This window comes from Novosphingobium sp. SG751A (assembly GCF_013149295.1).
Classification (GTDB): Bacteria; Pseudomonadota; Alphaproteobacteria; order Sphingomonadales; family Sphingomonadaceae; genus Novosphingobium.
The window spans coordinates 58,631-114,955 of record NZ_JABGCB010000003.1; the positions used below are offsets into that span (position 1 = coordinate 58,631).

General features: G+C 64.2%; 54 protein-coding genes, 1 tRNA gene and 1 pseudogene (2 of these 56 only partly in view). 30 read left to right on the plus strand and 26 right to left on the minus strand.

The window, feature by feature from the left end:
• A protein-coding gene (adh, locus tag FHW96_RS04685) for an aldehyde dehydrogenase (protein ID WP_172339394.1) crosses the window boundary here: on the plus strand, positions 1-179 show its end. It extends 1,342 nt beyond the left edge of the window; the window shows 179 of its 1,521 coding nt (coding positions 1,343-1,521); its start codon lies off the left edge, out of view; its stop codon occupies positions 177-179.
• Positions 180-262: 83 nt separating this feature from the next.
• Here adh and FHW96_RS04690 read toward each other — a convergent pair whose 3' ends face one another.
• The 11 genes from FHW96_RS04690 to FHW96_RS04740 all read right to left on the minus strand — a co-directional run bounded on the left by FHW96_RS04690 (position 263) and on the right by FHW96_RS04740 (position 10,142).
• Positions 263-604 (minus strand): hypothetical protein, encoded by a 342-nt coding sequence (locus FHW96_RS04690; protein WP_172339395.1) that lies wholly within the window; start codon positions 602-604, stop codon positions 263-265.
• Between the two features lie 94 nt (positions 605-698).
• Complete coding sequence (locus tag FHW96_RS04695; RefSeq protein WP_172339396.1) at positions 699-1,322, minus strand: hypothetical protein; 624 nt, start codon at positions 1,320-1,322, stop codon at positions 699-701.
• Positions 1,319-2,443 (minus strand): flavodoxin-dependent (E)-4-hydroxy-3-methylbut-2-enyl-diphosphate synthase, encoded by a 1,125-nt coding sequence (gene ispG, locus FHW96_RS04700; RefSeq protein WP_172339397.1) that lies wholly within the window; start codon positions 2,441-2,443, stop codon positions 1,319-1,321. The genes FHW96_RS04695 and ispG overlap by 4 nt, the downstream gene beginning before the upstream one ends.
• Positions 2,444-2,610: 167 nt before the next feature.
• Entirely contained in the window at positions 2,611-3,066 is a 456-nt protein-coding gene (locus FHW96_RS04705; protein ID WP_172339398.1) for a GNAT family N-acetyltransferase, read from the minus strand.
• Positions 3,063-3,980, minus strand: a complete 918-nt coding sequence (locus FHW96_RS04710; RefSeq protein ID WP_172339399.1) for an RDD family protein — start codon at positions 3,978-3,980, stop codon at positions 3,063-3,065. The genes FHW96_RS04705 and FHW96_RS04710 overlap by 4 nt, the downstream gene beginning before the upstream one ends.
• Complete coding sequence (locus tag FHW96_RS04715; RefSeq protein WP_172339400.1) at positions 3,977-5,023, minus strand: stage II sporulation protein M; 1,047 nt, start codon at positions 5,021-5,023, stop codon at positions 3,977-3,979. Before FHW96_RS04715 ends, FHW96_RS04710 begins: the two co-directional genes overlap by 4 nt.
• Positions 5,020-6,366 (minus strand): DUF58 domain-containing protein, encoded by a 1,347-nt coding sequence (locus tag FHW96_RS04720; RefSeq protein WP_371815630.1) that lies wholly within the window; start codon positions 6,364-6,366, stop codon positions 5,020-5,022. The genes FHW96_RS04715 and FHW96_RS04720 overlap by 4 nt, the downstream gene beginning before the upstream one ends.
• Before the next feature lies 1 nt (position 6,367).
• The gene (locus tag FHW96_RS04725) at positions 6,368-7,321 is read right to left on the minus strand and encodes a MoxR family ATPase (protein ID WP_172339401.1); all 954 of its coding nucleotides are present in this window, start codon (positions 7,319-7,321) and stop codon (positions 6,368-6,370) included.
• A complete protein-coding gene (locus tag FHW96_RS04730; RefSeq protein WP_172339402.1) occupies positions 7,318-8,529 on the minus strand; it encodes a DUF4350 domain-containing protein in 1,212 nt (403 codons plus the stop codon). The genes FHW96_RS04725 and FHW96_RS04730 overlap by 4 nt, the downstream gene beginning before the upstream one ends.
• Positions 8,526-9,149, minus strand: coding sequence for a DUF4129 domain-containing protein (locus FHW96_RS04735; protein ID WP_172339403.1), 624 nt, complete (start codon positions 9,147-9,149; stop codon positions 8,526-8,528). Before FHW96_RS04735 ends, FHW96_RS04730 begins: the two co-directional genes overlap by 4 nt.
• A 96-nt stretch (positions 9,150-9,245) precedes the next feature.
• Positions 9,246-10,142 (minus strand): prephenate dehydratase, encoded by an 897-nt coding sequence (locus tag FHW96_RS04740; RefSeq protein WP_172339404.1) that lies wholly within the window; start codon positions 10,140-10,142, stop codon positions 9,246-9,248.
• Between the two features lie 217 nt (positions 10,143-10,359).
• On the opposite strand from FHW96_RS04740, the gene FHW96_RS04745 reads away from it, so the two are divergent.
• From FHW96_RS04745 to FHW96_RS04755, 3 genes are all read left to right on the plus strand, one after another.
• A complete protein-coding gene (locus FHW96_RS04745; protein ID WP_172339405.1) occupies positions 10,360-10,965 on the plus strand; it encodes a cytochrome c family protein in 606 nt (201 codons plus the stop codon).
• 545 nt (positions 10,966-11,510) lie between these two features.
• Positions 11,511-11,672, plus strand: coding sequence for a hypothetical protein (locus tag FHW96_RS04750; RefSeq protein WP_172339406.1), 162 nt, complete (start codon positions 11,511-11,513; stop codon positions 11,670-11,672).
• 302 nt (positions 11,673-11,974) lie between these two features.
• Complete coding sequence (locus tag FHW96_RS04755) at positions 11,975-12,409, plus strand: DUF4826 family protein (protein ID WP_172339407.1); 435 nt, start codon at positions 11,975-11,977, stop codon at positions 12,407-12,409.
• A gap of 184 nt (positions 12,410-12,593) precedes the next feature.
• On the opposite strand, the gene FHW96_RS04760 is transcribed toward FHW96_RS04755, so the two are convergent.
• Positions 12,594-13,592 carry a GDP-mannose 4,6-dehydratase gene (locus tag FHW96_RS04760; RefSeq protein WP_172339408.1) on the minus strand — a complete coding sequence of 333 codons (999 nt, stop codon included), beginning with the start codon at positions 13,590-13,592 and terminating at the stop codon, positions 12,594-12,596.
• Positions 13,593-13,710: 118 nt separating this feature from the next.
• Here FHW96_RS04760 and FHW96_RS04765 point away from each other — a divergent pair, with 118 nt between their 5' ends.
• Positions 13,711-14,712, plus strand: a complete 1,002-nt coding sequence (locus FHW96_RS04765; protein WP_172339409.1) for a low specificity L-threonine aldolase — start codon at positions 13,711-13,713, stop codon at positions 14,710-14,712.
• A 259-nt stretch (positions 14,713-14,971) separates the two neighbouring features.
• On the opposite strand, the gene FHW96_RS04770 is transcribed toward FHW96_RS04765, so the two are convergent.
• Complete coding sequence (locus tag FHW96_RS04770) at positions 14,972-15,760, minus strand: SDR family NAD(P)-dependent oxidoreductase (protein WP_172339410.1); 789 nt, start codon at positions 15,758-15,760, stop codon at positions 14,972-14,974.
• A 94-nt stretch (positions 15,761-15,854) separates the two neighbouring features.
• On the opposite strand from FHW96_RS04770, the gene pepN reads away from it, so the two are divergent.
• The 8 genes from pepN (at position 15,855) to FHW96_RS04810 (ending at position 22,997) form a co-directional block, all read left to right on the plus strand.
• Positions 15,855-18,473, plus strand: coding sequence for an aminopeptidase N (pepN, locus tag FHW96_RS04775; RefSeq protein WP_172339642.1), 2,619 nt, complete (start codon positions 15,855-15,857; stop codon positions 18,471-18,473).
• The gene (gene pgeF / locus FHW96_RS04780) at positions 18,466-19,221 is read left to right on the plus strand and encodes a peptidoglycan editing factor PgeF (RefSeq protein WP_172339411.1); all 756 of its coding nucleotides are present in this window, start codon (positions 18,466-18,468) and stop codon (positions 19,219-19,221) included. The genes pepN and pgeF overlap by 8 nt, the downstream gene beginning before the upstream one ends.
• Before the next feature lie 25 nt (positions 19,222-19,246).
• Positions 19,247-19,462 carry a hypothetical protein gene (locus tag FHW96_RS04785; RefSeq protein WP_172339412.1) on the plus strand — a complete coding sequence of 72 codons (216 nt, stop codon included), beginning with the start codon at positions 19,247-19,249 and terminating at the stop codon, positions 19,460-19,462.
• Positions 19,440-20,003: a ubiquinol-cytochrome c reductase iron-sulfur subunit gene (petA, locus tag FHW96_RS04790; RefSeq protein ID WP_168603044.1), complete on the plus strand. Its 564-nt coding sequence runs from the start codon at positions 19,440-19,442 to the stop codon at positions 20,001-20,003. The genes FHW96_RS04785 and petA overlap by 23 nt, the downstream gene beginning before the upstream one ends.
• A gap of 10 nt (positions 20,004-20,013) precedes the next feature.
• Positions 20,014-21,306: a cytochrome b/b6 gene (locus FHW96_RS04795; RefSeq protein ID WP_172339413.1), complete on the plus strand. Its 1,293-nt coding sequence runs from the start codon at positions 20,014-20,016 to the stop codon at positions 21,304-21,306.
• Positions 21,307-21,329: 23 nt separating this feature from the next.
• Positions 21,330-22,166, plus strand: a complete 837-nt coding sequence (locus tag FHW96_RS04800) for a cytochrome c1 (protein WP_172339414.1) — start codon at positions 21,330-21,332, stop codon at positions 22,164-22,166.
• Positions 22,167-22,291: 125 nt separating this feature from the next.
• Positions 22,292-22,828: an adenine phosphoribosyltransferase gene (locus FHW96_RS04805; protein WP_172339643.1), complete on the plus strand. Its 537-nt coding sequence runs from the start codon at positions 22,292-22,294 to the stop codon at positions 22,826-22,828.
• A gap of 95 nt (positions 22,829-22,923) precedes the next feature.
• Positions 22,924-22,997, plus strand: a tRNA-Gly gene (locus FHW96_RS04810).
• A gap of 3 nt (positions 22,998-23,000) precedes the next feature.
• Here FHW96_RS04810 and FHW96_RS04815 read toward each other — a convergent pair.
• Positions 23,001-23,930: an AEC family transporter gene (locus FHW96_RS04815; protein ID WP_172339415.1), complete on the minus strand. Its 930-nt coding sequence runs from the start codon at positions 23,928-23,930 to the stop codon at positions 23,001-23,003.
• A 215-nt stretch (positions 23,931-24,145) separates the two neighbouring features.
• On the opposite strand from FHW96_RS04815, the pseudogene FHW96_RS26650 reads away from it, so the two are divergent.
• The 3 genes and pseudogenes from FHW96_RS26650 to FHW96_RS04825 all read left to right on the plus strand — a co-directional run.
• Positions 24,146-24,553 (plus strand): annotated as a pseudogene (locus FHW96_RS26650) (GAF domain-containing protein); the annotation flags it as partial.
• A 57-nt stretch (positions 24,554-24,610) separates the two neighbouring features.
• Complete coding sequence (locus FHW96_RS04820) at positions 24,611-25,573, plus strand: diguanylate cyclase domain-containing protein (RefSeq protein WP_371815644.1); 963 nt, start codon at positions 24,611-24,613, stop codon at positions 25,571-25,573.
• Between the two features lie 53 nt (positions 25,574-25,626).
• Positions 25,627-26,169 carry a GNAT family N-acetyltransferase gene (locus FHW96_RS04825; RefSeq protein WP_253950760.1) on the plus strand — a complete coding sequence of 181 codons (543 nt, stop codon included), beginning with the start codon at positions 25,627-25,629 and terminating at the stop codon, positions 26,167-26,169.
• A gap of 9 nt (positions 26,170-26,178) precedes the next feature.
• On the opposite strand, the gene FHW96_RS04830 is transcribed toward FHW96_RS04825, so the two are convergent.
• From FHW96_RS04830 to FHW96_RS04840, 3 genes are all read right to left on the minus strand, one after another.
• Complete coding sequence (locus tag FHW96_RS04830) at positions 26,179-27,948, minus strand: bifunctional diguanylate cyclase/phosphodiesterase (RefSeq protein ID WP_172339417.1); 1,770 nt, start codon at positions 27,946-27,948, stop codon at positions 26,179-26,181.
• A gap of 145 nt (positions 27,949-28,093) precedes the next feature.
• Entirely contained in the window at positions 28,094-29,587 is a 1,494-nt protein-coding gene (locus tag FHW96_RS04835) for an aldehyde dehydrogenase (NADP(+)) (protein ID WP_172339418.1), read from the minus strand.
• 89 nt (positions 29,588-29,676) lie between these two features.
• Positions 29,677-32,445, minus strand: coding sequence for a TonB-dependent receptor (locus FHW96_RS04840; protein ID WP_172339419.1), 2,769 nt, complete (start codon positions 32,443-32,445; stop codon positions 29,677-29,679).
• A 248-nt stretch (positions 32,446-32,693) separates the two neighbouring features.
• Here FHW96_RS04840 and FHW96_RS04845 point away from each other — a divergent pair, with 248 nt between their 5' ends.
• The gene (locus FHW96_RS04845) at positions 32,694-34,013 is read left to right on the plus strand and encodes an MFS transporter (RefSeq protein ID WP_172339420.1); all 1,320 of its coding nucleotides are present in this window, start codon (positions 32,694-32,696) and stop codon (positions 34,011-34,013) included.
• Complete coding sequence (locus FHW96_RS04850; RefSeq protein ID WP_172339421.1) at positions 34,010-35,830, plus strand: hypothetical protein; 1,821 nt, start codon at positions 34,010-34,012, stop codon at positions 35,828-35,830. The genes FHW96_RS04845 and FHW96_RS04850 overlap by 4 nt, the downstream gene beginning before the upstream one ends.
• Here FHW96_RS04850 and FHW96_RS04855 read toward each other — a convergent pair.
• Both FHW96_RS04855 and kdgD read right to left on the minus strand, forming a co-directional pair.
• Positions 35,827-36,714 carry a LysR family transcriptional regulator gene (locus tag FHW96_RS04855; protein WP_168603028.1) on the minus strand — a complete coding sequence of 296 codons (888 nt, stop codon included), beginning with the start codon at positions 36,712-36,714 and terminating at the stop codon, positions 35,827-35,829. The genes FHW96_RS04850 and FHW96_RS04855 overlap by 4 nt on opposite strands.
• A 19-nt stretch (positions 36,715-36,733) precedes the next feature.
• The gene (gene kdgD, locus FHW96_RS04860; RefSeq protein WP_172339422.1) at positions 36,734-37,666 is read right to left on the minus strand and encodes a 5-dehydro-4-deoxyglucarate dehydratase; all 933 of its coding nucleotides are present in this window, start codon (positions 37,664-37,666) and stop codon (positions 36,734-36,736) included.
• Between the two features lie 241 nt (positions 37,667-37,907).
• On the opposite strand from kdgD, the gene FHW96_RS04865 reads away from it, so the two are divergent.
• The 4 genes from FHW96_RS04865 to FHW96_RS04880 all read left to right on the plus strand — a co-directional run bounded on the left by FHW96_RS04865 (position 37,908) and on the right by FHW96_RS04880 (position 41,669).
• On the plus strand, positions 37,908-38,900 hold the full coding sequence (locus FHW96_RS04865; protein ID WP_172339423.1) for a cyanophycinase: 993 nt from the start codon (positions 37,908-37,910) through the stop codon (positions 38,898-38,900).
• A gap of 46 nt (positions 38,901-38,946) precedes the next feature.
• On the plus strand, positions 38,947-39,405 hold the full coding sequence (locus FHW96_RS04870) for a GreA/GreB family elongation factor (RefSeq protein WP_172339424.1): 459 nt from the start codon (positions 38,947-38,949) through the stop codon (positions 39,403-39,405).
• An 81-nt stretch (positions 39,406-39,486) separates the two neighbouring features.
• Positions 39,487-41,496: a carbon starvation CstA family protein gene (locus FHW96_RS04875; RefSeq protein ID WP_371815645.1), complete on the plus strand. Its 2,010-nt coding sequence runs from the start codon at positions 39,487-39,489 to the stop codon at positions 41,494-41,496.
• Positions 41,493-41,669 (plus strand): YbdD/YjiX family protein, encoded by a 177-nt coding sequence (locus FHW96_RS04880; protein ID WP_371815631.1) that lies wholly within the window; start codon positions 41,493-41,495, stop codon positions 41,667-41,669. The genes FHW96_RS04875 and FHW96_RS04880 overlap by 4 nt, the downstream gene beginning before the upstream one ends.
• Before the next feature lies 1 nt (position 41,670).
• Here FHW96_RS04880 and FHW96_RS04885 read toward each other — a convergent pair whose 3' ends face one another.
• From FHW96_RS04885 to panC, 3 genes are all read right to left on the minus strand, one after another.
• Positions 41,671-41,997, minus strand: coding sequence for a helix-turn-helix transcriptional regulator (locus FHW96_RS04885; protein ID WP_172339425.1), 327 nt, complete (start codon positions 41,995-41,997; stop codon positions 41,671-41,673).
• Between the two features lie 41 nt (positions 41,998-42,038).
• Positions 42,039-42,401 carry a helix-turn-helix transcriptional regulator gene (locus FHW96_RS04890; protein ID WP_253950762.1) on the minus strand — a complete coding sequence of 121 codons (363 nt, stop codon included), beginning with the start codon at positions 42,399-42,401 and terminating at the stop codon, positions 42,039-42,041.
• Positions 42,402-42,798: 397 nt separating this feature from the next.
• Complete coding sequence (gene panC, locus FHW96_RS04895; protein ID WP_172339427.1) at positions 42,799-43,656, minus strand: pantoate--beta-alanine ligase; 858 nt, start codon at positions 43,654-43,656, stop codon at positions 42,799-42,801.
• Between the two features lie 113 nt (positions 43,657-43,769).
• Between panC and FHW96_RS04900 the strand changes: the two genes are divergently transcribed.
• Genes FHW96_RS04900 through FHW96_RS04915 form a run of 4 tightly spaced genes read left to right on the plus strand, consistent with a single transcriptional unit; the run spans position 43,770 to position 48,712 of the window.
• Positions 43,770-44,582, plus strand: coding sequence for a division plane positioning ATPase MipZ (locus FHW96_RS04900; protein ID WP_172339428.1), 813 nt, complete (start codon positions 43,770-43,772; stop codon positions 44,580-44,582).
• Position 44,583: 1 nt separating this feature from the next.
• Complete coding sequence (locus FHW96_RS04905; protein ID WP_172339429.1) at positions 44,584-44,886, plus strand: molecular chaperone DnaJ; 303 nt, start codon at positions 44,584-44,586, stop codon at positions 44,884-44,886.
• Positions 44,883-46,310 (plus strand): phosphoglucomutase/phosphomannomutase PgmG, encoded by a 1,428-nt coding sequence (pgmG, locus tag FHW96_RS04910; RefSeq protein WP_172339430.1) that lies wholly within the window; start codon positions 44,883-44,885, stop codon positions 46,308-46,310. The genes FHW96_RS04905 and pgmG overlap by 4 nt, the downstream gene beginning before the upstream one ends.
• A complete protein-coding gene (locus FHW96_RS04915) occupies positions 46,307-48,712 on the plus strand; it encodes a ligase-associated DNA damage response DEXH box helicase (RefSeq protein WP_172339431.1) in 2,406 nt (801 codons plus the stop codon). Before pgmG ends, FHW96_RS04915 begins: the two co-directional genes overlap by 4 nt.
• Before the next feature lie 79 nt (positions 48,713-48,791).
• Here FHW96_RS04915 and FHW96_RS04920 read toward each other — a convergent pair whose 3' ends face one another.
• The 4 genes from FHW96_RS04920 to FHW96_RS04935 all read right to left on the minus strand — a co-directional run bounded on the left by FHW96_RS04920 (position 48,792) and on the right by FHW96_RS04935 (position 51,447).
• Positions 48,792-49,241, minus strand: coding sequence for a biopolymer transporter ExbD (locus tag FHW96_RS04920; protein WP_172339432.1), 450 nt, complete (start codon positions 49,239-49,241; stop codon positions 48,792-48,794).
• A gap of 29 nt (positions 49,242-49,270) precedes the next feature.
• On the minus strand, positions 49,271-49,807 hold the full coding sequence (locus tag FHW96_RS04925; protein WP_172339433.1) for a biopolymer transporter ExbD: 537 nt from the start codon (positions 49,805-49,807) through the stop codon (positions 49,271-49,273).
• A 139-nt stretch (positions 49,808-49,946) separates the two neighbouring features.
• Positions 49,947-50,696: a MotA/TolQ/ExbB proton channel family protein gene (locus FHW96_RS04930; protein ID WP_172339434.1), complete on the minus strand. Its 750-nt coding sequence runs from the start codon at positions 50,694-50,696 to the stop codon at positions 49,947-49,949.
• Between the two features lie 94 nt (positions 50,697-50,790).
• Positions 50,791-51,447: an energy transducer TonB gene (locus FHW96_RS04935; protein WP_172339435.1), complete on the minus strand. Its 657-nt coding sequence runs from the start codon at positions 51,445-51,447 to the stop codon at positions 50,791-50,793.
• Positions 51,448-51,978: 531 nt separating this feature from the next.
• On the opposite strand from FHW96_RS04935, the gene FHW96_RS04940 reads away from it, so the two are divergent.
• The 4 genes from FHW96_RS04940 to FHW96_RS04955 all read left to right on the plus strand — a co-directional run.
• Complete coding sequence (locus FHW96_RS04940; RefSeq protein ID WP_172339436.1) at positions 51,979-52,671, plus strand: hypothetical protein; 693 nt, start codon at positions 51,979-51,981, stop codon at positions 52,669-52,671.
• A gap of 89 nt (positions 52,672-52,760) precedes the next feature.
• Positions 52,761-54,131 carry a homoserine dehydrogenase gene (locus FHW96_RS04945; RefSeq protein WP_371815632.1) on the plus strand — a complete coding sequence of 457 codons (1,371 nt, stop codon included), beginning with the start codon at positions 52,761-52,763 and terminating at the stop codon, positions 54,129-54,131.
• A 289-nt stretch (positions 54,132-54,420) separates the two neighbouring features.
• Positions 54,421-55,398, plus strand: a complete 978-nt coding sequence (gene glpX / locus FHW96_RS04950) for a class II fructose-bisphosphatase (protein ID WP_172339437.1) — start codon at positions 54,421-54,423, stop codon at positions 55,396-55,398.
• Between the two features lie 162 nt (positions 55,399-55,560).
• A protein-coding gene (locus FHW96_RS04955) for a ribose-phosphate pyrophosphokinase (RefSeq protein ID WP_172339438.1) crosses the window boundary here: on the plus strand, positions 55,561-56,325 show its 5' portion. The gene runs 171 nt beyond the window's last position; the window shows 765 of its 936 coding nt (coding positions 1-765); it begins with the start codon at positions 55,561-55,563; the stop codon falls past the right edge of the window.

The window sequence follows — 56,325 nt, forward strand, 5'->3', positions numbered from 1 at the left end:
CCATTCAGGCTGGCCGCGTGTGGACCAACTGCTACCACGCCTATCCTGCCCACGCCGCTTTCGGTGGCTACAAGCAGTCGGGCATCGGCCGCGAAACCCACCGCATGATGCTGGACCACTATCAGCAGACCAAGAACCTGCTGGTCAGCTACAGCCCGAAGAAGCTCGGCTTCTTCTGATCGCTGGAATAACAAAAAAGAAGGGCGGTGCCGGTTGGCGCCGCCCTTTCTTTATGCCCATCCGAGCCGATGCCCGTTTTCGGTCATCTTAAAGATGCTCTAAAGCGGCCGATCAGGCCAGTGAGGGCGAGCATGGCCGATGTTGCCGCCATATCGGCCACCCAATCGCGCCAGTCGCAATCACGGTGCAGTTCCGGGATGGCCTGAAACACCTCGATCAGCGCTCCAAACAGCGCCATGCGTTCCAGCAGGCGCATGGCGGGCATGGCCGGATAGGCCATCCGCGCCACCAGTGTCAGCACAGCAAAGGCGGTCATATGGGTGAATTTGTCGCCCATACGGTCAATCGGCATCTGCGGCGGATTGGGCGAAAGCGCCATGAAGACCGTAAAGGCCAGCAGCGGCCAGAGTGCCCAACGTGCCATATATCCAAGCTTCATACGACCCTCACTGCGCCCACGACCTCACTCTGTCCCTTTGCCGATCACGGGCCAAGGCACCAATCGCGGCCAGGTTGATTTAGAATTGCTTCCCAAAGAACGCGTCGATGTTGAACCACACTTCGCGCGCCGGTTTACCCTCGCGGGCGTTGATCGTGAATACGTCGAAATTGTGCCCGTCCTTGGGCACCAGCGCCTGCCGCTCCGGTATCAGCCCCATGGTCATCAGGATGCGATATTCCTCGGGCACATTCACGGCGTTGAACGCATCCTCGGCTGAGGTTCCCTTATGCCCTCCGGCGATGGAGCGCAGCAGGCCCATGGCGATCCGGTTTTGCCGCTCCGCCTCGGCGGGCTGTTCAAGCGTGCGATGGATGTGGGCGGCCATCATATGCGGCAGAAAATCGGTCCAGTCCTGCACTATTCGGGCCTTGGCAAGCGCCAGTGCCTTGTCCGGTTCCTGCTGATAGAGTTCCTCGGCCTTTTGCCGCGTTTCCCAATTGCTGCCGAAAAATCCCGAAGCCACGGTCGCCTGTTTGCGGAGCCAGCCATAATCGACGTCCGCATCCCCGTTCTCGGCCTTGGCAATCGCGGCTTTATACCCTGCTTCGTCAAACTTTTCTTTGGCAAAGACTGGGTTGGCGGCCAGAGCGGCCGCCGCCATGATGGCCGTTGCAACGCGAACGGGGAAACGAATGTTCATTCCGCCGCTTCGGTTTCCACAGTCGCCGCCTCGATCTCGGCCGCTTTGGCCTCGACCAGCTTGACGATATGTTCGAGCATATCCTCGCTCTGCACCGTGTGGTCGGTCACGCCCGAGAGATAGACCATATGCTTGCCATTGCCGCCGCCCGTCAGGCCAATGTCGGTTTCGCGCGCCTCGCCCGGACCATTGACGACGCAGCCCAGCACCGAGAGCGAGAGCGGGGTCTTGATGTGGCTGAGGCGGGTTTCCAGCGCCTCGACGGTCTTGATGACGTCAAAGCCCTGACGCGCGCAGGAGGGGCACGAAACCACCCGCACGCCGCGCGTGCGCAGGCCCAGAGACTTGAGGATCTCAAAACCGACGCGCACTTCTTCCTCCGGCGGGGCCGAGAGCGAAACGCGGATCGTGTCGCCGATCCCGGCCCACAGCAGATTGCCCATGCCGATGGCGCTTTTCACGGTGCCGCCGATCAGGCCGCCCGCCTCGGTGATGCCCAGATGCAGCGGGCAATCGACCGCATCGGCCAGCCCCATATAGGCAGAGACGGCCAGGAACACGTCCGAAGCCTTCACCGCCACCTTATATTCGTGGAAGTCGTGGTCCTGAAGCAGCTTGATATGATCGAGCGCGGATTCGATCAGCGCCTCGGGGCAGGGCTCGCCATATTTTTCCAGCAGGTCCTTTTCCAAAGACCCTGCGTTCACGCCGATGCGGATCGAGCAGCCATTGGCCTTGGCCGCGCGCACCACTTCGGCCACGCGGTCAGACCCGCCGATATTGCCGGGGTTGATGCGCAGACAGGCCGCGCCCGCATCGGCCGCTTCCAGAGCGCGCTTATAATGGAAATGGATGTCGGCCACCAAAGGCACCCGCGAGGCGCGCGCGATCTGCTTGAAGGCCGCCGTCGATTCGACATCGGGGCAGGACACGCGCACAATATCGGCGCCCGCTTCTTCGCAGCGGCGGATCTGGTCGATCGTGGCCACCGCATCGCTGGTCAGCGTGTTGGTCATGGTCTGGACCGCGATAGGCGCATCGCCGCCGATGGGAACCTTGCCGACCATGATCTGACGGCTTTGACGGCGGGCGATATCACGCCAGGGACGGACTGAGGACATGGGGGCAACTCCTTTGTTCTGGCCCTATAGCGCATTGGCCCTGCGTCGCAAATGTAGAGTCTGTTGAGGAAATCGCCTCCGCGATTTCCTTTCGGCATCGGCCGTCTCCCCCCGCCCTGCCGCCCAATAGCCTACTCTGAAAGGGTGGCAGGGCAGGGGGAGAGGTTTTACAGATTCCGGCTCATGCACAGGCTGTAGTCATCGGTGGTGTAATCGGCAAAGGCGGGGCATTCGCTAAAGCCCTCGCTCTCATACAATCGCCGCGCCGGGATAAAGGCTTCGGGCTTGCCGGTTTCCAGCAAGACCTGCCGGTATCCGCGACCGCGCGCCACCGCGATCAGGTGATGCAGGATGGCCCGCCCGATGCCGCGCCCCAGATAGTCGGGCGCCACGCGCATGGATTTCAATTCGCCGCGCGCCGCATCAAGATGCCGGATCGCCCCGCATCCGGCCAGTTCACCATCAACCCATGCCGAATAGAAAGTGACATCGCTCGCGCGCAGCCGCTCGATGGGCATCGCATGCACCTTGTCGGCGGGCGACCAGCGGTGCATCTGATCGAGATGCCAGGTCAGCAATCGGGCGATTTCCGGCCCGCTCAGGTCATCTTCGCGGATGTTCATCGTCCTGCTCCGTCAAATTTGTCCATCTTGCGTCGGCCAAAGCGCAGGCCCTGTTCGAGCCGCGCCCGCAGCGCGGTGTAATAGGCGTCGAGGAAGCGGCGGACCTCATCGCCCTGCGGCGCGTTCCATCCGATTTTGGCGCAGATCGCATGGGCCACCGCCTCCATCGCATCATGGTGCCCCTCGCGCAAAACCCGTTCCAGCGTCTGCAATTCATACTCGCCATAGACCGCCAGTTCGGCGGGGCCAAAGGCATAGTCGGGCGGGGCCTCATGCGCGCCCGGTTTTGCGCTCAGGGCCTGTTCCAGCCGGGCGCGGGGGGCCTCGACCACCCACGTCCCCGCGATCATGTCGCCCGCGCGCAATCGGTCGCGGTTGAACAGGGGAAACAGCGCAAAGAGCAGGAACCACCCCGCCGCCGCCCAATTGACCATGCCCGCCGATGGACCGCCCGCCATTGAACTGCCCAGAGCGGAAAACACCGCGACCATCGGCAGAAAGATCTCGATATCGCGCAGCAGATTGCGCGCAAGCACCATTTCGGTCGTCAGTCGCGCCCCATCGCGCGCGGCAATCCGCAGGCCCAGCATCCTCTTGCCCGGTGTCGCGCCGCGCGGCCCCAGTTCAAAGATCAGAAACCAGCCATTGCGCAGCAGAAACATCAGCGCGGTCCACAGGATGAAGAGGAATTGCGCGGCATGGCGGGCATCGGGTCGCTTCGTCCACTGGCCCAGCCCCGATTGCGTATAGACCAGCGCCAATATCGCCCCCAGCAGGATCGCGCCGATACAGGCCAGATCCACCGCCAGCGCCCCCAGCCGCGCCGAGCGCCCCGCCAGCGTAAAGCGCAGGGTCAGCCCCTCGGGCGTGACAATCTCGCGCTGATCGGGCCGCAAGTGGCTCTCGGGGCTCATTTGCGCGCACCAAACACAAAGAAATAGACCAGCCAGAAGGTCAGCATAAAGCCCCCGACGAGGAGCCTTTGCGGCGTCGAATCGATCAATTGCCGTGCAAACCCTTCGAGCATCCCGGCCACCAGCAGCATCAGCACCACGCCCAGCATCACCGGCGCGGTCCGTCGCCCTGCCGCCGCCGTGCTGGCCATCACCGAGAACTCGCCCGGAAAGGCGATGGCGCGCCCGATATGGATGCCGCTGGCCCCGGCCAGCAGGATGGCGAACAATTCGGTTGTGCCATGGATCGCGATCCATGCCGAGAAATCGAACAGCAGTCCCTTGCCGTGAAACAGCCAGAGCATCGCGCCCAGCATCCCGCTGTTTTGCAGCAGCAGCAGCACGCTGGGCAGGCCGATGGCAAAGCCCAGCGCGAAACACAGGATGGCGATCTGGGCATTATGGCCGAACAGATAGGCGGCAAAGGCGGCCAGCGCGTCCTGATCCTGTCCGCCAAACAGGGTTTCGCGCAATTGTTTGGCCGATGCGCCGGGGTTGCGCTCGGGGTCTTGCCCGGCCAGCATCCCATAGAGCGAGGGATCATGGGCCACCATCATCCACCCCGCCGCCACGCCTGCCACCATCAGCGCCAGCGCGATCAGGATGTCAAAGCGGATCGCGCGCACCGCCCGGCTCCACCCGCCAAGGATGAAGCCCATGAACCAGCCCCGGAAATTCTCGCGCGGGCCATAGGTGATGAACCATGCCCTTTGCGCCAGCGCTTCCAGATAGGCGAGGGCTGCGGCATCAAGGCTGGTTTCGCGGGCCACCGCAAGGCTGGAGGCCAATTGACGATAAAGCACCGGCAGATCGAGCAGATCGGCATCCGACAGGCGCCGCAGCCGTCCTTGCTCCACCGCCGTGACGATGGCCTCCAGCCGCCGCCAGTCGCCCTCGCGGGCCTGACGAAAGCGGTCGGAGCGCAGGGTGGCGGGCGGGGCGGGTTGGGCCTGCGCGGGCCCTGCGCGAAAACGGGCGCGGATAAGCTCTGGCCAGTTCCTCATCCGATCCCTCCCCGGCTGCGGATGGCCATATAGGCGTCGAGCAGGCGTGCGCCCACCGCGTCATGCGCGGCCTCGACCACATCGACCCCCATCGCGCGCAGCCGCATCAGCACCCATTCGCGCTGGCGCAGCAAGGCGCTTGCCGCCACCGATCCGCCCAGCGCCTCCATATCGACCACCTCGCCGCCCGCCAGCGTTTCGAGTTCCTCGTCGCGCAGGCAGACGAACAGCACCCGATGGCGCGCGATCAGCCGCCCGATCGATTCGATCATCAGCTCGGCGCTGGTGGGATCGGCAAATTCGGAGAAGACCACGATGAGCGAGCGCCGCGCCAGTTGCTGGGCCAATGTGGACAGGGCCAGCGTGAAATTGGCCTCGCGCGCGGTGTAATCCAGATCGGCCGCCGCGCTGCGAAGGCGGTGAAAATCGCGCGTGTCGGCCACAAAGGGCGTGGAGACGATCACCCGCGCGGCAAAGCCGAAAAGCGAGACCCGGTCGCCCCCTTTGAGCGCGACCCACGCCATTTGCAGCGCCGCGCTGACCGCCCGATCCAGCCTTGGCAGGCCCGCCACCGGCTCGCACATGGCCGCCCCGCAATCCATCGCCAGCACGATGGGGTTGTTGCGCTCGACCTCATATTCCTTGGCATAGAGATGGGCGTGGCGGGCCGAGACTTTCCAGTCGATGCGGCGACGGTCCATGCCGGGCTGATATTCGGTCAGCGTCTCGAACATCTGCCCTTCGCCGCGCAGCCGCCGCGCGATCAGGCCCAGCGAGGCGTCGCGCAGATAGGTCTGCATCGTGGGGCCGCGCAGGGCTGCCACCGAGGGCAGTACGCGCACCGAGGCATCCACCTCGCGCCGCTCAATCCGCATGGCAAGGCCCAGCGGCCCGCGCCAGCGCAGCCAGAGCGTGTCGATAGCGCCATGGCAACGGCGGCTGGGGGTGAAAGGGGCCCGCGCTTCCTCGCCGGTCAGGGTGGCGCTCAGCTTACCCCCCGGCGCAAGGCGCGGGTCGAGGGCGAGGGCGGCCTCCATTTGGGCGGGCCGCGACAGGCGGGCGCGGATGGTGATCGCCGCGCTCTGGCCGATTTCGGCCTCGGCGGGGGCGGAGATATGGGCCTCCTCCAGCCGTCCGGCCAGCGCCCCATCGACCAGCACCAGCCCCAGCAGCAACAGGCCCAGCAAGGGTGCGGCAATCCACAGCGCCGGAACAAACCCGGCCAGCACCACCGCCACCGGCCCCAGCGCGACCAGCGCCAGCACGCAGCGCGGCGCGGGCGCCACGCCGGGGCGCATCAGAGCGGCGGCAAGGCGCAGTCCGGGGGCGATCCGGCCTATCACTTCAGCGCGGCGCCTCGGTCCGGGCAATGATCTCGGCCACCAGCCCTTCGGCCTGCCGCCCCTCAATCTCGGCGGCGGGGGAAAGCAACAGGCGATGGCGCAGCACGGCGGGGGCCAGCGCTTTTACATCATCGGGCAGCACATAATCGCGGCCCCCCAACGCCGCCCGCGCCCGCGCCGCATGGGCCAGCAGCACGCCGGCACGCGGGGATGCGCCGCAGGACAGGTCGGCGCTTTCGCGCGTGGCGCGGATCAGGCGTACGATATAATCGACCAAAGGCTGGGCCAGCGTGATGCCAGCCACGGTCGCATTGGCGGCGGCCAATTGTTCGGGTGAAAGCACGGGGGCAATATCGGCCACCGACGCTTGCGCGCCATAGCGGGCGATGATCCGCGCCTCCTCCTGCGCATCGGGATAGGGGATGGTGAGCTTGAACAGGAAGCGGTCGAGCTGCGCCTCGGGCAGGGGATAGACGCCTTGGGATTCGATGGGGTTTTGCGTGGCCACCACCATGAAATGATCGGGCAGGCGGTGCGCCGTCCCGTCCAGCGTCACCCGCCGCTCCTGCATGGCTTCGAGCAGGGCGGCCTGCGTCTTGGGCGGGGTGCGGTTGATTTCATCGGCCAGCAGCAGGTCGCAAAAGATCGGCCCGCGCGTCAGGGTGAACTGGCTGGTCTGGAAATTGAACAGGTTGGAGCCGAGAATATCGCCCGGCATCAGATCGGGGGTGAATTGAATCCGCCCGAATTGCAGGCCAAGCGTGGCGGCAAATGTCTGGGCCAACAGCGTCTTGGCGGTGCCGGGCGGGCCTTCGAGCAGGACATGGCCCCGCGCAAACAGCGCCACCAGCAGATGATCGACCGCATCGACCTGTCCGACCACCGCTTGCGCGATCCGGTCGCGGATGGCCCCGGCCAGATCCGAGAGGGCGGAAAGGGAGAGTGCTTCACTCATCGGGTCAATAACCTTTCGACATCATGCAACTGGCGCGCGGCGCGCAGGATTTCGGATGGGCGCCGCGCGGCGCGCAGGGCGGCGCTGGCGGCGGTATAGCTCAATTCTGGCGCGCGAGCAGACAGGGTGCGCTCGATGGCGGCGTCGATCATGGCCGGATCGCCATGGGGGGCAAGGCCCAGCGCCGCCGCGATCCGCCCCCGCGCCGCATCGGCATAGGGCGCGGGCAGCAGATGAAACCGCCGCGCCCGCGCGATCAGCCCGGCCGAATTCTCTGCCAGCGCCCGCTTGCCAAAGGCGATGTCGCGCGCCGGGGACAAGGGCGGACCAAAGCGCGCATAGGCCCGCCACAAGACCGCCACCCCGGCCAGAATCAGCGCCAGCGTGGCGGCCAGATAGGGCGGGGTAAAGGCCAGCGTGAGCAGATTGGGGGTCCGCCCATGGCCGTTGAGCGTGAGGTCGAAACGCACTTGCCTTTGGCCCGGCGGCAACAGGTCGTCGATCAGGCGCAGGGTGATGGCGGCGTTTTCCTCGCGCGCAAACCCGGCATTGTTGGCCAGATCGGGCTCAAAGATCAGCGCCAGCGGCGCGCCGTCCTGTTGGCGATAGGTGGCGGCCAGAATGCGGCCCCCGGCATCGACCACGCGGGGGGCCAGATTTTGGCCCGTCCCGCTCATCACGTGGGCCGGAGCGAGCAGGGCGGCATGCGCGCCGCGCAGGTCGGCCGCGGGCGCGGCGGCGGGGCCAATGGTCACCCCCACATCGTCAAGGAAGCCTTCCCATTCGGGCGTGCGCGCCTTGCCCAGCCGGACCCAGCCGTCCTGCACGCCGGGCTGCCTTGTGTCGGCGCCGGTGGCCATCCATTTGGGGGTGATGACCAATACCGGCCCATAGCGGCGGTGAAGCGTGACGATGCGGTTGATGTCGGCCCCCTGCGCCTCGTGCGGCGGGGTCAGGATCAGCAGGCCGGGTTGGCGCAGGCCATTGTCGTCGCGGGCATAGTCGGTGTCATGGCCGGTCTGTTCGAGCAGGCGATAGAGGGCACCATAGCCGTTGAGCCCCCGCCCGCCGCCATGCGCGCCGCCATCATTGATATCGCCCGCCGCCACGCCCGCGCCGATCATCCACAGCATCGCCACCAGCAAGGCGCCGCCCGCCAGCACCAGCGCAAGGGCCGACAGGGGCGAAAAGGGGCTGCGGGCGTTCATGCCAGAGGGCGGGCCGCAAAATCGGCATAAGCAGCGCGGGCTGTCGCCCAGTCCTGTGCGCCAAGGGGGTGGAGCGCATAGCGCCCCTGTTCGACCAGCGCGGCGATCCGGCCAAAGGTGGCGCGTGCCGGGGCCGACAGAAAAGCCAGCGCGGCGATTTCGCGCGCGGTGCTGGCGGGCGTCAGGGCGCTGGGGCGGGCCGCGGCAATATGTTCGAGGCTGCGCAGCAGGAGCAGGTGGGTCGCCTCGTCAAAGCGGCCCTGCGCGGCCAGCGCATCGGCCTCGTCCAGCAGGGCGCGGGCGGCGGCGGCGTCGAGATGAAATTCCGGGGCGGGGGGGGCGGGGCGGCGCATGGCCCAAAGCCCGGCCCCGATCCGCCAGAGCAGCAGCGCCACGCCCAGCGCCAGCAGGCCGATCAGGATCTTTTCCATCACCGGCCATGACAGGCCCAGCGCCCGGCCCACCGGCTCGAACAGATCGCGCAGGAAACGGGCCAGCGCCTTGACCCAATCGGGCGTGGGCGCTGGGGTCCAGTTGGGCAGGGGGGTGAATTGCAGGTCGCGCGCATCGCGGATCGCGCGCCATGCTTGATGGGGTGTTTGGGACGCTGCTGCGCTCACCTGACGTCTCTGTCCCGAATTGCCATCGCGGACAGGTTCTTACACGTCGTCAGGCCCAGCGCAAGCGATCACCCTTATGCGCGCAAGCGTGCAGCGTTACCCGCGCGGGCGGCTTTGGGCATAGCTGCCCAGCAGGCGCAGGTCCTTGCAATGGAAGGCGACTTCTTCGAGCGCGCGGTCCACCGGTTCCTCGCCCGGCTTGCCCACGATATCGACAAAGAACATCGTGGCCGAGAAGGTGGCGCCCTTCTGATAGGATTCCAGCTTGGTCATGTTGACCCCGTTGGTGGCAAAGCCGCCCATCGCCTTGTAGAGCGCGGCGGGCACGTTGCGGACCTCGAAGATCATCGTGGTCATCGCGGTGCCCTCGATGGTCGCGGGATCGAGCGGGGCGCGGGCCAGCACGACAAAGCGCGTGGTGTTGTCGGCGGCGTCCTCGACATTATACTCGACAATATCGAGACCATAGAGCGAGGCCGCCAGCGCAGGCGCAATCGCGGCGGCGGCCAGATCGCTCTGTTCCTTGACAAAGGCGGCGGCCCCGGCGGTGTCGGCATAGGCCATGGGCACGATGCCGCGCGCGCGCAGATAATGGCGCGACTGGCCCAGCGCCTGAGGATGGGAATAGGCGGCGGCGAACGGGCCCTTCGCGCCCGGCAGCGCCATCAGCGCATGTTCGATCGAGAGAAAATGTTCGCCCACGATCGACAGTCCGCTTTCGGGCAGCAGGAAATGGATGTCGGCCACGCGGCCATGCTGGCTGTTTTCGATGGGGATGATCGCCCGATCAGCGCGGCCTTCTTTGACCGCATCCAGCGCGTCTTCAAAGCTGAAACAGGGCAAAGGCGCGCATTGCGGCGCATATTCCAGCGCCGCGCGGTGCGAGTTGCACCCCGGCGCACCCTGAAACGCAATCGCGCGTGCAGGATTTTCAGCGGCTTGGGCGGTCAGTTCTTTGACCTGGATCAGAGCGGGCGTAGGATAGCTGTGCATAGCGGTCTGGCGCTTAGGCTGATTTTACGCCTCGCGCCAGTAGGCTTTGCCGATAGTCTGTTCGATGCGAATTGTATCGGGCATTGTGTCGGGTGTGGGCGGATTACTGGCGCGCGGATGAAATCCGCCTTGCGCTTGGGTTTCACGCTCTCTACACCAGAGGGCAAAACGGGTTTCGACACTCTGTCGCAACCCATAATGGGACGGGGCATTGTTGATGAGCGGTCGTTTCAATACCATTGCCGGTTGGGTTTTGGGTTCTGCTGTGGTTGCGCTGGGACTATCCAGCCTGTCGGGCCACTATTTCCGCGCCGACAAGGAAAACCGCCCCGAAAACATGGGCTTTCCTATTGAAGGCGTGTCGGGGGCCAAATCCGGCCCGGCCGAGGCGCCGATCGAGGAACTGTTGGCCAAGGCGGACCCCGCCAAGGGCGCGCAGGTTTTCGCCAAATGCGCATCGTGCCATACGATCACGGCGGGCGGTCCCAATGGGATCGGTCCGAATATTCATGGCATCCTTGGCGATGAAATCGGGCATGGGCGCGGGGGCTTTGCCTTCTCGGCAGGCCTGTCGGCCAAGGGGGGCAAGTGGGACTTTGCCCAGATGAACGAGTGGCTGAAGAATCCGCGCGCCTTTGCCGATGGCACCAAGATGACCTTTGCAGGCTTGGAATCGGCTGAGGATCGCGCGGCGGTCATGGTCTATCTGAACCAGCAAGGTTCGAACCTGCCCCTGCCTGCGGCTCCTGCTGCGGCGGCGCCTGCAGGCGATGCGGCGGCGGCTCCGGCCGATGCGGCCTCGGCGGCCGAAAGCGCGAAGTAGCATCCGGGCATTTCCAGCGGGCATTTCCAGCGGGCATGGCAAATGCCCGCTGGCCACAAGACCGGCGGTTGGCTTGAGAGATCAGGCCGACACCGTGGGCGCCCTTGAACACCGGGCGCGAAAGGGCCGCGTGCGCGTGCGAATGATCGGGTAGCCGCCTTGCTTCACAGCCCGATTCGGCCCCATCGGCGGATCGGGCGGTCATGACAGGTGGGCTCGCAAGGCCTGCCATGACGGTGCTTGGCCCGTCCCTCCGGTTGGCGCTTTGCGGCGTGGTCCACGGCTTGATTAACCCTTTCGCCATGATCCCGGCCCAACGGCGCCGGCCTGAATTACCGCATCGGTCCTTATGCATCAGGGCGGTTGCGGATGGCAGGGTAAATAACCCATATGGTTTCGTGTAGGACAGATTTTTCTTATTGCGAATTGGTTCAGGTCAACGCAAGCTACCCTCGATCCGGCGCATGGGGGTTGAAACAGGGCGCCGATTCGCGGCAAACTATGTCTATTCCATCAGTAGAGATATAAGCACAGGAGATGGTCCAATGGCACAAGCATGGAGCGCCGATTTTCTGATCCGCCGTATCGATCGCTGCTATCTGCTGGCCGCCTGCGCCCGGCACCCGGAAAAGCGCGACCGCCATCTGAAGCGCGCCCGCCACTATCGCAGCGTGCTGGCCGATACGCAGGAACTGGCTCTGGCCTGATTTACCGCAGGCGTTTTCCCATCAAGGGCCGCGTGGGGCATGACGCCTTGCGCGGCCTTTTTGGTGTTTGATGGGTTTGGGGGTTTTGAGATTTAAGATGCCTCCGGCGGGCAAAGGGCGGGGGCCCTTTGCAATCCCGTTACTGTATGCGTTGCGGCGGGATTGCCGCGTTGTGTTTTGAGGCGATGTCGGGAAGGGCAGATAAGCCGCTTCGCGGGAAGAAAAGAGATGTTCCGGACATGGTGCCAAAGGCGGCATTAAAATGACTTGACCTGTGGCCATGGCTACCACCTAAATTGGCCATGACCGACGACATGTCCGATGAAGATGAAGAACGCTGGTGCGCGGAGCAACGAGCCAACGTTATGGCTTATCTTGCTGACGAGAAATGCGCCTCGACAGGTGTTGGCGAATGGCCTGCTTGGCATATGGCGCCAATCCTGTCGGTGTGGGCTGTTGAAAGCGCAGAACACCCCGGTTCCGTCGGATGGTGGGCAGTATCCGGTGATTTTCCAATGGACTACACTGAATGTCGTGGCGAGCGTCACCCGCGACAAGGCCTGCGTGACATCGGGCGGCGTTGGCAGATTGCTGCGGAAAAGTGGCTGAAGGAGGAGACTTTCGACAGCTGGCAATTGGGCGGCGGCAAGCGCCATGCAGAGTTAGCCCCTCTTCTTGCCGCGCGTGCGAAAATGTTTCTGGAGTTCGCCGGGGATGATGAGAACTGGGACGAGTAAATAGCGTCAGCTCCCCCTAACGTTCCGTACATTTTCCGGCCGCACAGCGGCTTTCAAAACCCGCCACATTGCGGCCCAGCGCCGCGCCGAATCCCTGGCACGACAAAGACAGCAACGGGATTGCAAAGGGCCGAGGCCCTTTGCCCGCCGGAGGCATCATCGCGCAGCGATCAACGCCCCCAAATCAAACCCCATGATATTCCTTATACCACTCGATAAACTTGGGCACGCCAACGTCGATGCTGGTTGTCGGCGCGTATCCGTGGTCGCGGGCGATGGCGTCGATGTCGGCGAAGGACTGGCGCACGTCGCCCGGCTGCATGGGCTGGAAGTCGATGATGGCTTTTTTGCCGATCTGTTCTTCGAGGATTTCGACCACGCGCATCAGGTGTTCGCTGGAATGGTTGCCGATGTTGTAGAGGCGGTGGGGTTTGGTCGATCCGCCGGCCTTTTCAAGCCCATCGTCGGGGGCGGGGTTGTCTAGGGAGGCCATGACGCCGGCGATGATGTCGTCGATATAGGTGAAGTCGCGGTACATGTCGCCGTTGTTGAAAACGGGGATGGGCTGGCCCGCCGCAATGTTCTTGGCAAAGATCCACATCATCATGTCGGGGCGGCCCCACGGACCATAGACAGTGAAGAAGCGCAGGCCCGTCAGCGGCAGGCGATAGAGATGGGCGTAGGTTTCGCTCATCAGCTCGTCGGCCTTTTTGGTGGCGGCATAGAGGCTGATGGGCTGGTCGACGCGGTCTTCGACGGCGAAGGGCAGCTTGGTGTTGCCGCCATAGACCGAGGAGGAGGAGGCATAGACCATGTTTTCCACGCCCCGGTGCCGCCCGATTTCGAGCATGTTGAGGTGCCCGGCAAGGTTGGAGTGCAGATAGGCGTGGGGGTTGGTGATCGAATAGCGCACGCCCGCCTGCGCGCCCAGATGGACGATGCGGTCGAATTCGAGGCCCGCAAGCGATTCGACCAGCGGTTCGTATTGCGAGAAATCCTGTCGCACGAAGGTGAAGCGATTGCCGCCCAACTCACGCAGGCGGGCGAGGCGAGCTTCCTTGAGCGTCACGTCATAATAATCGTTGACCATGTCGAGGCCGATCACGCTGTCGCCGCGCGCCAACAGTTTGACCGCAAGGCTGTAGCCGATGAAACCCGCCGCGCCCGTAACCAGAACCTTCATTGCCCAGAACCCTTTGTTAGCTTTGCCGCTCTCATATCGGGGCAAAGCTAACAAAGGGTTGGAGTCTGGTCCATCCGGCGTATTGACGCGCCCCGGCGGCGTCCGCACAAACGCCCCCATGCCATTCATGTCCGACAATGCCGCCCCCGTTCACCCCGCCGTATGGTCCGCGATGAAGGCCGCCGACGGGCCACAGCCTCCCTATGACGGCGACAATCTGAGCGCCGCGCTTGATGACGCCTTTTCCGCGCTGTTCGCCCGGCCATGCAGCGCGATCTGGGTGGCCAGCGGGACGGCTGCCAATTGCCTCGCGCTGGCCGCGATGGCGCCGCCCTATGGCGCGGTGCTGTGCCACGAACTGGCCCATATCGAGCGGGACGAATGCGGGGCGCCCGGGTTCTTTACGCATGGGGCGAAACTGATTCTGGCGGGCGGGGATCATGCGAAAATGACGCCCGAGAGTGCCGGTGCGCGGCTGGCCAGGGTGGGCATGGGGGTGGAGCACACGCCCGTCACCGCGCTGTCCATTACCCAGGCCAGCGAAGCGGGATGCGTCTATACGCCCGGCGAGGTGGCGGCGATGGGTGCGCTGGCGCGGGAAAAGGGGCTGCGTTTCCATATGGATGGCGCGCGCTTTGCCAATGCGGTGGCATATCTGGAATGCTCGCCCGCGGCGGCCAGTTGCGAGGGCGGGGTCGAGGCGCTCTCCTTCGGCTTTGTCAAAAACGGCGGGATGGGGGCCGAGGCGCTGGTCTTCTTCGCCCCCGACATGATCGAGGCTACCCGCTATAACCGCAAGCGCGCCGGGCATCTGCAATCCAAGGGCCGCTATCTGGCGGCGCAGATCCTCGCCATGCTGAAGGGCGACCTGTGGCTGGACAATGCCCGCCGCGCCAATGCGGCGGCGGCTGAAATCGCGGCGGCGGCGGGCGAAAGGCTGGTCCATCCGGTGGAGGCGAATGAGGTGTTTGTGCGCCTGAATGCGGCGGAAAGGGCGGCTGTGCGGGGGGCGGGCTTTGCCTTTTATGACTGGGACGAGGCGACCGCGCGTTTCGTTACCGCGTGGAACAGTGAGGATGAGGAAGTGATGGCTTTGGCGAAGGCGTTGCGGGGGGTGTGAAGAAGGAAAGGATGATGCGAGGGACTCGTCCCTCGCGCTCCCGTTACTGTATGCGTGGCGCATAGGGCTTAGCGTTGTGTGTCGGACGCGCCCAAGGAATATAGAGCCTGCGGCGCCTCAGGCAGGAGTTCGCCGCGCCGCAGGCTTTCAAACCCCAACATTACGTCCGACACACAACGCCGAACCCGTGGCACACCCTATACAGTAACGGGATTGCAAAGGGCCCCCGCCCTTTGCCCGCCGGAGGCAATAAAAACGCCTATATAACCCCGCCTTCCTCTTCCCAAATCGCCCGCAACCCCGCGCGATAATCGGCAAACACCGGCCGCCATCCCATCACCCGCCGGGCCTTGCCGTTGGCCACGCGGCGGTTCTCGGCATAGAAGGCGCGCGAGGCGGGGGGCACATCCTGCGCGGCCAGCAGGGGGGGCAGGGGGAGGCCGGAGATCCGGCAGGCTTCCTCGATCACGGCGTTTTGCGGGGCGGGCATGTCGTCGGCGATGTTATAGGCGCCGGGCGGGGCGGACAGGGCGGCATGAGCGGCCCCGGCGATATCCTCCACATGGATGCGGCTGAAGATCTGGCCGGGCAGATCGACGCGGTGGGCGCGGCCTTGCGCCACGCGGTCGAAGGCGGATCGTTTCGGCCCATAGATCCCCGGCAGGCGCAGCACCCGCGCCCCGCGATCCAGCCATGCCGCATCGGCCCGCGCCCGCGCGCTGCGCCGCCCGAGGCCCACGGGGGCGCTTTCATCCACCCATGCCCCGCCGCAATCGCCATAGACCCCGGTGGAGGACAAATATCCCAGCCAGCCCACCCCGCCCAGATCCGCGCCATAGCGCGCCAGCACCGGGTCAACCTCTTCGGCCGGCGGCACGCTGGACAAAACCGCGTCGGCGCGCTCCAGCGCGGCGCGCACCGCGTCTTCATCGGCGAAATCCATCGTGCCCGCGCTGCCTGTGGCCTCGATATGCCAGCCGTCAGCGGCCAGGCGGCGGGCGATTGCGCGGGCGCTATAGCCCAGACCAAAGATCAGCATGGTTTTCATAGGGGCAATCATAATCGGAAATGCGGTTAATCGGAAATGCGGTTAATCGGAAATACTGGCATTCGGAAAGGCTTGGCCACATAAGGAAGGCATGATGGATGCCATGAACGCCCCTGCCGCCCCTGTTGCCGCCCCCGCCGTGATCCGCCGCGAGGATTATCTGCCGCCTGCATGGCTGGTGCCGCAGGTCGATTTGGAATTTCGCCTCGGGCTTGAGGAAACGCGGGTGCGCGCGCAATTATCCGTGCGCCGCAATCCTGATGCGCGGGGCGATCAGACGATCCGCCTGAAGGGCGACGGCTTGACCGCGCTGTTGGTCGAGGTGGACGAGGTGGTGCGCAATGACTGGCGGATGGAGGGGGACGATCTGCTGATTGACCTGGCCGACGACAATCATGAGATCGTGGTGGAAACCGCGATTCATCCCGCTGCCAACAGCCAGCTTATGGGCCTTTACGCCTCGGGCGGGATGCTTTGCACCCAATGCGAGGCCGAGGGCTTTCGCCGCATCGCGTTTCACCCCGACCGCCCCGATGTGCTGAGCATCTATCGCGTGCGGATGGAGGGCAGCCGCGAGGCTTTCCCGGTGCTGCTGTGCAACGGCAATCCGGTGGCGCAGGGCGACAATGGCGACGGCACGCATTGGGCCGAATGGCACGATCCATGGCCCAAGCCGTCCTATCTGTTTGCCTTGGTGGCGGGCGATCTGGTGGCCACGACCGACCATTTCACCACGATGGAGGGGCGGCAGGTCACCCTAAACATCTATACGCGCAGCGGCGACGAGGGGCGCACGACCCACGCGATGCGCAGCCTCATCAATTCGATGAAATGGGACGAGGAGGTCTTTGGCCGTGCCTATGACCTTGATCTGTTCAACATCGTGGCCGTGTCGGATTTCAACATGGGGGCGATGGAGAACAAGGGGCTGAATGTCTTTAACACGCGCTATGTGCTGGCCGACCCGGAAACGGCGACCGATGGCGATTATGATGCGGTGGAAGGCGTGATCGGCCATGAATATTTCCACAACTGGTCGGGCAACCGCATCACCTGCCGCGACTGGTTTCAATTGAGCCTGAAGGAAGGCTTTACCGTCCTGCGCGATCAGATGTTCAGCGCGGATATGGGGTCCGAGCCGGTCAAGCGCATCGAGGATGTGCGGATTTTGCGCAGCGCCCAGTTCCCCGAGGACAGCGGGCCGCTGGCCCATCCGATCCGGCCCGATTCCTATCAGGAAATCAGCAATTTCTACACCGCCACCGTCTATAATAAGGGCGCCGAGGTGATCCGCATGATGCGGGTGATGGCCGGACCCGAACGTTTCCGCGCGGGCACTGACCTCTATTTCGCCCGCCACGATGGCGAGGCGGCGACGTGTGAGGATTTCATCCGCGCCATCGAGGAAGGGGCGGGGCTGGACCTGACGCAATTCCGCCTGTGGTATGCGCAGGCCGGCACGCCGCGCGTGAAGGTAAGCTTTGCCCATGAGGGCGAGGAGGCGGTGCTGATGCTGACGCAGCAGGTGCCGCCCACGCCGGGGCAGCCGGACAAGTTGCCGGTGCCGATCCCGCTGCGTCTGGCGCTGTTTGACCCGGCCACGGGCGCGCATCGCGGCGAGGAGTTGGTTGTGATGACCGCCGCGCAGGAGGAGCACCGCTTTTCCGGCTGGCCGACGCGCCCGGTGCTCTCGATCAACCGGGGTTTTTCGGCGCCTGTGACCATTGAGGCCGATACCAGTCTGGATGATCTGGTGTTTCTGGCCGCGCATGATGATGACCCCTTTGCCCGCTATGAGGCGATGCAGAGCCTGATGGTGCGCCATTTGGTGGCCGCCGCTTTGGGGGCGATGAATGACGCCCGCCGCGCCGCCGAGCGCGCGGCGATTGGCGAGGCGATGCTGGCGATCCTGAACGATCCCGCCATCGACGATCTGATGCGCGGCGAATTGCTGATCCTGCCGCCCTATGCCTATCTGGCGGAACAATTGCCGGTGGTCGATCCGGGCCTGCTGCATGGCGAGCGCGAGGGGTTGAAGGCATGGCTGGGCACGGAATTGGACGATGCCTTTGCCGCGCTGCATGACCGGGCGAGCGCGGTGCCTTTTGGCCTCGACGCGGCGGCCAAGGGCGCGCGCAAGGTGAAAACGCAGGCGCTGGTCTATCTGGCCGCCGCGCAGGGCGCCGAGGCCGCCCCGCGTGCCGCCGCGCAATATGATGCCGCCACCAATATGACCGACAGGCAGGGCGCGCTGATGGTGCTGTGCGGATTGGACAGCCCGCTGCGCGAGGAAAAGCTGGAGGATTTCCACAAGCGGCACGAGGGCAATGCGCTGGTGATCGACAAGTGGTTTTCGCTTCAGGCAGGTTCCCTGCACCGCGATGTGCTGGCCCATGTGAAGGCGCTGGCCGGGCATCCTGATTTTACCATTCACAATCCCAACCGGGCGCGGGCGCTGTATATGGCGCTGGCGGTCAATCCGGCGGGCTTCCATGATGCGGGGGGCGAGGGCTATCGTCTGATCGGCGACCTGATCCTCGCGCTCGACCCGATCAATGCCCAGACGGCGGCGCGTTTCGTGCCCTCGCTGGGCCGCTGGCGGCGGGTGGAGGCGGGGCGCAGCGCCTTGATGAAGGCGCAGCTTGACCGGATACTGGCCACGCCCGGCCTGTCGAAGGACGTGTTTGAACAGGTGAGCAAGAGCCTTGGTTGAGGTTATCAGATCCGAGGCTCTGGGCGCGGTGCCGCACGGGTTTCTCGGGCGGCGCGGGGGCGTGTCGGTGGGCGCGGTGGCGGGGCTGAATGTCGGCCTTGGCAGCGCGGATGATCCGGCGGCGGTGGCGCAAAACCGGCGGCTGGCGGCCGAAAGCGTGCTGCCCGGCGCGTTTCTGGCAACCTGCTATCAGGTGCATTCGGCGGTCTGTGTGGTGGCCGATGCATGGCCGGATGCGGATCGTCCCCATGCCGATGCGCTGGTGACCGATCGGGCGGGAATCGTGCTGGGCGTGCTGACCGCCGATTGCGCGCCGGTGCTGTTTGCCGATGTGCAGGCGGGCGTGGTGGGCGCGGCCCATGCCGGGTGGAAGGGCGCCTTTACGGGTGTTTGCGAGGCCACGGTCGATGCGATGGAGGCCTTGGGCGCGCGGCGCGAAAGAATTGGGGCGGCCATCGGGCCGTGCATCGCACAAAAATCCTATGAAGTGGACGAGGCTTTTCGTGCGCGCTTCCTTGCGCAGGCCGCGCGCCACGAGCGTTTCTTTATGGCCGGGCGCGAGGGGCATTATCACTTCGCGCTCGAAGCCTATGTCGCTGATCGGCTGGCGGAATATGGCGTTGGCGTGGTTGAGGGGCTGGGGCTGGACACCTATGCCGATTCCGACAGATTCTATTCCTTTCGCCGCGCCACCCATGCGGGCGAGGCCGATTACGGCCGCCAGATCGCGCTGATCGGGCGGGGTTGAGACAAAAGGGCAAAGAAAAAGGCCATTGGCAGCACTGGTTTTGATGTTTATCAAAACCAAAAAAGCCGGTGACCGTATGGGACAAACCACACGGATCGCGGGGGAGAAGATTCCTGACGATACCGTATTGCAGCTTTATGCTGTGATCGCGATGATGTTCATTCGTTTTTTCGGTCCTGCGGCCCGCATGGACCATTGGTGCAAGGCAAGGGTCAAACATGACAGAAACTGCTGTTGCTGAAAGTCCCAACGATACGGCGCAGGGGGTGCGTCGGCGGGACTTCATCTATGTGGCTGCCACGGGTGCGGCAGGCGTTGGCGCGGCCAGCGTTCTGGTGCCCCTGATCAGCCAGATGGCCCCCTCGGCTGACGTGCTGGCCGAAAGCTCGACCGAGATCGACATCGGCTCGATCCAGCCCGGACAGGCGATCAAGGCGGTGTTTCACAAGCAGCCGGTGTTTGTGCGCCGGTTGACGCCGGTTGAAATCGCCGAAGCGAAGAAGGTGGACGTGGCAAGTTTGCGCGATCCGCAGAGCCTTGAGGACCGCACCAAGAAGGGCAAGGAAGAGTGGCTCATCACCATGGGCGTCTGCACCCATCTGGGCTGCGTGCCGCTGGGCGCGGGCGAGGGCGAGGTGAAGGGCGAGTTCGGGGGCTATTTCTGCCCCTGCCATGGCTCGACCTATGACACTGCCGCGCGCATCCGCAAGGGTCCGGCCCCGAAGAATCTCGAGGTGCCGCCTTATGAGTTTACCAGCGACACTGTCGTGAAGATCGGGTGAGGAAGACGCGATGAGCTTTCCATGGGCGAATGAATACAAGCCGAGCCACCCGGCGATGGTGTGGCTGGACGAAAAGCTGCCTTTGCCGCGCTTTGTCTATAATGCGATCGGGGCCGGCTATCCGGTGCCGCGCAACCTGAACTACATGTATAATTTCGGCGTTCTGGCCGGTTTCTGTCTGGTGATCCAGATCGTGACAGGCGTCGTGCTGGCGATGCATTATGCCGCCAACACGGGCGTGGCCTTCAATTCGACCGAACATATCATGCGCGATGTCAACTGGGGCTGGATGCTGCGCTATGGCCATGCCAATGGCGCCTCGGCCTTCTTTGTCGTCGTCTATTTCCATATTTTCCGCGGCTTCTTCTATGGGTCATACAAGGCCCCGCGCGAGATGATCTGGCTGCTTGGCGTGGCCATCTTCCTGTTGATGATGGCCACGGCCTTCATGGGCTATGTGCTGCCCTGGGGTCAGATGTCCTATTGGGGCGCCAAGGTCATCACCGGTCTGTTCGGCGCGATCCCACTTGTGGGCGAGCCGATCCAGACATGGCTGCTGGGCGGGTTTGCGCCCGATCAGGCCGCGCTCAACCGCTTCTTCTCGCTGCACTTCCTGCTGCCGTTCGTCATTCTGGGCGTGGTGATCCTGCATATCTGGGCGCTGCACATTCCCGGCTCGACCAACCCGACCGGCGTTGAGGTGAAGCAGGAATCGGACACCGTGCCGTTCCACCCCTATTACACCGCCAAGGACGGGTTCGGCCTCGGCGTGTTCCTGATCTTCTATTGCGCGCTGCTGTTCTTTGCGCCGAATGCGCTGGGCCACCCGGACAATTACATTCCGGCCAACCCGATGCAGACGCCCGCGCATATCGTGCCCGAATGGTATTTCTGGCCCTTCTATGCGATCCTGCGCGCCTTTACCCAGAACTTCCTGTTCTTCCCGGCCAAGCTGATGGGCGTGCTGGCGATGTTCAGCTCGATTCTGGTGTGGTTCCTGCTGCCCTGGCTGGACAAGTCGCCGGTGCGTTCGGGCCATTTCCGCCCGACCTTCCGCAAGTTCTTCTGGCTGCTGGTGATCGACGTGGCGGTGCTGGGCTATTGCGGCGGTTCGCCGGCCGAAGAGCCCTATGTGATCATCAGCCAGATCGCGGCCTTCTATTACTTCGCCCACTTCTTCATCATCCTGCCGCTCGTCTCGATGACGGAAAAGCCGCTGCCGCTGCCTTTCTCGATCACCGAAGCCGTGCTGGGGGCCGATGAAGCCGCCACCTTGGCAGCCCCTGTGGCCCCGGCCGAATAAGAGAGCGAGGATAGAGACACATCATGATCCGTATCTTTTCCATGCTCGTGGGCGCCTTCTTCTCGCTGGCCCTGTTGTGGTCGGCGGGCAAGGGCACCGTGGCCTATATTTCCGAACCGCCCGCCAAGACCGTCGAGTCCGAATTTCATCAGCACCCCAAGGCGCTGAGCCTGTCTTCGGACGGGGCCTTCGGCAAATTCGATCGTCAGCAGCTTCAGCGCGGCTTTCAGGTCTATTCCGAGGTCTGCGCGACCTGCCACGCGATCAAGCAGGTGTCCTATGGCGACCTGCGCGAGCTGGGCTATAACGAAGCCGAAGTGAAGGCGATTGCCGCCAAGGCGCAGGTGCCCGAATATAACCCCGCCACCGGCGAGGTGAAGCAGCATCCGGGCGCGCTTAAGGACCACTTCCCGCCGGTCGTCTATGGCGGCGCGGGCAGCCCGCCCGACCTCTCGCTGATCGCCAAGGCGCGTCATGGCGGGGCGGCCTATATCTACTCGCTGCTGACCGGCTATGCCGATCAGGCGGGCTATAAGAACGAAAAGGGCGAGGAACTGCTCAAGAAGTTCCCTGACGCCAAGACGCCTGACGGCTTGTTCTTCAACCCGTACTTTGCCAACCTGAACATCGCCATGCCCCAGCCGCTCGTCTCGGATGGTCAGGTGAGCTATAAGGACGGCACCAAGGCGAGCGTCGATCAGATGGCGCAGGACGTCTCGGCTTTCCTCGTCTGGACCGCCGAACCCAAGCTGGAAAAGCGTCACCAGACCGGCTGGCCGGTGATCGGCTTCCTGATCTTCGCCACGGTGCTGGCCTATATGGCCTATCGCACCGTCTGGGCGGAGAAGAAGGGCCACTAAGCCTTTCCTGATGAAAATGAAGGCGCCCCCTGCATCACGCGATGCGGGGGGCGCTTTCGTTTTGGAGGCAAATGACTTTTTCATGTCGCCAAATCGGTCTATAGGGCCGGGTCATGACACCCCCCATGACACCTGACGACATGAAATCGCTCGTCCGCTCGATCCCCGATTTTCCCAAGCCGGGCATCCTGTTCCGCGACATCACCACCCTGATCGGCCATGGCGAGGGCTTTGCCGCCAGCGTCGCCTTGCTGTCCGACCGCGCGGCAGAGGCGGGTGCGCAGGCGATCGCGGGCCTTGAGGCGCGCGGCTTCATTTTCGGCGCGGCGGTGGCGGCTCGGCTTGGCCTGCCCTTCATCCCCGTGCGCAAGCCGGGCAAGCTGCCCGTGCCGGTGCTGGCCATCGATTATGCGCTGGAATATGGCACAGACACGCTCGAGGTCGATCCGGGCGCGGTGGCGCAGGGGCAGAAGGTTGTCATCGTCGATGATCTGATCGCCACGGGCGGCACGGCCTGTGCCGCGCTCACCCTGCTGCGCCGCGCGGGTGCGGCGGTGGACGAGGCGCTTTTCGTCATCGACCTGCCCGACCTTGGCGGGGCGCAGCGCCTGCGCGCGGCGGGCGTAACGGTGCGCCCGATCATGGATTTCCCCGGCCATTGATGTTTTGCGTGGGCGCAGGCGCTTGACGGCGCCGCGCCCGCATGGCAAGCGCTTCGCCACGACAGCGCCGGTCCACAGCACCAGCGCAACCCTGAGCGGGTATAGCATAGTGGTAATGTCCTAGCCTTCCAAGCTAGTCAGGCGGGTTCGATTCCCGCTACCCGCTCCAATCTTACATCGCCGCCATCCACCCCATCAGCGAGCCGAGCGAGGCGATGGTGGTGATCAGGATCGTGGCTGAGGTCAGGGCGGCTTCGCGGCGGTAATATTCGGCCACCATGAAGGGGCCGGTGCCGGTGGGCAGAGCGGCCAGCAGGACGGCGGCATGGGTCAGGCCGGGGGTAAGGTGGAAGATCTCGACCGCCAGAAACCAGGTCAGCGCCGGGTGCAGGATCAGCTTTGCCAGGCTGAGCGCGGCGATGGCCGTCCAATGGACCGAGGCTTCGCGTTTTTCGGCCAGAAACAGGCCCAGCCCGACCAGCGCGCAGGGCGAGGCCGAGCCGCCCAGCAGTTTGAGGAAAGCATTGACCGGCGCAGGCACGCCAAGACCCGTGAGCAGAAAGGCCGCCCCCAGCGCGGGCGCCACCAGCAAGGGGTTGCGCGCCAGCGAAAGCGCGACCTTGCGGGCCATATGGATCGGATGGGCCTCGGCTTGCAGGCCGATTTCGAGCAGCACCAGCGCCAAGGCAAACAGCACGCAGACCGTCAGGATCGAGGCGATCAGCGTGGGGGCCAGCGAGGCCGGACCCAGCACCGCCAGCAGCAGCGGAAAGCCGATGAAGCCGGTATTGGCATAGCCCGCGTTCAGCCCGTCGATGGCCGCATCGGCCAAGGGGCGCCCCCGGCTCATGCCCACTCCCAGCGCGAGGGCAAAGACCGCAGCCCCGCCCAGCGCAAAGACCGCCATGAAGCCCGGCTGCCAGATCGTGGCGATTTTGGCATTGGCGACAATGTCAAACAGCAGCGCGGGCAGCGCGAGGTTGACGACATAGCGGTTGATCTCGCCGCTGGCCATCGGGCCCATCACGCCGATGCGCCGCGCGCCCCATCCGGCCAGAATGAGCGCAAAGATCGGCAGGGTGATGCCAAGAATTGAGAGCATGAGTTTATCCGGTTGATGCCCGGCCAGAGGGCACAGGGGCGCGGTCTGGCTGGCGCGGCGGCGCGGCAAAATCAACCCCGCCGCGCCCGCCGATGCCGGGCGCAGACGTTTTCTTTGTCGCAAAGGGGAAACTGATAAGGGTTGTGCAACGGATTGTTTACGCCATGATGGGCAAAATAGACAATCCTTGGTCCTGCCCTTGAAAGGGGGCCAATATGCCGTTTCTTCGTCAATTGATCGAATCGCGCAATGGCGCCCTGTCGCAACTGGCCGCGATTGCCGCCGATATGTTTGACGTGCCCATCGCGCTGGTCAGCATTCTGGATGGCGACCGGCAGGTGTTTGTCGGCCGCCACGGGCTGGATGTCGAAGGCACGCCCATCGAACAATCCTTTTGCCGCCATGCCGTTGCGCAGGATGCCCCGCTGGTGGTGGCCGATGCGGAGCTGGACCCGCGTTTCTGCGCCAATGGGTTGGTGTGCGGGGCGCCGGGCATTCGTTTCTATGCGGGCGTCCCGCTGCGCGTGCGGATGCGCACGGGCCATAACGCGGTCGGCATCGGCGCCTTTTGCCTGATCGATACCGCCCCGCGCGAATTTTCGTCCGCCGATCTGGCGCGCCTGTCCAGCCTTGCCTGCGGGGTCGAGGCGATCCTGCAATCCATGGTGTCGAGCATGGCGATGGCGCTGGATGCCGGACGCATCACCCGGCTCTATGCCGACCAGCAGCGCCTGCAGCGCCAGTTCCGCCAGGCCGAGCAGATGGCGGCGATGGGGTCGTGGCGGCTGGATGCCGCGCGGCAGACGGTGACATGGTCCGAAGGCGTCTATGACATCCACGACCTGCCCCCCGGCGACGGCATGCCGGTGGCCGATGCCATGTCGTTTTATCCGCCCGCCGACCGTGAAAAAATCACCGCACTGGTCGAGCAGGCGATCAAAACCGGGGCGGCCTATGATGTGGAACTGGATTTCATTTCCGCGCGCGGCGTTTGCAAAAGGGTGCGCGCGATCGGCGAGCCGGAGCTGGAAAACGGCCGGGTGATCGGGCTGATCGGCGTGTTTCACGATGTCACCGAGCGGCACGAACTGTTCGTCGAGCTGGACCGCCGCGCCAACACCGACGAGGTGACCCATGTGGCCAGCCGCCATGCCTTTGTCACCCATGTCGACGAATGCGTGGAGCGCGCCCAGCAACGCGGCGAGCGCATGGCGCTGATGCTGATCGATCTGGACCATTTCAAGCAGGTGAATGACACATTCGGGCATGGCGCGGGCGATGATATCCTGCGTAAGGTGGCGCAGGAATTGCGCTCGCCATGGCTGGGGGACAGTCTGGCGGCGCGGCTGGGGGGTGATGAATTCGCGCTGGTCATCACCGATCAGGCGATGATCGCGCAATTGCCCCGTGTGGCGGAAAATCTGCTGCGCGTGCTGCGTTTTCCGATGGGGCGCGGGGCGGATCCGCTGGTGGTTTCGGCCACGATCGGCGTGGTGGAACTGCGCGGGGCCGATGATTGCCGCCACGACCTGTTGCAACGCGCCGACCGCGCGCTCTACAGTGCCAAGCACAAGGAGCGCGGCACATGCGAGATGGAATGGTCGGACGGGGCGGAGCGGCAGGTGCTGAAAGCGGCAGGCTGACAGGCGACGCGCTGGAGATCCGCCCGCTGACCGGGGATGAGATCGGCGCGGCCATGGGCGATCTGGCCGCTTTGCGCATCGCGGTCTTTGCCGCATGGCCTTATCTGTATGATGGCGACGCGGATTATGAGGCCGACTATCTGCGCGAATTTCTGAGCGCGCGCGATGCGGTGCTGGTGGCCGCGATAGATGACGGCCGGATCGTGGGCGCGGCCACGGCCAGCCCGATGGCCGAGCAGAAGCCTGAATTTCGCGCGCCCTTTGAGGCGCGGGGCATCGACACATCGCATCTGTTCTATTTTGGTGAAAGCGTGCTCTTGCCGCACTATCGCGGGCGCGGCGCGGGCCATGCCTTTTTCGATCACCGCGAGGCGCAGGCCCGACGATGCGGGGCCGATGCGGCCTGTTTTGCCGCCGTGATCCGCCCCCCGGATCATCCGGCGCGGCCCGGCGATTACCGGCCACTCGATGGTTTCTGGCGGGCGCGATCCTATGCGCCGATCCCCGATTTTATCACCCATCTGGCGTGGAAAGAGCATGGCGAGGCGCAGGAAAGCCTCAAGCCCCTTCAATATTGGCACAAGGTTCTCGATTAGGCGCGCCCGTTAAGCTCTGAGCCGTTCAAACGCCTGTTCGCGGATGGCGTGGAGCGTGCTTTGCCCGCGCTGGTTCAGCCAGATGGCCAGATCGCCCGCAGGCATCGGGCGGGCCAGATGGAAGCCCTGAAACTCGCGGCAGCCGCGTGCCTTGAGATAGGCCATCTGCTCTGCGCTCTCGATCCCTTCGGCGATGACCTTGTGGCCCAGCACCTTGGACACGGTGATGATCGCGGCCAGCATGGATTCGGTCTTGCCGTGCTCGCCGATGCTGCCCACCAGCGAGCGGTCGATCTTGAGCGCGTCATAGTCCAGCCGCGCCAGTTGCGAGAGATTGGAATAGCCGATCCCGAAATCATCGATCGAGATCGAGATCCCCGCCTTGCGCAGCGTATCGACCCTTTCGCGCGTGCGGGCGAAATCGGCCATGGCGATGCTCTCGGTGATTTCCAGTTCGAGCCATTGCGGCGGCAGGCCGAAATGGTCGAGCATGGCCAGCACGGATTCGACAAAGCCGGGCCGTTCGAATTGCACCGGCGAGACATTGACCGCAATCGGCAGCGGCCGCCCCGCGTCCAGCCATTGCCGGGCCTGACGCATGGCGCTGCGCAGGATCGAATGGCCCAGCGGCACCATCAGTCCGCATTGTTCAGCAATATTGACGAAAATTTCGGGCGAAACCGGGCCAAGGCCGGGACAGGTCCAGCGCGCCAGCGCCTCGACCCCGGTGACGTTCAGCGTGTCGGCGTCGAATTTGGGCTGATAATGTAATTCCAGCGCGTCATGCTCGATGGCATGATGCAATTCGCGCTCGATCAGCGCGCGTTCCTCGACCTTGCCTTTCAGCGAGGAGTCGAAGAAAACATGGGTATTTTTGCCGCCCTCTTTGGCCCGGTACATGGCGATATCGGCATAGGCCAGCAATTGTTCGGGCGTATCGGCATCCTGCGGCATGCGCGCAATGCCCATGCTGGCGCCGATATGGACTTCATTGTTGAACACGGTAAAGCAATCGGCCAGCGCCTTGTGGATGCTGCGCGCCACGGCATCGAGCACTTTATTGTCATGATGGCCGGGCAGCAGCAGCACGAATTCATCCCCGGCAAAGCGGGCAAAGACCGGGCGCGTGGGGCAGGTTTCGCATAATTCGCCAAAGGAATTGGTGCAGGTTTCCAGTTCTTCGAGCGCCAGCCCCATGCCGCGCACGATGATCCGCGCGGCCACCTGACGCAGCAATTCGTCGCCAGCATCATGGCCCAGCGTGTCATTGACCCGTTTGAACCCGTCCAAATCGATGAACAGCATTGCCCCGGCGCAGGGCTTGTCGCTGTCGCGCTGGCCCAGCGAGAGGATATGCGTAATGACCGAGCGGTTGGGCAGGCCGGTGATCGGATCGGTATAGGCCAGCACATTCATGCGCAGCATATTGTTGTTGAGCCGGGCCACCATCGCGCGGAAACTGTCGGCCAGCCCGCCCACCTCGCAGGGGCAGTCAATGTCGATGGTGCGCGAGAAATCGCCTTCGACAATCGCCTGCGTGCTGTCGCGCAGGGTGCGGATCATACCCGACAATTTGCGTGCGGCCAGATAGGTGACCGTTGCGGGCAGCATCAGCAAAGCGGCCAGCGCCGACACCATGCCCGCACTCCACGGGCCAGCCAGCCACACGCGGGCCACCAGCGCCACCACCGCCGAGGTGACAAGCGCCATCAACGCGAAACGCCAGGGAATGCTGTTGAGCCCACGCTCGCGTCCGAGCAGGGGGTTGCTCCATGCCATCGATTGCGCTTCCTTCCTCGCTCCGATTATACGGCGCCGAAGGTTTCCTCTTGGCCAAAGGGTGGCTGGTGGAATCTACGCAGGAAGATGGCGATAAGTCATTGAAAGATGGCCCGTGCATCAGGGGCGCGGGCCATGAGGGATCTCAGTCAATGGCAAAGGGCATATTCTGGAAACAGACCGGGCGCAGAAAGCGCGCCATGGCCAGCGTGCCGACCGAGGTGGTGCGCGTGTCGGACGTGGCGGGGAAGGGGCCGCCATGGACCATCGCGCGCGAGACTTCGACGCCGGTGGGCCATTCATTGGCGATCACGCGCCCGGCCTTGTCGGCCATGATCGGCAAGAGCGCCTGCGCCAGCGGCCAGTCGGCTTCGTCGCCGTGGAAACTGGCGGTCAATTGCCCCTCGAGCGAGGCGAGGACGGCGGCGAAATCATCGGGCGAGGCGCAGCGCACCACCAAGCCCGAAACGCCGAACACTTCCTCACGCAGGGCCGGATCGGCGATGAAGCGGGCGGCATCGACGGCAAAGATTGCCGCGCCGCAGCGGTCCTCGGGCGCGTTCTGGCGCAGGATGGTGGTCACGCCTGCGTGTCCGTCCAGCGCGGCCACGCCATGATGATAGGCGCGGCAGATGCCGGGCGAGAGCATGACCTGCGGCGCGGCGGCATCGAGCGCGGCGGCTGCCGCGCTCAGAAACGCATCAAGCTCGGGCCCTTCGACCGCCAGCAGCAGGCCGGGATTGGTGCAGAACTGGCCCGCGCCCATCGACAGTGAGGCGGCATAGGCCCGCGCCAGCGCCCCCCCGCGCGCCGCCATTGCGGCGGGCAGCAGCAGGACCGGGTTGATGCTGCTCATTTCGGCATAGACCGGGATCGGCTCGGGCCGGGCCTGCGCCTGTGCGATCAGAGCAAGACCACCCGCGCGGCTGCCGGTAAATCCCACCGCCTTGATGGCCGGATGGCCGACCAGCGCGGCGCCCAGCGCGCGATTGTTACCCGGAAGGAAGGAAAATACGCCTGCTGGAAAGCCGCTCTCGGCCACGGCCCGCGTCACGGCGCGCGCGACATATTCGCCGGTGCCCGGATGCGCCGAGTGGCCCTTGACCACCACCGGGCAGCCCGCCGCCAGCGCCGAAGCGGTGTCGCCCCCGGCCACAGAAAAGGCGAGCGGGAAATTGGAGGCGCCAAACACCGCCACCGGCCCCACCGCCCGGTTGATCCGCCGCAACGAGGGGCGGGGCGGCACGCGGGCAAGGTCGGCCGGTTCGAACACTTCATCCTGCCAGTCAAAGCCGCGCAATTCGGCGGCGAACAGGCGCAACTGGTTGACGGTGCGCATCCGCTCGCCCTCCAGCCGGGCGCGGGGCAGGCCGGTTTCGCGCATGGCCGTTTCGATCAGCCCGTCGCCAAGGGAGAGAATTTGCGCCCCGATGGCTTCGAGCAGATCGGCGCGGGCCGCCGCATCGCGGGCAAAGGCGGGGGCGGCCTCTTGCGCGGCGGCGCAGGCGGCATCGACATGCTCGGGCGTGGCCACGCTGAAATCAGGGCCGAAAGCCTTGCCGCTGGCCGCGTCGATGGCGGAAAATCGGGTTTCGGTCTGAAGCGGCTTTCCTGCGATCAGAAGGCTTCCGTCAATCATCTGTGTATTCCTGTCCCATGAAAATCCCCGCGTCCGGCGGGAGTGTTGGGAGTGCCGGACGCGGGGATGGGGTGGGGTCGGCCTTCGGTTTAGAAGGTGACCTTGGCCCCAAGGTTGAACTGGCGGCCGCTGTGGGTCAGCACGTTGAGGCGGTTGGTCGCATCGACATACTGATCGTTGAGCGCGTCGGTCAGGTTGATCATTTCAAGGCTGAACTTGATCCGCTCGATGGGCGCATAGGTGATCTGGGCGTCCACATTGATCGTGCGGTTGGTGCCGTTCCAGCTCTGGCCCTCGGTGCCGGGAACGGCGGTCAGATACTTGGAACGATAGGCGATTGAGCCGCGCACCGAGAACTTCTTGTCCTCGTAATAGAGCGTGCCATTGGCGGCATATTTCGACAGGCCCACCAGTGGCGCGGTGACCGAGGTGCTGCCATCGGCGCTGGTCAGGTACTGGATGTTCGACGACACATAGGTGAAGTTGCCCAGAACGCCGAAATTCTTGCCGATGCCGCGCAGGAAGCTGAAGGGCTGCTGCATGTTCACTTCAAAGCCGCGCAGCATGCCGCCGCTGGAATTGACCGGGGTGCTGGCGATGAACACGTCGCTGGCGACCGCCGTGGTGCCGGTCAGCAAGGATGCGGGCAGGCCGAGCGAGGAGAAGGGCACGGCGGTGCTGAGCGTCTGGGCAAAGCTGCTGATGTTCTTCTGGAAATAGGCGACCGAATAGATCGCCCCGCGCGCGGGGTAATATTCGACGGAGAGGTCCAGATTGGTCGATTCGGTCGGGCGCAGATCGGGGTTGCCCGCGCTGAAGGTGCGGCTGCCGCCCGAAACCGACAGGCTGCCACCCGGCGTGAGCGAGGCGATCCCGGCGCGCGCCAGCGTCTTGGCCGCGCCAAAGCGGACCAGCAATTGCCGGTTGATGTCATAGACCACATTGGCCGAGGGCAGCAGGCGGCTGTACGAACGGTTGGCCGTCACCAGATTGATCGTCGCGCCCTGGCTGGCATAGCCGGTCGAGAATTGCTTGGTGTTGACATAGCGCAGGCCGATGTCGCCACGCAGCGGAATGTCGCGGTCGCCAAGGTTGAATTCACCCATGCCCCAGACACCGGTGTCATCCTCGCGCACAGTGATGAAGGAACCGCGCGCAGTCGCATTTTCAATGCCGCCGGTGGCATAGGTCGGGTTGGTATAGATGCCATAGAGATTGGCAAAGGCGTTGAGATCGGGAACCACCCATGCCGTGGGCGTGCCCGCCGGAACCGCAAGGCCGCGGCCAAAGCCGCTGAACACTGTGGTGGCCGCCGCGATCTGCGAGGCATTGAGCGAATTGACCACGGTTTCGCCCGAAAGGCGGCGTTGCTCGGTCGAACCATAGGTGAAGCGGCGCCAGTCCAGACCCGCCTTGATCTTCAGGATATCATTGGCTTTCCATTCCAGCGCGCCCTTGGCGGTGCCGAAAGCATTGTCCACCGTCTGCGGGCGGATGCGCACTTCAGACGTGCCGCTGGTGAAGGAGAAATTGGCCGGATTGGTGATGTCCACGCCGGGACGGATGGTAGGGAAACGGGTCGAGAAATCGTAGAAGAAATTGCCCGTATTGGCCGCGTCCAGCGTCACCGTGGTCTGGATCGGATTGGTGAAGGCGGATTTGGAATAGCCGACAAGGCCGGTGAACTTCAGCCGGTCCGAGAAGGAATGTTCCAGATTGGCGGTCAGGTTGTAGAAGGTGGTGCGCAGCACGTCATAGCGGGCCTGGGTGCGCAGATCGACATTGTCGAACGTGCCCGAAATCAGGTTGCCATTGCCATCGACGGTGCCGTTGCGGATGATCGTCTGGGGCTTGCCGGTGCCCGAGCGGCTGAAGCTGATTGCCTGAAACTGGCTTTCGGCGCGGGTGCCGTCGAGATAGGAGAACAGCCCGTCGAGCGTCAGCAGCGTGCGATCACCCGGCCGCCACTGGATCGAGGCCGAGGCGCCAAGGCGCTTCTGGTTGATGTCATAGCTGACCAGACCGGGGATGCGCGGGTGATACATATTGGCGCTGTTGATCTGGGCCAGATTGTAGCCCGGCACGGTCGAGGCGGCGTTGAAGCCGCCGTTGAAGCCGCCATAGGTCCAGCGGGTGATGTTGGCGCCTTCTTCCTTCAGACGGCGCGCTTCATAGGAGAAGCTCATCAGCACGCCAAAGGTCTGATCATCATTGCTCTTGGTGACCAAGGCCGAGAGGCGCGGCGTGGTCTTGCGCGAGAGGTCATTATAGCTGCCCTGCGCCGAGAAGGTGGCTGTGGGTTTTTTGAAATCGAAGGGGCGGGCGGTCTGCATATCGACCGTGGCGCCCAGCGAGCCTTCCTCAACGTCCGCGCTGGCGCTCTTGCGCACGGCCAGCGAGTTGAACAGGTCCGAGGAGAAGATGTTGAAGTCAAATCCGCGACCGCGGTTGACGCCGCCCGAATTGTCGGTGCCGCCGGTGGTGCCGATGGCCTCCATGCCGTTGATGCGCACGCGGGTGTAATCGGCGCCAAGGCCGCGCACCGAGACGTTGCGGCCTTCGCCATTCACGCGGTTGATGGCCACGCCCGGAATGCGCTGGAGCGATTCGGCCAGATTGAGGTCGGGGAATTCGGCAATATCCTCGGCCTTGATGACATCGACGGCGGCGGCGGTTGCCTTTTTCACGCCCAGCGCGCTGTTCAGGCTGGCACGGAAACCGGTGACAACAATTTCGGGTGCAGCCGGCTCTTTGGCGATGGATGCGGGTGCTTCCTGCGCCACGGCGGCGGGCGCGGCGATAATGGCGCTGGTGACAAGCAGGGCGGCCTTCGCGCCGCGGCGGATGGAATGGGCCATCAGTAATCCCCTCAAATTCCCATACCGGTCAGGATTGCCGGATTGAGCGTGGGATAGACCAGAGGGGCGCAAAAACGCCAACCTGATTCCGGCATCAATCATTGCCGGATCAGCACTGATTGCCCCGCAATCGTTATATTTAATTCCCATCATGCCGAAATTTGGCTGGATCATCGCGTGATTTGCCTTGGACGATTTTGCCCGTTACGCCTATCGAAACAGGGTCAAAAAAGACTATCCGGAGAGACATGATGCACGGCCCGGGCGCCCAGATTCCCACAAGAACGCGCTATAAAATCATCGCGCTGATCTTCCTTGTGACCACGCTTAACTATGCGGATCGGGCCACTTTTTCCATCGCGGGCGGCGCGGCGGCCAAGGAATTATCGCTGACACCGGTGGCAACTGGATACGTGCTTTCGGCCTTTGCATGGGCCTATGCGCTGGCGCAGATTCCGGGCGGCGCATTGCTGGATCGTTTCGGAACCAAGCGGATTTACACCATCGCCATCGCCATTTGGTCGGTGCTGACCGCCGCGCAGGCTTTGGTCGGCGTGGTGCCGGGCGTTTCGGCGGTGGCGGCGCTGTTCAGCTTGCGCTTTCTGGTTGGGTTGGCCGAGGCGCCGTCTTTTCCCGGCAATGCGCGGCTGGTGGCGGCATGGTTTCCCGGCGCCGAGCGCGGCACCGCCTCGGCCATTTTCAACAGCGCGCAATATTTCGCGCTGGTGGCCTTCGCGCCCGTCATGGGCTGGATGGTCCATGCCTATGGCTGGCGCTCGGTGTTCTGGATGATGGGCGTGGTGGGGGTGATCGCCGCGCTGATTTTTGCCAAGATGATCCATGGGCCGGATCGCCACCCGGGCGTCAATGCGGCTGAGCTGGACCTCATCCGCGAAGGCGGCGGCCAGATCGCGCTGGAGAGCAGCAGCGGGCAATCACTGGCTTTCAACTGGGCCAATATCAAGCCTCTGCTGGCCAACCGCATGATGCTGGGCATCTATATCGGGCAATACAGCATCAATGTGCTGACCTATTTCTTTGTCACATGGTTTCCGATCTATCTGGTGAAAGAACGTGGCCTGTCGATTACGCAGGCCGGCTTTGCCGCCGCTCTGCCCGCGATCTGCGGCTTTGGCGGGGGATTGGTCGGGGGCGTGATCTCCGACCGCATCCTCAAACGCAGCGGCAGTCTGGATCAGGCGCGCAAGATGCCTTTGGTGTTCGGCATGGTGCTGGCTTCCAGCATTCTGGGCTGCGTCTGGCTGGACAGTCAGGCGGCGGTGCTGGGGGTGATGGCGCTGGCCTTTTTCGGCAAGGGGGTGGCCTCGCTCGGTTGGGCGGTGATGGCGGACGTGGCGCCCAAACGGCTGGCGGGGCTGTCGAGCGGGGTGTTCAACATGTTTGGCAATGCGGCGGGCATCGTGACGCCGATTGTGGTGGGCTATATCGTGGGGGCGACCGGGTCGTTCGATCTGGCGCTGTTGTTTGTGGCGGCGCATTGCGTGCTGACCATTCTGGCTTTTACGGTGATCGTCGGGCCGATCCGCCGTCTGGAGATTGGGGCATGAAGATGGATCGTCGTCAGTTGCTGGCCGGGGCCGCAGCGCTTGCCGCCAGCCCCGCCATGGCCGCAACCGCCGCGCCTTTGCGCATCACCAGCCCGATGGCGGTCCCTCGCTGGGCAAGGTTGCAGCGGCAGTTGCTGGCCGCCCATACGCAGGCGTGCAAAGATTTTTACGCCACCTATGTCGATGCGCAGGACCATCTGAAATGCTTTGAACGCTGGGGCGCCAATGACGGGCCGGACGATGCGGCCGAGGCGACCAATGACTGGGTGCTGCTGCATGCCTTGGGCGCGGATGACAGCCTGCTGACCATGGCGCAAAAGTTCTGGGAAGGGCATTTGCGCCAGTACACCGGCATTCAGACCCGCGAGGTGCCGATTGCCCGCCAAGGCATGTATTACCGCGAATTCCCGGTCCAGATGGATTGGCAGCACAATTCCGAAGGGCTTTCGACGTTCAACGTGATGGGCCTGTCGGCGCCGCGCGATCCACGCCTGCTGCTGCGCACGCGGCGCTTTGCCGATTTCTATACGGGCGCGGATAAAACGGTCGGCAATTATGACCCGCAGCACCGCGTCATCCGCTCGATCCTGAACGGCAGCCGGGGGCCGATGCTGCGCAAGGCAACGCCGCTCGACTGGGCGGGCGATCCGTTTGACGCTGGCCGCTTTCATCTGGAGCATGGCGAGGACAGCTATGAGCAGTTTCTGCGCCATTATGATGAATATGATGACGTGGCCTGGGATACGCCGCTCAATCTGCAATCGACCACCTTGGGCCTCAATGCCTATGCTCTGGGCGCGGGGGAACGTTTCCGCCGCTGGGTTCTGGATTACACCGATGCGTGGATGGAGCGGGCCAAGGCCAATGGCGGCATCTTTCCCAGCAAGGTCGGCCATGACGGCAAGGCGGCGGCGGATTGGTGGGGCGGCACCTATGGCTGGAATTTCGCGCCCATGGTGCCCCAGACCGGCGTGCGCGAAGGTCGCAACCGCGTGCCCCGCGCGATCACGGCCTTCTTCAACGCGCTGCTGCTGACGGGGGATCGCGAATATCTCCATGTCTGGCGGCGTCAGAATGCGATCATCAATGTGCAGGCCCGCATGGTGGACGGCAGGATGCAGACGCCCACCTTGTTCGGCCCCGAAGGCTGGCATGGCTGGAAGGCTGGCCCCTATCGTCAGGGTGCGTTTGAAATCTGGTATGCCACGCAAGACCCTCAAGACCGCGCGGCGGCGGGCAGCGATCCGTGGATCAGCTTTCTTGAAGGCGCCAACCCCGCCTATCCCGAGGCCGCTTTGGAGGCCGATCTGGCCCGATTGAGCAAGCGCGACGCGGCAAGGCGGGCGGATCATACCACGCCCGACAGCCGCCTTGCCGACTGGACGCTGGACTTCAACCCGGCCAGCGCCAAGGCTTTGGTGCAATTGACCACGGGGGGGCTGCATATTGCCCGGCCTACTTGGAATGCCGACAGTCCGCCGCAGGGCGGGGTCACGCTGCATTGCCGGTTGCGCTATTTTGATCCGGCGCGACGGCGGGCGGGATTGCCAACGGATGTGGCGGCGCTGGTCCATTCACTGGGCGATACGCAGACGCAGCTTAGCCTTGTGAACACCGGCGACAAACCGCGCCGCGTGATCGTGCAGGGCGGGGCCTATGGTGAACACCGGATCGAGAGCGTGGAGATTGAGGGGCGCAAGCATCCCGTTGGCGCGCGCCATTTCACGCTGGATCTGGCGCCGGGCGCCGGGGCGCGGCTGGTGCTGGGCATGAAGCGTTATGCCAATCGGCCCAGTCTGGCGTTTCCTTGGACCTAACCGATTGCCTCGGCGCATAGGCGGCGCATCGGGTCGAGGGCGGGATTGGCATTGTCCCGCCGCCAGGCCATGATCAGCTCGACCGGAAATTCGGGCTGGGTGACCATCTGGCGGAACTGCACATCGTCCGGGTGAAGCCCCAGCGCCGATTGCGGCACCACGGCGGCGGCCAGCCCTGCGCGCACAAGGCCCAGCATCGAATGGATCTGGGTCACATGCTGGACGAAATTTGGGGCCACCTGCGCCTCGTCAAACAGGCGCACCAGCATGTCGTGGAAATAGCCCGCGCCTTGCCTTGCATACATGATCAGCGGCTGGCCATCGAGATCGGCGGGCGTCAGGGTTGAAAGCCCCTGTCGCGGATCGCCCGAGGGCAGCGCGACCAGCAGCGGTTCGTGCAGGATGGTGAGCGTTTCAAATTCGGAGCGCACCACCGGGGGGCGGACAAAGCCGATGTCAATGAGGCCCGTGAGCAGCGCATCGGTCTGCTCGGTGCTGACCATTTCGCGCAGGTCCAGCTCGATATTGGGCAGGCTGGCGCGGGCTTGGGCCACGATCTGCGGCACCAGCGTATAGCCCGAAACGGCAGTAAAGCCGATGGCCACCTTGCCCGCATCGCCCTTGGCCACGCGCCGAGCCGATAGAGACGCGCTCTCGGCCAGCCGGACGATGCGCCGCGCCTCGATCAGAAACACCCGGCCCGCAGGCGTCAGCGACACCGTGCGGCTGGTGCGTTCAAGCAGCGTCACATCCAGAATGCGTTCGAGCAACTGGATCTGACGGCTGAGCGGGGACTGCGTCATGTTGAGCCGCTGGGCCGCGCGGCCGAAGTGGAGTTCTTCGGCCGCCGCGACGAAGCAGCGAAGCTGGCTGAGTTCGAACATGGAACCCAGCCTAGCGTTTTCAGGCAGGAAGCGGGAGAGCATAAGGCGCGACTTTTTCGATAAGCGCGGCAAGCTGCGCATCTTCTGCCGCCGACAGATCGGTCAGCGGGCTGCGCACCGGTCCTGCATCGCGCCCGATCACCCGGCAACCGGCCTTGACGATCGAGACCGCATAGCCGCGCCCCTGATTGCGCAGGGCGATATAGGGCAGCACGAAATCGCGCAGTTGCTGCTGCACATGGGCGTGGTTGCCCGCGCGCACGGCGTTGTAGAATTCCAGCGCCCATTGCGGCATGAAGTTGAAAATAGCCGAGGAATAGGTGGTCACGCCCATGGTCAGATAGGGCGTGGCAAAGGTTTCCGCCGTGGGCAGTCCGCCGATATAGGTCAGCCGGTCGCCCATGCGGGCATAGATGCGCGCCATCAGCTCGATATCGCCCACGCCGTCCTTATAGCCCACCAGATTGGCGTTGCGTTCGCACAGGCCCGCCAGCGTTTCATCATCCACAATCGCATTGCCGCGATTATAGACGATCACGCCCAGCCCCGTCGCGCGGCACACGGCCTCGATATGGGCTGCCAAACCTTCCTGCTTGCCCCCCATCAGATAGGGCGGCAACAGCAGGATGCCATCGGCCCCTGAGCTTTCCGCCTTGCGCGCGATGTCCACCGCAATCGCCGTGCCATAGCCGCAGCCCGAGATCACCGGCACATTGGCCTTGCGCTCGGCCACGGCGGCGCGCACGACCTGGGCCACCTCGTCGGGCGTCAGCGAGAAGAATTCGCCCGTGCCGCCCGCAGCAAACAGGCCGGAGAGGTCATGTTCGAGCATCCATGCGCAATGGGCGCGAAAGCGGGCTTCCTCAAATGCGCCATCAGCATCGAAATGGGTGACCGGAAACGACAGCAGGCCTTCGCCCAGCCGTTGCGCCATCGAGACGGGATCGAACATTGCTATCTCCTGATATTGCGCGCCGCAAAAGCATCCGGCGGGGCGCTGCTTCTGCGGCCCTGCCTAGGGTTTCGGCCGCGACAGGTCTAAACCAAAGGGGCGGTGGATTGATGCAGGATTTGGCTTGATGGCGCCGGGCGCGGGGCGCGCGCAATGGTGAACTGCGCAATTTGGCGGTTTGTCGCCGCGCCCCGTGGCTGTCAGATTTCGCCATGCATTCGATGGTCATGGGGGACGATGCGTGAAATTTGCCAAAGCCTGTCTGATTGCGTTCGGCCTGATTGCCGCGCCGCTCCCTGCCTATGCTGAAGATGGCTATGCCCATTACATGGCGGGTGACCGCAGCCTGCCCACGCCGGGGCGGCGGGCGCCGGGCCTGCTGCTCTCGGGCGGGGGCGACTGGGATGTGGAGGCGTTCCGCTGGTTCGTGGCGCGCGCGGGCCATGGCCATATCGTCGTGCTGCGCGCCTCGCAGGGCGGACAGGCGGGCGAGGCTTTCATGAAAGAGATCGGCGGGGTGGCCTCGGTCGAAACCTTCGTCTTTTCATCAAGGGCAGCCGCCTATGATCCGCGCATCCTGTCCGCGCTGGAGCGGGCCGATGGCGTGTTTATCGCCGGGGGCGATCAGTCGCGCTATGTCCGCTTCTGGCAGGCAACGCCGCTTTCGCGCCTGATCGACCGGCTGTCGCGCGATCGCCCGATTGGCGGCACAAGCGCCGGTCTGGCGATCATGGGGTGGTGGGGATATGGCGCCTTTGGCGACGATGGCATCACCAGCCCCGAGGCGCTGGACAATCCGATGGGGCCGGGGGTGAGCGTGGTGAACCGCTTCCTGCATCTGCCCCGGATGCAGCGGATTTTCACCGACAGCCATTTCATGATCCGCGGGCGGATGGGGCGGCTGATCGCTTTCCTTGCCAATGTCCGCGCAAGGGGCGCGAAGGATGTGGTCGGGCTGGGCATGGACGAGCGCGCCTCGCTGGTGGTGGACGGGGCGGGCCATGCGCGGCTGATGGCGCCAAAGGGCACATACGGATGGCTGGTGCAGCCGGGAGGCCTCGCGCAAAAGGCGGTGCTGGGCGAAAAGCTGGATTATGCCGGGGTGAAGATCACCGGGATCGGGGCCGAGAGCCGGTTCGACCTCAACACGTTGCAGGTTCGCCATCCGGCCTTTTCCGGCGTGGCGCAGGTGCGTGGGGGCGTGCTTTCGGGGGTTCCGGCTCCCTTGCCGTGACCTGCGGGCGCTGTCATAGCGGCGCGATGATGACGGAGAGAATGCAATGAGCGTAGCCTTTCGCCGCGATGGCGATGAGGAACATCTGGAGCCGAAATTTGAGCTGCCCATCCCGCCCGGCCCCAATCTGGTGACGGCGCGCGGCAAGGCGCAGATTGAGGCGAAATGTAGCGAATGGGAGGCAACCGTTGCCGCCGCGCCCGACGAGGAGGCGATCAAATCCGCCCGCCGCCATCTGCGCTATTGGCGCAACCGCGCGGCCACGGCGCAGGACATGCCCGCGCCCGATGGCTCCTGCGTGGGTTTTGGCGCGACCGTGCAATTCCGCCTGAACGGCCAGACCCGCACCATCACCATCGTGGGCCATGACGAGGCTGATCCGGCCGCCGGCCTGCTCGCCTTCTCCGCCCCTCTGCCGCGCGCGATGATGGAGGCCGAGGCGGGCGAGATGGTCGATTTTTCCGACCGGGCCGAGGCGATTGAGATAATCTCAATTACGGTTTGAACACTGGCAAAGGCGGGATTTAGCCGTTAACCCGGCGCGCAGATGAGCCGGGAGAATGCGATGTTTGGGCCTTTACCATGGATGGCGGCGGGTTTGCTGGGGCTGGGCGCTCTGGCCAAGGTGGCGCTGGACCATGGTGAGCCGATCAATGCGCTTTGGCTGGTGGTGGCCTCGCTGGGCTGTTTTGCGGCCTCCTATCGCTTCTATGCGCGGTTTATCGGGGCAAAGGTGATGGGGCTGGACAGCGCGCGGGCCACGCCTGCGGTGCGGCGGCCCGATGGGCTGGACTATGTGGCCACCGACCGCAATGTGCTGTTCGGCCATCACTTTGCTGCGATTGCCGGGGCCGGACCGCTGGTCGGGCCGGTGTTGGCGGCGCAGATGGGTTATCTGCCCGGCAGCTTGTGGATCATCTTTGGCGTGGTGCTGGCGGGCGCGGTGCAGGATTTCCTTGTCCTGTGCATCTCGATGCGGCGCGATGGCAAATCCTTGGGCGAAATCATTCGCATGGAAATGGGCGAGGTGGCGGGCGGCATTGCGCTGCTGGGCACCTTCATGATTATGGTCATCATTCTGGCCGTGCTGGCGCTGATCGTGGTGAAGGCTCTGGCCGAAAGCCCTTGGGGCATGTTCACCGTGGCGGCCACGGTGCCGCTGGCGCTGGCGATGGGCGTCTATTCGCGCTGGATCCGTCCGGGCCGCGTGGGCGAGGTTTCGCTGCTGGGGCTGGTGGGGCTGCTGGCCGCGCTGGTCTTTGGGCAGGATGTGGCGCAATCGGCCTTCTGGGGGCCTTTGTTCACCTATACGCCGATCCAGATCTGCTGGATTCTGATCGTCTATGGCGCGATTGCCTCGCTTTTGCCGGTCTGGCTTTTGCTGGCGCCCCGCGATTATCTTTCGACGTTTCTGAAGATCGGCACGATCATCGCGCTGGCCATCGGCATTCTGATCATGGCGCCTGCGCTCAAAATGCCCGCGCTGACGCAATTTGTGAACGGCGGCGGGCCGGTGTGGTCGGGCGGGCTGTTTCCGTTTCTGTTCATCACCATCGCCTGCGGGGCGGTGTCGGGTTTCCATGCGCTGATCGCCAGCGGCACCACGCCCAAGCTGATCGCCAGCGAGGCGGACGCTCCCTTCATCGGCTATGGCGCGATGCTGGCCGAGGCGTTCGTGGCGATCATGGCGCTGGTGGGCGCCTCGATCATCGAGCCGGGCATCTATTTCACCATGAACAGCCCCGCCGCGCTGATCGGCACCACGCCCGAAAGTGCAGCCGCGGCGGTGTCGGCCATGGGCTTTGCCATCACGCCCGAGGCCATCGTGCAATTGACCAAGGATATTGGCGAGCACACGATCCTCTCGCGCACCGGCGGCGCGCCCACGCTTGCCGTGGCGATGGCGCAGATTTTCAGCCACGTGGTCGGCGGGGCGGCGATGAAGGCCTTCTGGTATCACTTCGCCATTCTGTTCGAGGCTTTGTTCATCCTGACCGCCGTGGACGCGGGCACGCGGGCGGGGCGGTTCATGGTGCAGGATCTGCTGGCCCGCGCGGTGCCGGGGTTCGCGCGGTTCGGCGGCATGGCGCAGGGGCTGATCGGCACGGGCATCTGTGTGGCGGCCTGGGGCTTCTTCCTGCATCAGGGCGTAACCGATCCGCTGGGCGGGGTGAACACGCTCTGGCCGGTGTTTGGCATTTCGAACCAGATGCTGGCGGCAACGGCCCTGATGCTGGCCACCGCCGTGCTGTTCCGCATGAAGCAGCAGCGTTACGCATGGGTCTCGGCGCTGCCGACCGTGTGGCTGCTGATCTGCACGCTTTCGGCCGGGTGGCTCAAACTGTTTTCCGATGACCCCAAGGTGGGATTTTTGTCGCATGCGGCGAAATTTTCCGCCGCCGCCGCGCAGGGCAAGCTGCTGGCCCCGGCCAAGAGCATGGCGCAGATGGAGCGAATCATCTTCAACGACCGCGTTGACGCCCTGCTTTGCGGGTTCTTTATGGTAGTGGTGCTGGCCGTGCTGGCGGCGGCGGTGCGGACTTGTCTGGCGGCCATGCGCAGCGAAGTACCCACAGTGCGCGAGGTGACGGCGTGAGCGGGTTTCTGCGCCGTTTGATGGGGGCGCTGGTGGGGATGCCCGATTATGACGCCTATCTGGCGCACCATCTGGCCCATCATCCCGAACGCGCGGCGATGACCCGCAAGGAGTTTTTCCGCAACCGCCAAGAGGCCCGTTATGGCAAGGGCGGCGGGGGTAAATGTTGCTGAATTAAGGCTTTTTTGTCTGGTTTTGTTCTGCCTCGAACAATTCGCAAAGGGCGTGGATCGTGCCCGAAACGATTCGGTCCTTCAGACTGTACCAGCGGGTCTGGGCCTCGACCCGCACGTTCACGATATCCTCGGCGCGCAGCAGCGCCAGATGTTGCGACACGCCCGATTGCGACAGGCCGGTCATCGCCACCAGCTCGTTCACGCTGACCTCGCCCTCGTCCATCCGGCACAGCATCAAAAGGCGCTCAGGGTGACTCATCACCTTGAGGCGCGCGGCCATCATCGTGGCATTGGCCTTCAGTTCTGCAAGATCGGTTGGCTTCATTGCGCCGGAATTGGCGATTTACGGGCCGTTTTGCAAGGGGGTCAGCAGGGGTGGGCCTGTGCGGAGCCATTGAGCGTTGCTTCTGTCCGCGCCATTTCCGCCAGCGCCAGGGCCACTTCGGCCATGCGAGGGCGGGCCAGCGAATAGAACACCTGCTTGACCTCGCGTCGCCCCTGCACCAGCCCGGCCTTGCGCAGCAGCGCGAGTTGCTGGCTGATGATCGACAGGCTGACCCCATTGTGCGCGGCCAGATCGCCCACCGCCACCGGGCCTTGCGCCAGTTGCGTGATCAGGTTGAATCGCAAAGGATGGCCCAGCAGACGCAGCGCCTCGACCAGATCGGACGCCAAAGGATTATGCGAGGGGCAGGCGGCAGGGCGCGCGGCGCTGTCGGCTGGTTCCATCACTTCGCATTGCTCCCATCTGGCCGTAACCGCGCGGGTTCTGGCGGCGGGTGCCTATCCTAAAGGATTGTGAAGTTGAGAAATTGACCGCGATCAATCGGTCGCCTGCAAAGAATGGGTTTCCATTCTGATTATAATGTTCCCAAATGGTTCATTAACCACCCGTTACCTTGCACGGAAAATGGGCAAAAAAAACCCGGCCGGAGCCGGGTTTTGGAAGTTTGGGAGAGGATGCCTGAAAGGCAGGTTCTAAGTAGGTGAATCAGCTGATTCGCGCAACTGTAAAAGATGTTAACTAGCCAAATGGGCGTTTATAATGCAATGTTAAATCCAAAATGGCCAATATGGCGAAAATTCGTTCATATTGCGGTAAATCTCGCCACCCTGGTCCGACAAATCACCCCAGAGGAACGTCGATATTGTCGATCAATCGCGCCTTGCCGATTCGCGCCGCAGCCAGCAAACGCGCCGGGCCCGTGCCGCGCTCGATCAAAGGGGCCAGCGTATCGGCATCGCAGATCTGCGCATAATCGACCGAGAGAAAGCCGCCGGCCAACACCGCCTGCTCCATCTGGGCCAGGGCATCGCCAATCGCCATGCCGCCCGCCACAGCCTGCGCTGCCGCCCGCATCGCGCGGGGCAGCGCCACCGCATCGGAGCGCTCCTGCGCCGACAGATAGGCATTGCGCGAGGAGCGGGCGAGGCCGTCCTCTTCGCGCACGGTGGGCACGCCGATGATCGCATCGACATGGGGCGCGGTCAGATCGAGATCGCGCGCCATGCGCCGGATCACCGCCAGTTGCTGCCAGTCCTTTTCGCCAAACAGCGCGACATCGGGCGCCACCTGATTGAACAGTTTGAGCACGACCGTTGCCACGCCGTCGAAATGGCCCGGCCGCGCCGCGCCGCAAAGCCCCTCGCTGACCCCGGACACGCCGACATTGGTGGAAAAGCCCGCAGGATACATTTCATCGACCGTCGGCGCCCACAGCACCGCCACGCCCTCGCTCTCCAGCGCGGCCTTGTCGGCGGCCAACTGGCGCGGATAGGCGTCCAGATCCTCGCCCGGTGCAAATTGTCGGGGATTAACGAAAATCGACGCGACCACGTGTTCGGCATGCCGCCGCGCCTCGCGCATCAACGTTAAGTGCCCGAAATGCAAGGCTCCCATCGTCGGGACCAATGCCACGCGGCCGCTCTTGCGCAGTTCGGCAATCGCTTCGCGCAGCAGATTGAGGTGATTGATGGTTTGCACCGGCACGGCCCCCTTGGTAAGGTTTTGACACTGTTCGCGCGGTGGCTGATAAGCCGGTGTCTTGCGAGCAGCAACGCTTTTAAGCCCGCCAACCCTGTGATGAGAGAACCGCCATGTCTGGTCCCCACCGCATCGTTTTCGCCAATGAAAAGGGGGGCACGGGCAAATCCACCACCGCCGTGCATATCGCCGTGGCTTTGGCCTATCTGGGCGCGCGGGTGGGCACGATCGACCTCGATTCGCGCCAGCGCACGATGCACCGCTATATGGAAAATCGCGGCGAGACCCTGCGCCGCCGCGGCATCGATCTGCCCACGGTGGGGTTTGACGTGTTTCGCGGCACGACCACGGCCGAGCTGGACGAATTGACCGAGCAGGTGTCGCAGAATGTCGATTACCTGATCTTTGACACGCCGGGGCGCGACGATGAATTCGCCCGCCATGTGGCGATGAGCGCCGACACGCTGGTCACGCCGCTGAACGACAGTTTCGTCGATTTCGACCTGATCGGGCAAGTGGACGCCGAGACGTTTAAGGTGCGCCGCCTGTCTTTCTATGCCGAAATGATCTGGGAAGCGCGCAAGAAACGGGCGCTGGCCACGATCAACGAACACCGGCGCGAGATGGACTGGGTGGTGGTGCGCAACCGCACCCAGCATATCGAGGCGCGCAACATGCGCCGTATCGACAGCGCGCTGGCCGAGCTTTCGCGCCGGGTAGGCTTCCGCATCGCGCAGGGCCTGTCCGAACGCGTGATCTACCGCGAATTGTTCCCCAGCGGGCTGACCCTGCTGGACAAGGGCCATCTGGGCGATCTGGGCACCAGCCATCTGGTCGCACGGCAGGAATTGCGCACGCTGGTGGCGGGCCTGAACCTGCCCGCGCCCCGCGTGCAGCGCGATGCGCAGGTGGTCTCGGCGGGCTGATATGGTCAAGCTGCTTCTGCTGTTGGTGCTGGCGTCATGGGCGTGCCGCCAATGGACGGGGCAATGGCCGTGGGCGCATTGGCAGCGGATGACCGGGCCGACCCCGGTGGAGCGGGCGCGCCGCCTGCTGGGCGTTGAGGCCGGGGCCGGGCGCGGGGCGATCATCGAGGCGCACAAGAAACTGATCGCGCGAGTTCACCCTGATCGCGGCGGTGATGCGGCACTGGTGCATGAGGCCAATGATGCGCGCGATCTGCTGCTGGCGCGGCTGGGTACTGAAACCGGCGCCAATACCGGCAGATGACCGATCCGGCGATCTTCCGGGAATATGATATTCGCGGCACCTATGGCCGCAATCTGTTTGACGATGACGCCTATGCGATAGGCCGCGCCGTGGCGCAGGCTTTGCAGGAGCGGGGCGGGCGGCGGATTGCGGTGGGGCGCGATGGCCGGCTCAGCGCACCCGCGCTGGAGGCCGCGCTGGTTGATGGCCTGCGCGATGGCGGGCTGGATGTGGTGCGGATCGGGGTGGGGCCGACGCCTATGCTCTATTACGCCGAAGCGTCATTGGAGGAGGTAGATGGCGGCATTCACGTAACTGGCAGCCACAATCCCCGCGATGATAATGGCTTCAAAATAGTATTTTTTGGTGGAGCCCTGTTCGGCGCCGAAATCCAGCGGATCGGGGATCTGGCGGGTGGGTTGCAGAGGCGAGGCGATCTCGTCCATCGCGGCGCGGTGAAAATGCAGGATATTCTGCCCACCTATGTCGCCCGTCTGGTCGAGGGGCTGCTGCCGGGGCTTTGGGATAAGGCGGGCGATCTTCGGATCGGCTGGGATGCCGGCAATGGCGCCGCCGGCCCCGCCATCGAGGCCCTGACCGCGCTCTTGCCCGGAGAGCATCATCTTCTCTTCACGCAGGTTGACGGACATTTTCCTCACCACCATCCAGATCCGACTGTTGAGGCAAATCTCGCAGACTTGCGGGCGCTGGTCGCCTCCAGACATCTCGATTTCGGAGTGGCTTTCGACGGGGATGCCGATCGGATCGTGGTAATCGACGGACGGGGGCGCTCGATCCTTGGCGATCAATTGCTGGCGCTGCTGGCACAGGATCTGCTGCTCGATTGTCCGGGCGCGGTAATTCTGGGCGATGTCAAAGCGTCACAGGCGGTTTACGACCGGATCGCGGCGCTGGGCGGGGTGCCCGCGATGGGGCCTGCGGGGCACAGTCTGATCAAGGCCGAAATGAAGGTTAACGGCGCTTTGCTGGCCGGGGAGACCTCGGGGCACATCTTTTATAAGCACCGCTTCTATGGTTTCGACGATGCGCTTTATGCCGCCGTGCGGCTGATGGCAGCGGTTTCGCGCCGAAATGGATCCATCGCGGATTGGTTCGACGAACTGCCTATCTGCTTCAACACGCCCGAATTACGCTTTCCCGTGGCGGCGGATCGTAAACGCGCTGTGGTTGAGGAAGTGGCCGCGAGGCTGGCCGCGCAGGGGGCGCAGGGGGCGCAGGTTAACCGGATGGATGGCCTGCGCGTGTCCTGCAATGGTGAAAACGGCGATGGCGGCTGGTGGCTGCTGCGCGCGTCCAATACACAGGAGATGCTGGTTGCCCGCGCCGAGAGTGCGAGCGAGCAGGGTCTCGCCGCGCTGGTGGCGCAACTGGATGCGGAACTGGCGCAAAGTGGTGTGAGCCGGGCCGGGTTGAGCAAGGGGTGAGGCAGGTTCACCCGCGCATTGCCGACTGGTTTGCCGGGCGCGGGTGGCATATCCGCCGCCATCAGGCGCAGGTGCTGGCGCAGGTGGGCGATGAGCGCCATGTGCTGCTGGCCGCCGACACCGGGGCGGGCAAGACGCTGGCCGGGTTCATGCCGACGCTGTGCGATGCGGCGGATGGCGTTTTGGCGGATGGGTTGCATACGCTCTACGTCTCGCCGCTGAAAGCATTGGCGCATGATATTCAGCGGGGCCTGCTGGGGCCGGTGGCCGAGATGGGGCTGGGCCTGCGGGTCGAGGCGCGCACCGGCGACACATCCTCGGACCGCAAGGCGCGGCAAAGGCATGATCCGCCTCATGTGCTGCTGACCACGCCTGAATCGCTCTCGCTGCTGTTGTCCTATCCCGAAAGCGCGACGATGTTTGCGGGGCTGCGCTATGTCGTGGTCGACGAAATCCACGCTATGGCGGCGGGCAAGCGGGGCGATCTGCTGGCGCTGTCTTTGGCCCGCTTGCAGAGTTTGGCGCCCGATATGCGGCGCATCGGCCTGTCGGCCACGCTGGCCGACCCGGCGGGCTTTGCGCGCTGGATCGCGCCCGCGGGTGAGGAGGCGGCCCTGGTTGCGGGCGAGGAAGGTGCGCCCGCCGATGTCTCGATCCTCCTGCCTGCGGGCCAGCGTATCCCGTGGAGCGGCCATGCGGCCAGTTGGGCCGTGCCCCAGATCCTCGACCTGATCCGTGCCCACCGCACCACGCTGATCTTCACCAACACGCGCTTTCTGGCCGAATATACGTTTGGCCTGCTGTGGGATCGCAACGAGGAAAATCTGCCCATCGGCATCCACCATGGCAGCCTGTCTGCCGAGGCACGGCACAAGGTTGAGGCGGCGATGGCAGGCGGGCGGCTGCGCGCGCTGGTCTGTACCGCCAGCCTCGATCTGGGGGTGGACTGGGGCGACATTGATCTGGTGGTGCAGATGGGGGCGCCCAAGGGTTCCTCGCGCCTGTTGCAGCGGATCGGACGGGCCAATCACCGGCTCGATTGTCCGTCCAAGGCGGTGCTGGTGCCGGGCAACCGGTTTGAATTTCTCGAAGCCGTGGCCGCCGTCGAGGCGGTGCGGGCGGGCACGCGCGATGGCGAGGATCTGCGCCCCGGCGGCCGCGATGTGCTGGCCCAGCATGTGCTGGCGCTGGCCTGCGCGGGTCCTTTCGATGGCGACGCCCTGCTGGCCGAGGTGCGCGGCGCCGCACCCTATGCCAATGTCAGCGAGGAGGAGTGGGGGCGGGTGCTCGGCTTCGTCTCGAACGGGGGCTATGCGCTGCGGGCCTATGACCGGTTTCGCCGGATCACCCATGGGCGCGACGGCCTGTGGCGGCTGAGCCATCCCGATCTGGCGCGTTCCTATCGGCTGAATGCGGGCATCATTGTTGACGCCGATATGGTCGAGGTGGCGTTTCGCAACGGCCGCGCGCTGGGCCGGGTGGAGGAGGATTTCGCCGCCTCGCTGGGGCCGGGCGATACGTTCCGTTTTGCCGGGCTGGATCTGGAGGTCGAGTCGCTGCGAGAAGGGGCCTTGCTGGTGCGCGCCTCGCGGCGTTCGGCGGCGATCCCCTCGTATAATGGCGCGCGCATCCCGATCTCGTCGCATCTGGCCGACCGCGTGCGGGGGCTTTTGGCCGATTCTGCGCGCTGGGATGACTTCCCCGAGGATGTGCATGAGTGGCTCGACGTGCAGGCGCGGGTCTCGGTGCTGCCGCGCCCCGGCGAATTGCTGGTCGAGAGCTTTCCCCATCACGACCGGCATTACAGCGTGTTCTACACCTTCGAGGGCTGGCCCGCGAATCAGTCGCTGGGCATGTTGATGACACGGCGGATGGAGGCGCTGGGCCTCTCGCCGCTGGGCTTTGTCGCCAATGACTATGCGCTGGCGGTCTGGGGGCTGCGGCCCGTTGAGGACCCTGCCGCGCTGCTCTCGCCCGACATTCTGGTCGATGAATTTGTCGAGTGGGTGGAAAATTCCTATCTGCTGCGCCGCGCCTTCCGCGAGGCTTCGGTCATCTCCGGCCTGATCGAGCGGCAGATGCCGGGCAAGCGCAAGACCAACCGGCAGGTCACGTTCTCCAGCGACCTCATCTATGACGTGCTGCGCCGCTATGAGCCGGACCATCTGTTGTTGCAGGCCGCATGGGCCGATGCCCGGCAAAAGATGACCGATGTGGCCCGCGTGGCCGAGGTGCTGGAGCGCGCCCAATCCGCGATCCGCCATCAGCGCCTGTCGCGCGTCAGTCCGCTGGCTGTGCCGACGCTGACCATGATCGGGCGCGAGAGCATGCCGGCCGGCGCCGCCGATGACGAACTGTTGCTGGAGGCCGAGGCGCTGGCCGCGATTGCTATGGGCGAATAGCGGGCGGGAGCAGGGCGCAAAAAAAGGGGCGGATCGCTCCGCCCCTCTCTCTTGCCGTTTAACGCAGCTGACCTTGGCCTTACTTGGCGCCGGCAGCCTTGTTGAAAGTGGCATAGCGCTCGTTGCCGACGAAGCCGAACTTCGTCACTTCGGAGGCCTTGATGATGTTCAGCACATTCGCTGCCAGTTCATAGCCCGACTGCGCATCCGGCTCGAACTGAAGTTCGGGCTCGGGGGTCATGCTGCGCGAAGCCTTGAGGTTCGCGCCCAGAACGCTGCGGTCGATCGGCGTGCCGTTCCACAGGATCTGGTTATCCGGGGTAAGGACGACCTTGTTCTTGATCGGGTCGACCGGCGGCTTGGGCATATTCGGCGGCGGCGGCGAAGGCAGGTCGATGTTCACCGCGTGGGTAGCCACGGGGATGGTGATGATGAACATGATCAGCAGAACGAGCATAACGTCGATCAGCGGAGTCGTGTTCATTTCGCCCATCGGCTCGCCGTCGTCTTTACCAGCTGACATTGCCATGGGATGTTACTCCTGAGTTAAAGGGCTTATCAGCCGTTCGGATCGACCGGGGTCGAAATGAAGCCAACCGTGGGATAACCCGCGCGCTGCACGTTGAAGATCGCACCGGCGACACAGCGCCAGGGCGCTTCGACGTCGGCCCGAACGTGAACCTGCGGCACCTTTTCGGGGTTATCGCGCAGTACCTCGGCACCGCCCTCGCGCTTGATGATGTCGTCAAGGCGCTTGAACGCCTGATCGTACAGTTCAGTCGAGTCAACGGGGGTGATGTTGTTGAAGTAGATGCGGCATTCGCCACCACGCGATGCGCCTTCGAAGCCGGCATCGCCGGCGCTGCGACCCGCAGCGTCGGTCGTGCTGACCGTGATCAGCAGATTTTCGACCTTATCTTTCGATTCCTGTGAAACCATCACAGGAATCTTGAGCTTCTGGATCGTCTGAATCGCGACCGGAACCGCGATGAGGAAGATGATCAGAAGCACAAGCATAACGTCCACCAGAGGGGTGGTGTTGATGTCGGACATAGGCTTTTCTTCGCCGCCCGCGCCGCCAACAGCCATTGCCATGTTATGATCCTACTCTTGCAATGCCCTCTTTCGAGAGGAGGGATTGGGGGGAGGGGAGGGCCGGGAAATCATGCCGCATGCCGCGCATGATTTCCCGTACATCCGGGCAGACTGGCCGCCCGGATGCCTGCCTCATGTCTTACTTCTTGGCGGCGGGAGCCGGAGCAGCCTTGACCGGAGCAGCAGCCACGACGGGCTTGATGGCGCCCTTCGAGTTGATGTAGGCCAGCACGTCAGCCGAGAAGCCGGTCAGCAGCTCGTTGATGCGCTTGTTGCGCGACTGCAGGAAGTTGTAGGCAAGCACGGCAGGCACAGCGACGAGCAGACCGATGGCGGTCATGATCAGAGCTTCACCCACGGGGCCGGCAACCTTGTCGATCGAGGCCGAACCGGCCAGACCGATGGCGATCAGAGCGCGGTAGATGCCGACCACGGTACCGAACAGACCCACGAAAGGAGCGGTCGAACCGACGGTGGCGAGGAAGGGCAGGCCGCGAGCAAGGAACGCGCCGATCGAGGCTTCGGTGCGGGCCAGCGACGAGTGAACCCAGTCGTGGGCTTCGAGGCTGTCAGCCATCTTGCCGTGGTTTTCTTCGGCCAGGATACCGGCTTCGACGATGTCACGGAACGGGCTGGTCTTTTCCAGCTTGGCGGCGCCTTCCTTCAGCGAAGCGGCCTTCCAGAACGTGCCCAGAGCCTTGTACTGCTTCAGGATCTTCGACTGATCCGACCAGCGGGTGAACAGCACGAAGAACGAACCGAACGAGAAAATGGCCATGATGGTCACGGTCGACTGAGCGATCAGACCGCCCTGTTCCAGGGCTTCCTTGAAACCGAACTTGTTCTGCGGAGCCGCGCCAGCAGCGGCGGTCAGAATGTCAATAAGCATGCGATGGTCCTCTCAAAGGGCTCTCGAGTAGAGAATAGGGTCATTTACAGTAGGGACCGGGCCTTCATGCCGCAGATCCCCTGGGGAGTGTGGCTCAGTCCTTCGGGATGACCCACTTCACGCGATTGGCATAAACGCCGGTGGTGGGCTGGCCTTCGCCATCCTTGGCGGGCGTGAAACGCGCGCGGCTGGTGACGTATTTGCAAGTCGCAGCGTCCAGTTCGGCATTGCCCGAGCTGGCCGTGATTTCGCAACTCGACACGCGCCCATCCGTGGAAACCGTCAGACGGAAACCAGTGGTGCCCTGAACACCTTCACGCAGGGGGCGCGAAGGATAGTCTTCAGGCGTCGCCCAGTTGGCAGGGTTGCCCTTGGGGGCAGCGCCAACAGGCGTAAAGCGCGGCGGCGGCGGAGCCGAAGGCGCAGGCGGTGCCAGCACAGGCGCCGGCGGCGCCGGCGGCGGTGCAACCGAAACCGTCTCGATCACGGGCGCGCTAACGGGCGCCACGTTCACCGGCGGCGGCGGAGCGACGATCGGCGGCGGCGGAGCGTCCTTCGGCGGCGGCGGAGGCGGTGGCGGCGGTTTCTCCTCTTGCTTGATATCGACAGTCGTTACTTTTTTCATGACCTTCTGAACCGCCGAGTAGGCAAGACCAGAGACCAAGGCATAACCAACGACGATGTGAATCAAGGCAACGATGATAATGGCGGTAAGGCGATTACCGCTCAATTGTTGATCAGCGTAGGCCATTCAGACGCATCACTCCATACAAAAACCCGGGCAAGCCCCGGGCCGACCATGAACCGAACCCGAAGGCGAAGTCCATGGGGAAAAGCTCATATCCACCCTGCCGGATTTACCGGATATTCGCCAAATGCCTTATGTGTCGGCTTTCGGCGAACGCATCGGCCCCCTTTATTGGGGGTCCGCTTTTTTGCCAATCCTAGCCACCTTGCCGACTCGGCGCAACGCCTTATGCGCGGGGGGGTGGGGTTCAGGCAAAATTCATTTGTGTTAAAGCCTATCTAACGGGCACCCTTGGGGGCCTTTTGCAGGGGTTATGCGCCAATGGCGAATTTTTCGGAGTTTTCCGCGATGTTTCAAGGCATCCGAGGGTGGAAATCGGCTTGCTTTGCGGCTCTATTGCCGCTGTTTGTTCCGGTGTCTGCAGGGGCTCAGACCCCCGTTACGCAAAATGTCGTACAATCGTATGCTGACCTCGTTGGTCTGGCCGAATCATCTCCTTTGGTCGTCTTTGCCGAGCTGAAAAAGGTGATTCCCATGCCCGAAGCCAGGGATGTTTCGCCCTTCGCCACCGTCCAGCGCGCCTATATTGAGGCGCAGGGAATTGATTTGTTGAGCGGAACCGGCTCGGTTTCGGCCTCGGTGCGCTATCTGGCCGATGTCCGGCTCGATTCGCGCCACAAAATTCCCAATCCAAAGAAGCAGATGGTGCTGCTTTTCGCCCGTCCCGGAACCACGCCGGGCGACATTCAACTGGTTTCCCCCGACGCGCAATTGCCGTGGAGCCAGCCGCTGGAGGCCCAGATTCGCAAGATTCTGGCCGATCTGGCCGCCCCTGATTCGCCGCCCCATATTACGGGAATCAATATGGCGCTCTATCAGCAGGGCGATCTGGCGGGCGAGGGCGAGACCCAGATCTTCCTGACCACAGCCAAGGGCACGCCTGCCGCGATCATCATCCAGCACCGCGCAGGCCAGCCCTCGCGCTGGAGCGCGTCCTTCTCCGAAGTGGTCGATGCGGCCAATGCTCCGCCCGCGCAAGGCACGCTGGAATGGTATCGTCTGGCCTGCTCGCTGCCTGAAATGCTGCCCGCTTCGGCCAATCTGGGCGAAACGCAGGAGGCCAAGGATCAGGCCGTGGCCGATTACCTGCTGGTACGCCGCGATCTTGGCCCTTGCACGCGCACGCGGGTGTCGTGGGGCGGGGATATCGCCAAACCGGGCAAATAGGCTTGATGGCCAATTTGGCTTGCTGGCCAAATTGCCTTGAAGGGACTCGATTTGCCCCCTAGGTGGCCCAGCGTAAAGCTGAGGATTCCATGATGACCGACACCGCCGACAACGCCGCTCTTTCGCCCCAATCCGGCAAGCCGCCGCTGCGCATTGCGCTGGCGGGCCTTGGCACGGTGGGCGCGGGCGTCATTCGGCTGGTGGAGGCCAATGCCGATCTGATCGCGCGCCGCGCAGGCCGTCCGATCAAGGTTTCCGCCGTTTCCGCGCGTGATCGCGGCAAGGATCGCGGCGTCGATCTCTCGCCTTATGCGTGGGAAGACGACATGACCGCGATGGCCGCGCGCGATGATGTGGACGTGGTGGTCGAACTGGTCGGCGGGTCGGACGGTCCGGCGCTGGTGCTGGCGCGCAATGCGATTCGCCATGGCAAGGCGCTGGTGACGGCCAACAAGGCGATGATCGCCCATCACGGCATGGCTCTGGCCAAGGAAGCCGAAGCGCAGGGCGTGGCCATGCGTTTCGAGGCAGCCGTGGCGGGCGGCATCCCGGTCATCAAGGGCCTGCGCGAAGGCGCGGCGGCCAACCGGGTCGAGCGCCTCTATGGCATCCTCAACGGCACCTGCAATTACATCCTCTCGACGATGGAAGACACCGGCCGCGACTTTGCCGAGGTGCTTTCCGAGGCGCAGGCCAAGGGTTATGCCGAGGCAGACCCCACCTTTGACATCGAGGGTATCGATGCCGCGCACAAGCTGTCCATCCTGTCAGCCATCGCCTTTGGCGCCAAGATCGACTTTGGCAGCGTAGACACGCAGGGCATCAGCCGCATCCTGGCCGCCGACATCGCCCAGGCCGATTCGCTGGGCTATTGCATCCGCCTGATCGGCACCGCCGAGGCCGATGCCGGACCCGACGGCACGCCGGGCCTTTTTCAGCGCGTCGCGCCCCATCTGGTGCCTTTCGACAATCTGCTGGCCCATGTCGATGGCCCGACCAATGCGGTCGTGGTTGAGGGCAACTTCTCGGGTCGCCTGCTGTTTCAGGGCGCGGGCGCGGGCGATGGCCCGACCGCCAGCGCGGTTGTGGCCGACCTTATCGACATCGCGCGCGGCATGGACACCGGGTTTGAGGCCGACATGGCTTTCTCGATCCCGGTTGACGGGCTGGAGGATATGGCGCCGGCGCCCGCGGGCCATCGTCTGGGCCGCGCCTATATCCGCTTCCTCGTGGCCGATCGTCCGGGTGTGCTGGCCGAAATCACCGCCGCGATGCGCGATGCCGGCGTGTCCATCGAGAGCCTGATCCAGAAAGGTCAGGCCAGCAAGGATGGCGCGGTCATCGTCGCCATCGTCACGCATGAAGTGCCCGAGGCGGCCGTGGCCAAGGCGCTGACCTTGCTCGAAGGTTCGCCCAGCCTTGTGGGCCAGCCGCTGGTCATGCAGATTCTGGGCGCGTAACGCGGCGTTTCAGCCCCGCCGGATGGGTGGGGCAAATGCGCAGTAACTCAGACAATTTCGGCGCCGGGGGCCATGCCCTCGGCGTTTTTCTTTGCCCGCTCCGTGGCTGGGTTCGTATGTTGCCCGATTTGGGCCGTCGCCCTCGCATCTGCGGCATTTGTCCGCTCGACAATCGGGTTATGCATAGGTAAGCGGACGTGTCTGCATAGGTATTCACAACATGCATTCACACCGCCGACCAACAGGGCCGGCATAGGGGCCATACATTCCTGAAGGAATCGGACAGATTATGAGCGCTACTCCTGCCAGCAAGATTCTCGACCGCGTTCTGGTGCTTGAAATGGTGCGCGTGACCGAAGCGGCGGCCATCGCCTCGGCCAAGCTGATCGGGCGCGGGGACGAGAAGGCCGCTGACGCTGCGGCAGTGGAAGCCATGCGCGAAAAGCTCAACGAGCTGTATATCGACGGCACGGTGGTGATCGGCGAAGGCGAGCGCGACGAGGCCCCGATGCTTTATATCGGCGAAAAGGTCGGCGCTGCGCTGGGCAAAGGCCCCAAGATCGACATCGCGCTCGATCCGCTGGAAGGCACGACGATCTGTGCCAAGGCCGGGCCGAACTCGCTGGCGGTGCTGGCGATTGCCGAAGAGGGCGGGCTGCTCAATGCGCCCGACACCTATATGGACAAGCTGGCCGTGGGGCCGGGCTATCCCGATGGCATCATCGATCTGGCCAAGAGCCCGACCGAGAACGTCAAGGCCGTGGCCGCCGCCAAGGGCGTGCCGCCCGAAGACATCGTGGTCTGCGTGCTGGACCGCCCGCGCCACACCGATCTGATCGAGGAACTGCGCGCGCTTGGCTGCGGCGTCTATCTGATCGGCGATGGTGACGTGGCGGGCGTGATCGCAACCACCAATACCGAAGAAACCAACATCGACATGTATATGGGCCAGGGCGGCGCACCGGAAGGCGTGCTGGCCGCCGCGGCTCTGCGCTGTGTCGGCGGGCAGTTCAAGGGCCGCCTCGTGTTCCGCAACGAGGATGAAAAGGCCCGCGCCTACAAATGGGGCATCACCGATCTGAACAAGATCTATGACCTGACCGAACTGGCCAAGGGCGACTGCATCTTTGCCGCCAGCGGGGTGACCGATGGCTCGCTGCTCAAGGGCGTGAAGCGTCTGCGCAGCGGCCGTCTGACCACCGAAAGCGTGGTGATGCGCGCCAGCACCGGCACCGTGCGCTGGGTCAAGGGCGACCGCCGGGCGTAAGCTTTGCGTGAATTATCCCGAAAGGGGGCAGGGGTTTGCGCCTCTGCCCCCTTTTGTATGCGCGGCAAACCTTGCAATCCTGCCGATCTTGGCTAGAGGCACGCGCGAGGGAAGCAACGCGGCGGCTGAGTCTTTCACGCCGCGTGCAGTGGAGATACGCGAATGAAGATCCTTGCCGGTAACGGTAACCTGCCGCTGGCGCGCGCGATTGCGGGCTATCTGGAACTGCAGCTGACCGACGCCAGCGTGCGCCGGTTTGCCGACGAGGAAGTCTTCGTCGAGATCAACGAGAATGTGCGTGGCGAGGATGTCTTTGTCATCCAGTCGACCAGCTATCCCACCAATGACAACCTGATGGAACTGCTGATCTGCATCGACGCGCTGCGCCGCGCCTCGGCCAAGCGCATCACGGCCGTGATGCCCTATTTCGGCTATGCCCGTCAGGACCGCAAGCCCGGCCCCCGCACGCCGATCTCGGCCAAGCTGGTGGCCAATCTGATCACCACGGCGGGCGCGGACCGCGTGCTGGCGGTTGATCTGCATGCCGGCCAGATCCAGGGCTTCTTCGACATTCCCACCGACAACCTGTTTGCCGCCCCCGTGATGGCCGCCGACATTCTGGCGCGCAATGGCGATGCCGGTCTGATGGTGGTCTCGCCCGACGTGGGCGGTGTGGTGCGCGCCCGCGCGCTGGCCAAGCGTCTGAACAATGCCCCGCTCTCCATCGTGGACAAGCGCCGCGACAAGCCGGGCGTGTCGGAAGTGATGAACATTATCGGCGATGTGAAGGGGCGCACCTGCATCCTGATCGACGACATCATCGATTCGGGCGGCACGCTGTGCAATGCGGCGCAGGCGCTGATGGATGCGGGCGCGGCTTCGGTCACGGCCTATATCACCCATGGCGTGTTGTCGGGCGCGGCGGTG

Coding starts and splice junctions, on each gene's coding strand:
- FHW96_RS04855 (WP_168603028.1), bottom strand. CDS start 36,714: ATGTTCGAACTCAGCCAGCTTCGCTGCTTCGTCGCGGCGGCCGAAGAA.
- FHW96_RS04710 (WP_172339399.1), bottom strand. CDS start 3,980: ATGAGCCCCGAGAGCCACTTGCGGCCCGATCAGCGCGAGATTGTCACG.
- FHW96_RS04870 (WP_172339424.1), top strand. CDS start 38,947: ATGAGCGTAGCCTTTCGCCGCGATGGCGATGAGGAACATCTGGAGCCG.
- FHW96_RS04805 (WP_172339643.1), top strand. CDS start 22,292: ATGACACCTGACGACATGAAATCGCTCGTCCGCTCGATCCCCGATTTT.
- FHW96_RS04820 (WP_371815644.1), top strand. CDS start 24,611: ATGGCGCTGGATGCCGGACGCATCACCCGGCTCTATGCCGACCAGCAG.
- ispG (WP_172339397.1), bottom strand. CDS start 2,443: ATGTCCTCAGTCCGTCCCTGGCGTGATATCGCCCGCCGTCAAAGCCGT.
- FHW96_RS04885 (WP_172339425.1), bottom strand. CDS start 41,997: ATGAAGCCAACCGATCTTGCAGAACTGAAGGCCAATGCCACGATGATG.
- FHW96_RS04800 (WP_172339414.1), top strand. CDS start 21,330: ATGATCCGTATCTTTTCCATGCTCGTGGGCGCCTTCTTCTCGCTGGCC.
- FHW96_RS04745 (WP_172339405.1), top strand. CDS start 10,360: ATGAGCGGTCGTTTCAATACCATTGCCGGTTGGGTTTTGGGTTCTGCT.
- FHW96_RS04760 (WP_172339408.1), bottom strand. CDS start 13,592: ATGAAGGTTCTGGTTACGGGCGCGGCGGGTTTCATCGGCTACAGCCTT.
- FHW96_RS04920 (WP_172339432.1), bottom strand. CDS start 49,241: ATGGCAATGTCAGCTGGTAAAGACGACGGCGAGCCGATGGGCGAAATG.
- FHW96_RS04770 (WP_172339410.1), bottom strand. CDS start 15,760: ATGAAAACCATGCTGATCTTTGGTCTGGGCTATAGCGCCCGCGCAATC.
- FHW96_RS04825 (WP_253950760.1), top strand. CDS start 25,627: ATGGGCGATCTGGCCGCTTTGCGCATCGCGGTCTTTGCCGCATGGCCT.
- FHW96_RS04730 (WP_172339402.1), bottom strand. CDS start 8,529: ATGAACGCCCGCAGCCCCTTTTCGCCCCTGTCGGCCCTTGCGCTGGTG.
- glpX (WP_172339437.1), top strand. CDS start 54,421: ATGAGCGCTACTCCTGCCAGCAAGATTCTCGACCGCGTTCTGGTGCTT.
- FHW96_RS04690 (WP_172339395.1), bottom strand. CDS start 604: ATGGCACGTTGGGCACTCTGGCCGCTGCTGGCCTTTACGGTCTTCATG.
- FHW96_RS04835 (WP_172339418.1), bottom strand. CDS start 29,587: ATGATTGACGGAAGCCTTCTGATCGCAGGAAAGCCGCTTCAGACCGAA.
- FHW96_RS04875 (WP_371815645.1), top strand. CDS start 39,487: ATGGCGGCGGGTTTGCTGGGGCTGGGCGCTCTGGCCAAGGTGGCGCTG.
- FHW96_RS04725 (WP_172339401.1), bottom strand. CDS start 7,321: ATGAGTGAAGCACTCTCCCTTTCCGCCCTCTCGGATCTGGCCGGGGCC.
- FHW96_RS04765 (WP_172339409.1), top strand. CDS start 13,711: ATGCCATTCATGTCCGACAATGCCGCCCCCGTTCACCCCGCCGTATGG.
- FHW96_RS04940 (WP_172339436.1), top strand. CDS start 51,979: ATGCCCGAAGCCAGGGATGTTTCGCCCTTCGCCACCGTCCAGCGCGCC.
- FHW96_RS04935 (WP_172339435.1), bottom strand. CDS start 51,447: ATGGCCTACGCTGATCAACAATTGAGCGGTAATCGCCTTACCGCCATT.
- kdgD (WP_172339422.1), bottom strand. CDS start 37,666: ATGTTCGATCCCGTCTCGATGGCGCAACGGCTGGGCGAAGGCCTGCTG.
- FHW96_RS04740 (WP_172339404.1), bottom strand. CDS start 10,142: ATGCACAGCTATCCTACGCCCGCTCTGATCCAGGTCAAAGAACTGACC.
- FHW96_RS04755 (WP_172339407.1), top strand. CDS start 11,975: ATGACCGACGACATGTCCGATGAAGATGAAGAACGCTGGTGCGCGGAG.
- FHW96_RS04840 (WP_172339419.1), bottom strand. CDS start 32,445: ATGGCCCATTCCATCCGCCGCGGCGCGAAGGCCGCCCTGCTTGTCACC.
- FHW96_RS04890 (WP_253950762.1), bottom strand. CDS start 42,401: ATGGAACCAGCCGACAGCGCCGCGCGCCCTGCCGCCTGCCCCTCGCAT.
- FHW96_RS04945 (WP_371815632.1), top strand. CDS start 52,761: ATGATGACCGACACCGCCGACAACGCCGCTCTTTCGCCCCAATCCGGC.
- FHW96_RS04795 (WP_172339413.1), top strand. CDS start 20,014: ATGAGCTTTCCATGGGCGAATGAATACAAGCCGAGCCACCCGGCGATG.
- FHW96_RS04900 (WP_172339428.1), top strand. CDS start 43,770: ATGTCTGGTCCCCACCGCATCGTTTTCGCCAATGAAAAGGGGGGCACG.
- FHW96_RS04715 (WP_172339400.1), bottom strand. CDS start 5,023: ATGAGGAACTGGCCAGAGCTTATCCGCGCCCGTTTTCGCGCAGGGCCC.
- FHW96_RS04750 (WP_172339406.1), top strand. CDS start 11,511: ATGGCACAAGCATGGAGCGCCGATTTTCTGATCCGCCGTATCGATCGC.
- FHW96_RS04845 (WP_172339420.1), top strand. CDS start 32,694: ATGATGCACGGCCCGGGCGCCCAGATTCCCACAAGAACGCGCTATAAA.
- FHW96_RS04905 (WP_172339429.1), top strand. CDS start 44,584: ATGGTCAAGCTGCTTCTGCTGTTGGTGCTGGCGTCATGGGCGTGCCGC.
- petA (WP_168603044.1), top strand. CDS start 19,440: ATGACAGAAACTGCTGTTGCTGAAAGTCCCAACGATACGGCGCAGGGG.
- FHW96_RS04850 (WP_172339421.1), top strand. CDS start 34,010: ATGAAGATGGATCGTCGTCAGTTGCTGGCCGGGGCCGCAGCGCTTGCC.
- FHW96_RS04830 (WP_172339417.1), bottom strand. CDS start 27,948: ATGGCATGGAGCAACCCCCTGCTCGGACGCGAGCGTGGGCTCAACAGC.
- FHW96_RS04695 (WP_172339396.1), bottom strand. CDS start 1,322: ATGAACATTCGTTTCCCCGTTCGCGTTGCAACGGCCATCATGGCGGCG.
- pgmG (WP_172339430.1), top strand. CDS start 44,883: ATGACCGATCCGGCGATCTTCCGGGAATATGATATTCGCGGCACCTAT.
- FHW96_RS04925 (WP_172339433.1), bottom strand. CDS start 49,807: ATGGCAATGGCTGTTGGCGGCGCGGGCGGCGAAGAAAAGCCTATGTCC.
- FHW96_RS04815 (WP_172339415.1), bottom strand. CDS start 23,930: ATGCTCTCAATTCTTGGCATCACCCTGCCGATCTTTGCGCTCATTCTG.
- FHW96_RS04705 (WP_172339398.1), bottom strand. CDS start 3,066: ATGAACATCCGCGAAGATGACCTGAGCGGGCCGGAAATCGCCCGATTG.
- pepN (WP_172339642.1), top strand. CDS start 15,855: ATGGATGCCATGAACGCCCCTGCCGCCCCTGTTGCCGCCCCCGCCGTG.
- FHW96_RS04930 (WP_172339434.1), bottom strand. CDS start 50,696: ATGCTTATTGACATTCTGACCGCCGCTGCTGGCGCGGCTCCGCAGAAC.